Annotated in this window: 47 protein-coding genes, 1 tRNA gene and 1 CRISPR repeat array; of the genes, 25 read left to right on the plus strand and 23 right to left on the minus strand. The window is 40.8% G+C overall.

Features of this window, described 5'->3' with window-relative positions:
- Positions 1-178: 178 nt before the first annotated feature.
- The 4 genes from ACE1AT_RS29125 to ACE1AT_RS29140 all read right to left on the minus strand — a co-directional run bounded on the left by ACE1AT_RS29125 (position 179) and on the right by ACE1AT_RS29140 (position 5,300).
- Complete coding sequence (locus ACE1AT_RS29125) at positions 179-2,521, minus strand: TolC family protein (protein ID WP_374874631.1); 2,343 nt, start codon at positions 2,519-2,521, stop codon at positions 179-181.
- 65 nt (positions 2,522-2,586) lie between these two features.
- On the minus strand, positions 2,587-4,155 hold the full coding sequence (kaiC, locus tag ACE1AT_RS29130; RefSeq protein ID WP_374874632.1) for a circadian clock protein KaiC: 1,569 nt from the start codon (positions 4,153-4,155) through the stop codon (positions 2,587-2,589).
- 88 nt (positions 4,156-4,243) lie between these two features.
- The gene (gene kaiB / locus ACE1AT_RS29135) at positions 4,244-4,564 is read right to left on the minus strand and encodes a circadian clock protein KaiB (protein ID WP_017312742.1); all 321 of its coding nucleotides are present in this window, start codon (positions 4,562-4,564) and stop codon (positions 4,244-4,246) included.
- A 313-nt stretch (positions 4,565-4,877) separates the two neighbouring features.
- Positions 4,878-5,300: a circadian clock protein KaiA gene (locus ACE1AT_RS29140; RefSeq protein WP_374874633.1), complete on the minus strand. Its 423-nt coding sequence runs from the start codon at positions 5,298-5,300 to the stop codon at positions 4,878-4,880.
- Between the two features lie 727 nt (positions 5,301-6,027).
- Here ACE1AT_RS29140 and ACE1AT_RS29145 point away from each other — a divergent pair.
- Entirely contained in the window at positions 6,028-6,261 is a 234-nt protein-coding gene (locus ACE1AT_RS29145; protein ID WP_374874634.1) for a hypothetical protein, read from the plus strand.
- 417 nt (positions 6,262-6,678) lie between these two features.
- Entirely contained in the window at positions 6,679-10,059 is a 3,381-nt protein-coding gene (locus ACE1AT_RS29150; protein ID WP_374874635.1) for an ATP-binding protein, read from the plus strand.
- A 162-nt stretch (positions 10,060-10,221) separates the two neighbouring features.
- Here the strand turns inward: ACE1AT_RS29150 and ACE1AT_RS29155 are convergent, their stop codons facing one another.
- Positions 10,222-11,109 (minus strand): glycerate kinase, encoded by an 888-nt coding sequence (locus ACE1AT_RS29155; protein WP_374874636.1) that lies wholly within the window; start codon positions 11,107-11,109, stop codon positions 10,222-10,224.
- Positions 11,110-11,202: 93 nt separating this feature from the next.
- Positions 11,203-11,535, minus strand: coding sequence for a DUF565 domain-containing protein (locus ACE1AT_RS29160; RefSeq protein WP_374874672.1), 333 nt, complete (start codon positions 11,533-11,535; stop codon positions 11,203-11,205).
- A 397-nt stretch (positions 11,536-11,932) separates the two neighbouring features.
- Between ACE1AT_RS29160 and ACE1AT_RS29165 the strand changes: the two genes are divergently transcribed.
- On the plus strand, positions 11,933-12,490 hold the full coding sequence (locus ACE1AT_RS29165) for a hypothetical protein (protein ID WP_374874637.1): 558 nt from the start codon (positions 11,933-11,935) through the stop codon (positions 12,488-12,490).
- Positions 12,491-12,762: 272 nt separating this feature from the next.
- Positions 12,763-14,694, plus strand: coding sequence for an ArnT family glycosyltransferase (locus ACE1AT_RS29170; RefSeq protein ID WP_374874638.1), 1,932 nt, complete (start codon positions 12,763-12,765; stop codon positions 14,692-14,694).
- 191 nt (positions 14,695-14,885) lie between these two features.
- On the opposite strand, the gene ACE1AT_RS29175 is transcribed toward ACE1AT_RS29170, so the two are convergent.
- Positions 14,886-15,452, minus strand: coding sequence for a hypothetical protein (locus tag ACE1AT_RS29175; protein ID WP_374874639.1), 567 nt, complete (start codon positions 15,450-15,452; stop codon positions 14,886-14,888).
- A 164-nt stretch (positions 15,453-15,616) separates the two neighbouring features.
- Here ACE1AT_RS29175 and ACE1AT_RS29180 point away from each other — a divergent pair, with 164 nt between their 5' ends.
- Both ACE1AT_RS29180 and ACE1AT_RS29185 read left to right on the plus strand, forming a co-directional pair.
- Positions 15,617-16,792, plus strand: coding sequence for a sensor histidine kinase (locus ACE1AT_RS29180; protein ID WP_374874640.1), 1,176 nt, complete (start codon positions 15,617-15,619; stop codon positions 16,790-16,792).
- Positions 16,789-17,424, plus strand: a complete 636-nt coding sequence (locus tag ACE1AT_RS29185; RefSeq protein ID WP_016860008.1) for a response regulator transcription factor — start codon at positions 16,789-16,791, stop codon at positions 17,422-17,424. Before ACE1AT_RS29180 ends, ACE1AT_RS29185 begins: the two co-directional genes overlap by 4 nt.
- A gap of 181 nt (positions 17,425-17,605) precedes the next feature.
- Here the strand turns inward: ACE1AT_RS29185 and ACE1AT_RS29190 are convergent, their stop codons facing one another.
- Positions 17,606-17,803, minus strand: coding sequence for a hypothetical protein (locus tag ACE1AT_RS29190; RefSeq protein ID WP_374874641.1), 198 nt, complete (start codon positions 17,801-17,803; stop codon positions 17,606-17,608).
- A 20-nt stretch (positions 17,804-17,823) separates the two neighbouring features.
- Positions 17,824-18,033 (minus strand): hypothetical protein, encoded by a 210-nt coding sequence (locus tag ACE1AT_RS29195; RefSeq protein ID WP_374874642.1) that lies wholly within the window; start codon positions 18,031-18,033, stop codon positions 17,824-17,826.
- A 122-nt stretch (positions 18,034-18,155) separates the two neighbouring features.
- Between ACE1AT_RS29195 and ACE1AT_RS29200 the strand changes: the two genes are divergently transcribed.
- From ACE1AT_RS29200 to ACE1AT_RS29230, 7 genes are all read left to right on the plus strand, one after another.
- The gene (locus tag ACE1AT_RS29200) at positions 18,156-18,536 is read left to right on the plus strand and encodes a hypothetical protein (RefSeq protein WP_374874643.1); all 381 of its coding nucleotides are present in this window, start codon (positions 18,156-18,158) and stop codon (positions 18,534-18,536) included.
- Between the two features lie 85 nt (positions 18,537-18,621).
- Positions 18,622-19,021: a CRISPR direct-repeat array (repeat unit 37 nt; unit sequence GTTTCAATCCCTAATAGGGATTAATGTTAGTTGCAAC).
- Positions 19,022-19,528: 507 nt separating this feature from the next.
- On the plus strand, positions 19,529-21,385 hold the full coding sequence (locus ACE1AT_RS29205) for an aspartate kinase (RefSeq protein ID WP_374874644.1): 1,857 nt from the start codon (positions 19,529-19,531) through the stop codon (positions 21,383-21,385).
- Positions 21,386-21,564: 179 nt separating this feature from the next.
- Positions 21,565-21,924: a VOC family protein gene (locus tag ACE1AT_RS29210; RefSeq protein ID WP_374874645.1), complete on the plus strand. Its 360-nt coding sequence runs from the start codon at positions 21,565-21,567 to the stop codon at positions 21,922-21,924.
- A gap of 70 nt (positions 21,925-21,994) precedes the next feature.
- Positions 21,995-24,142 carry a Bpu10I family restriction endonuclease gene (locus ACE1AT_RS29215; RefSeq protein ID WP_374874646.1) on the plus strand — a complete coding sequence of 716 codons (2,148 nt, stop codon included), beginning with the start codon at positions 21,995-21,997 and terminating at the stop codon, positions 24,140-24,142.
- A 120-nt stretch (positions 24,143-24,262) separates the two neighbouring features.
- Positions 24,263-25,561, plus strand: a complete 1,299-nt coding sequence (locus ACE1AT_RS29220; RefSeq protein ID WP_374874647.1) for a recombinase family protein — start codon at positions 24,263-24,265, stop codon at positions 25,559-25,561.
- A 486-nt stretch (positions 25,562-26,047) separates the two neighbouring features.
- Positions 26,048-26,500: a ribbon-helix-helix domain-containing protein gene (locus ACE1AT_RS29225; protein ID WP_374874648.1), complete on the plus strand. Its 453-nt coding sequence runs from the start codon at positions 26,048-26,050 to the stop codon at positions 26,498-26,500.
- Positions 26,451-27,131 carry a hypothetical protein gene (locus tag ACE1AT_RS29230; protein ID WP_374874649.1) on the plus strand — a complete coding sequence of 227 codons (681 nt, stop codon included), beginning with the start codon at positions 26,451-26,453 and terminating at the stop codon, positions 27,129-27,131. Before ACE1AT_RS29225 ends, ACE1AT_RS29230 begins: the two co-directional genes overlap by 50 nt.
- A 296-nt stretch (positions 27,132-27,427) precedes the next feature.
- Here the strand turns inward: ACE1AT_RS29230 and ACE1AT_RS29235 are convergent, their stop codons facing one another.
- Complete coding sequence (locus tag ACE1AT_RS29235; protein ID WP_374874650.1) at positions 27,428-29,731, minus strand: IMS domain-containing protein; 2,304 nt, start codon at positions 29,729-29,731, stop codon at positions 27,428-27,430.
- Between the two features lie 577 nt (positions 29,732-30,308).
- Between ACE1AT_RS29235 and pdhA the strand changes: the two genes are divergently transcribed.
- The 7 genes from pdhA (at position 30,309) to ACE1AT_RS29270 (ending at position 37,370) form a co-directional block, all read left to right on the plus strand.
- A complete protein-coding gene (pdhA, locus tag ACE1AT_RS29240; protein ID WP_374874651.1) occupies positions 30,309-31,346 on the plus strand; it encodes a pyruvate dehydrogenase (acetyl-transferring) E1 component subunit alpha in 1,038 nt (345 codons plus the stop codon).
- Between the two features lie 316 nt (positions 31,347-31,662).
- On the plus strand, positions 31,663-32,532 hold the full coding sequence (locus tag ACE1AT_RS29245; protein WP_374874652.1) for an aldose epimerase: 870 nt from the start codon (positions 31,663-31,665) through the stop codon (positions 32,530-32,532).
- Positions 32,533-32,593: 61 nt separating this feature from the next.
- A tRNA-Lys gene (locus ACE1AT_RS29250) sits at positions 32,594-32,665 on the plus strand.
- 288 nt (positions 32,666-32,953) lie between these two features.
- Positions 32,954-34,198 (plus strand): M16 family metallopeptidase, encoded by a 1,245-nt coding sequence (locus ACE1AT_RS29255; protein ID WP_374874653.1) that lies wholly within the window; start codon positions 32,954-32,956, stop codon positions 34,196-34,198.
- A gap of 98 nt (positions 34,199-34,296) precedes the next feature.
- A complete protein-coding gene (locus ACE1AT_RS29260; protein WP_374874654.1) occupies positions 34,297-35,571 on the plus strand; it encodes a M16 family metallopeptidase in 1,275 nt (424 codons plus the stop codon).
- 86 nt (positions 35,572-35,657) lie between these two features.
- A complete protein-coding gene (locus ACE1AT_RS29265; protein ID WP_374874655.1) occupies positions 35,658-36,683 on the plus strand; it encodes a peptidoglycan-binding protein in 1,026 nt (341 codons plus the stop codon).
- A gap of 321 nt (positions 36,684-37,004) precedes the next feature.
- Complete coding sequence (locus ACE1AT_RS29270; protein WP_374874656.1) at positions 37,005-37,370, plus strand: phage holin family protein; 366 nt, start codon at positions 37,005-37,007, stop codon at positions 37,368-37,370.
- Between the two features lie 138 nt (positions 37,371-37,508).
- Here the strand turns inward: ACE1AT_RS29270 and ACE1AT_RS29275 are convergent, their stop codons facing one another.
- The 4 genes from ACE1AT_RS29275 to ACE1AT_RS29290 all read right to left on the minus strand — a co-directional run bounded on the left by ACE1AT_RS29275 (position 37,509) and on the right by ACE1AT_RS29290 (position 39,451).
- The gene (locus ACE1AT_RS29275; RefSeq protein ID WP_374874657.1) at positions 37,509-37,964 is read right to left on the minus strand and encodes a cobalamin biosynthesis protein; all 456 of its coding nucleotides are present in this window, start codon (positions 37,962-37,964) and stop codon (positions 37,509-37,511) included.
- Between the two features lie 17 nt (positions 37,965-37,981).
- Entirely contained in the window at positions 37,982-38,590 is a 609-nt protein-coding gene (locus ACE1AT_RS29280) for a cytochrome b/b6 domain-containing protein (protein WP_374874658.1), read from the minus strand.
- A gap of 186 nt (positions 38,591-38,776) precedes the next feature.
- The gene (locus ACE1AT_RS29285; RefSeq protein WP_374874673.1) at positions 38,777-38,959 is read right to left on the minus strand and encodes a hypothetical protein; all 183 of its coding nucleotides are present in this window, start codon (positions 38,957-38,959) and stop codon (positions 38,777-38,779) included.
- 78 nt (positions 38,960-39,037) lie between these two features.
- Positions 39,038-39,451: a hypothetical protein gene (locus tag ACE1AT_RS29290; RefSeq protein WP_374874659.1), complete on the minus strand. Its 414-nt coding sequence runs from the start codon at positions 39,449-39,451 to the stop codon at positions 39,038-39,040.
- 209 nt (positions 39,452-39,660) lie between these two features.
- On the opposite strand from ACE1AT_RS29290, the gene ACE1AT_RS29295 reads away from it, so the two are divergent.
- The gene (locus tag ACE1AT_RS29295) at positions 39,661-41,487 is read left to right on the plus strand and encodes a DUF5942 domain-containing protein (protein WP_374874660.1); all 1,827 of its coding nucleotides are present in this window, start codon (positions 39,661-39,663) and stop codon (positions 41,485-41,487) included.
- A gap of 92 nt (positions 41,488-41,579) precedes the next feature.
- Positions 41,580-41,807 (plus strand): hypothetical protein, encoded by a 228-nt coding sequence (locus ACE1AT_RS29300; protein ID WP_026082104.1) that lies wholly within the window; start codon positions 41,580-41,582, stop codon positions 41,805-41,807.
- Here ACE1AT_RS29300 and ACE1AT_RS29305 read toward each other — a convergent pair.
- The 3 genes from ACE1AT_RS29305 to ACE1AT_RS29315 form a co-directional block, all read right to left on the minus strand.
- The gene (locus ACE1AT_RS29305; RefSeq protein ID WP_017312712.1) at positions 41,800-42,111 is read right to left on the minus strand and encodes a hypothetical protein; all 312 of its coding nucleotides are present in this window, start codon (positions 42,109-42,111) and stop codon (positions 41,800-41,802) included. The two genes, ACE1AT_RS29300 and ACE1AT_RS29305, sit on opposite strands and share 8 nt — an antisense overlap.
- A gap of 231 nt (positions 42,112-42,342) precedes the next feature.
- The gene (locus ACE1AT_RS29310; RefSeq protein WP_374874661.1) at positions 42,343-42,540 is read right to left on the minus strand and encodes a hypothetical protein; all 198 of its coding nucleotides are present in this window, start codon (positions 42,538-42,540) and stop codon (positions 42,343-42,345) included.
- A 161-nt stretch (positions 42,541-42,701) separates the two neighbouring features.
- On the minus strand, positions 42,702-44,972 hold the full coding sequence (locus ACE1AT_RS29315) for a recombinase family protein (protein WP_374874662.1): 2,271 nt from the start codon (positions 44,970-44,972) through the stop codon (positions 42,702-42,704).
- Positions 44,973-45,057: 85 nt separating this feature from the next.
- Between ACE1AT_RS29315 and ACE1AT_RS29320 the strand changes: the two genes are divergently transcribed.
- The 3 genes from ACE1AT_RS29320 to ACE1AT_RS29330 all read left to right on the plus strand — a co-directional run bounded on the left by ACE1AT_RS29320 (position 45,058) and on the right by ACE1AT_RS29330 (position 48,363).
- Positions 45,058-46,368, plus strand: a complete 1,311-nt coding sequence (locus ACE1AT_RS29320; protein ID WP_374874663.1) for a proton extrusion protein PcxA — start codon at positions 45,058-45,060, stop codon at positions 46,366-46,368.
- 69 nt (positions 46,369-46,437) lie between these two features.
- Positions 46,438-47,709: a murein transglycosylase A gene (locus ACE1AT_RS29325; RefSeq protein ID WP_374874664.1), complete on the plus strand. Its 1,272-nt coding sequence runs from the start codon at positions 46,438-46,440 to the stop codon at positions 47,707-47,709.
- A gap of 204 nt (positions 47,710-47,913) precedes the next feature.
- Complete coding sequence (locus ACE1AT_RS29330; RefSeq protein WP_374874665.1) at positions 47,914-48,363, plus strand: PIN domain-containing protein; 450 nt, start codon at positions 47,914-47,916, stop codon at positions 48,361-48,363.
- A 102-nt stretch (positions 48,364-48,465) separates the two neighbouring features.
- Here ACE1AT_RS29330 and ACE1AT_RS29335 read toward each other — a convergent pair whose 3' ends face one another.
- The 6 genes from ACE1AT_RS29335 to ACE1AT_RS29360 form a co-directional block, all read right to left on the minus strand.
- On the minus strand, positions 48,466-49,017 hold the full coding sequence (locus ACE1AT_RS29335) for a hypothetical protein (RefSeq protein ID WP_374874666.1): 552 nt from the start codon (positions 49,015-49,017) through the stop codon (positions 48,466-48,468).
- 147 nt (positions 49,018-49,164) lie between these two features.
- Positions 49,165-49,653 (minus strand): hypothetical protein, encoded by a 489-nt coding sequence (locus tag ACE1AT_RS29340; RefSeq protein ID WP_374874667.1) that lies wholly within the window; start codon positions 49,651-49,653, stop codon positions 49,165-49,167.
- Between the two features lie 355 nt (positions 49,654-50,008).
- Positions 50,009-50,419 (minus strand): hypothetical protein, encoded by a 411-nt coding sequence (locus ACE1AT_RS29345; RefSeq protein WP_374874668.1) that lies wholly within the window; start codon positions 50,417-50,419, stop codon positions 50,009-50,011.
- A gap of 20 nt (positions 50,420-50,439) precedes the next feature.
- Complete coding sequence (locus tag ACE1AT_RS29350; protein WP_374874669.1) at positions 50,440-50,820, minus strand: hypothetical protein; 381 nt, start codon at positions 50,818-50,820, stop codon at positions 50,440-50,442.
- A gap of 171 nt (positions 50,821-50,991) precedes the next feature.
- Positions 50,992-51,336 (minus strand): hypothetical protein, encoded by a 345-nt coding sequence (locus ACE1AT_RS29355; protein ID WP_374874670.1) that lies wholly within the window; start codon positions 51,334-51,336, stop codon positions 50,992-50,994.
- A 152-nt stretch (positions 51,337-51,488) separates the two neighbouring features.
- Positions 51,489-51,839 carry a filamentous hemagglutinin gene (locus tag ACE1AT_RS29360; RefSeq protein WP_374874671.1) on the minus strand — a complete coding sequence of 117 codons (351 nt, stop codon included), beginning with the start codon at positions 51,837-51,839 and terminating at the stop codon, positions 51,489-51,491.
- Between the last annotated feature and the right edge of the window lie 248 nt (positions 51,840-52,087).

The following is a 52,087-nucleotide window of genomic DNA, read 5'->3' on the forward strand; positions in this document are numbered from 1 at the left end:
AGAAATGTAGGTTGGGTTGAGTGCAAGCGAAACCCAACAAAGCCTTGATAATGTTGGGTTTAGTTCCTCAACCCAACCTACGCTAGTTTTAGTTTTTAGCCTTAACTGAACCGTATTGGGACAAGGAGGACAAGGGGAAATTCTTCTTTCCCAATCCCCGATCCCCAATCCCCAATCCCTATTGAGCAATCCTAGCTAATCCTCTAGCAGTTACAGACCTTTGCAAAGTAGCGAGAGCGCGATTGTAAGACAAAATAGCGGTAACACTATTACCTTCTGCTCTTGTGAGGTCATTTTCAGCTGCGATCACATCTGTTTGAGTTCCTACACCTGCTTGGAATCGCAAACGCGCCAGACGTAAAGATTCTCTGGCTTGTTCTAGAGCAATATTAGCGGTTTGCACTTGGTCTAAATTGGATCTCAATTCCGAATAGGCTTGTTGTACCTGGAAGCGAATTTGATTGCGTGTATCGTTAAATTGAGTTTCAGCAATCCTAATATTAGCTTTTTGCTGGTCAGCTCTGGCTCTGGCTGCTCCTCCATCGAATAAATTTAGGCTGGCTTGCACGCCAACGGAATAACCATCGGTAACACTAATACTGTCATCAAACTGATCTAACAAGTTATAACTAGCAACTAAGCTGATTTGTGGACCGAGTTCTGCAAGTGCTAAACGTCGTTGCTGTTCGTTAATATTGCGTTGTGCTAACTGCTGTTGCAGTTCGGGGCGATTTTGATAGGCTAGTACAATTGTATCTTCTAGCGGCAAATTCCACAGACCCGCCAATCTTACAGGATCTGCGGCACTGACAGTTAATGCATCTGGAACATTTAATGTAGTTGCTAACTGACTACGGCGAATTCTTTGTTGAGATAACGCTCCACTCAACTCTTGTTGAGCATTTGCTAAAGTTACCTGCGCTCGCAGTACATCAAATTGAGTACCTACACCCGCTCTTTCTAAAGCTTGAGCATCGCGTAAAGTCACCTCCGCATTTCTCACAGAAGATTGGGCGATGCGTACATTTTCATCTGCTTCTTGCAAATCGTAGTAGTTTGTGGCGACAGTGAGGCGAATTTCCTCAGCTTGACGCATAGTCTCGAATTCTTGGAGGCGTACCTGTTCCTCAGCAGCGCCTATATTGGCTGAACGTCTGCCGGAAGTAAAAATATTATAAATAAGTTGTGCTTGACCATTGAAGGATGTATTGGGTTCATCAGCATTGGATCGAGAACGCAGTTCTGGTGGTAAACCCCGTTCTTGCCGTTCTTGTATTTCTGAAGAAAGTTGACCGGAAGCAGATTGGCTGCGGGTAATACTACTACTCAAGTCAAGGGTGGGAAATAAAGCAGCTTGAGCCTCTCGCAAGCTGGCTTTATCCCGTTGTAATTCCAATAAAGATATTTGTAGTTGTGTATTGTTGCGCTGTGCTAATTCTACAGCTTGATCTAAGGTAATTGGCTGGTTTCCCTTTTCTCTGACCTCATCAGGTTTGGTAGGAAATAGTAAGGGATTATTTTTGTCAGGATTGAGGTAATTAGGTGCAGGTGTTGTTGGTTTGGAAATCGGCGAAACGATGGGAACTTGAGGAGTTGTTAGTTGTTGCTGATTGTTGATTGTTGGTTGTTGATTATTGATTGTTGGTTGTTGGTTAATTGTTGGTTGCTGATTATTGATTGTTGGTGCTGTTGGTGTCGGTGTCGGAGAAATTGATTGCGATACGAGTTGCGGGGTGAAATTTTGTGGAGGACAACTAACTGTATCTTGTGAACAATTTTCGATCGCTAATAATTTTGCCGAACCTGAACCTCTAGCAACATTTTGTAAAAAAGCTGATGCTTGGATGTTAGGATTTTGCTTTGATGCTACTTGTGTAGTTGGATTAGGTAATTGCTGGGGAGCGATCGCATCACCTACCCTCACTGGCAATTTTTCTGGAGTTGAACTTCTGCTAATCATGACTTCACGCAATTTTTGCCCAACTTGAGACGGCGATGTGCGTTTGACAGAGTTTTTCTGTGATCCCGTTTTCATCTGGGCAGTATTTTGGTGTAGATGCTGAGTGCCATACTCAAAGGGAGCCACTTGCATAATTTCAGGCTGCAAGTTGGCATCAAAAATCGCGGAAGCTAATTGATTGCTATCTACTGCTGGCTGGGTTTGGTATTGGGCTGATGTCAACTTGAAAGTACTTCCCCGATCCTGAAAAGAAATTTCTCCTATTGGTACACCAATTGTTTTAGTAGCAATTTTCCCAACATCATCAGTCCCAAACCTCTGCATGTTAATTGTCTTGAAATCTGCTGGTTCTGATGGTTTGATTGTTGTTGTCAAATTAGTTGCAAAACTACTATTTCTAGCAGCAACTTGATTTTTTGTATTGTCTGCAACTAAGTCTCCACCCTCATTTGGGATAGAAATACTGGGGTTAACAACCTGTCGCGCCCAACTCGGTTGAGTGGTTAACACTGCTGCTGTTACACCAGGCAAGAAACTATAGAGTATTATCTGTCCTTTCACCGCATCCCCTCACACAACAATAAGGCGGCTTCATACCGTTTTTTCACACAGAATATAACACGAGGCTAACTAGAAGCATCATTACTGTCTTTGTCTTGAAAACTCTTGACTATTCGAGACAGTTCAGCTTTTTCATCGATACTAACGCGACTAGGCGCTCCGCTAACAATTCTTTCGTAATTGCGGAAAGAATCTTTAATTTCCGGGCCATCTGCCGTGATATTGTATTCACGAATACCCTTATCATGCCAAGAGCCGCGCATTTTAAATACATTGATTGCCCGTGACATTTCTCCACGAATTTCTACATACTGCAACATCAAAATTGTGTCAGTAATTGTGGAAATATGGGAGTCGGTAATCGAATGCGAACCCATAAATTGGTCGGTTGTATTAGTAAAAAAGCCCGTTATTTCTTCTTGTTTGGCGTACCCCGTGACACCAATAACAAATTGTCGGAATGCATTATTACTCACACCCCGTGCCAAGGCTGAGAGTGAATCAATGGCAATTCGAGCAGGTTTAAAATCAGCAATTTCTGACTTAATAATTTGGAGATGATCTTCTAAACCAGTTGATTCGGGATAGGTACAAATTATTTTCAGCAATCCTTGACGCTCTAAATCCTCAAACTCGATTCCCCAAGATGAGGCGTTACGCGAGAGTTGAGCGCGCGACTCTTCGTAGGCAAATAATATTGCCCGTTCGCCGTTTTTGCACCCATTTTGTAGAAATTTGCTGACTAATAATGTCTTACCTGTTCCTGTAGCTCCTGTGGCCAAAATAATTGAATCTTTAAAGAAACCACCGCCACACATATCATCTAAGGTTTTAACCCCAGAAGATACACGTATATTGGAAGACCTTTGAGTTAAGCGCATTGCCCCAAGTGGGAAAATATTGACTCCTTCATTAGTAATTGTGAAAGGATATTCGCCTTTCATGTGTGTTGTACCACGCAGTTTCAAAATTTCCATGGTACGACGACGACGTTCCCCCTCCAAGACGTTGCGGACAATTACTACGTTATCGGAAACAAATTCTTCTACTCCAAAACAAGCGACTGGTCCATATTCCTCGGTACGTTCTGTGGTAATGATCGTGGTAACATTAAGTAGTTTGAGTCGGGCTACCAAACGAAAAATTTCGCGCCGTACGACTCCAATTGCTTCGTATTGCTGAAATACAGCAGTAATGGAGTCGATCGCTACTCTTTTTGCTTTGTATTTGCGAATGGCATATTGCAAGCGTTCGATCAATGCTGAAAGATCAAAGTTACCAACAATATCTTGTCCTTCTGGGTCAGGAGAAGCATCCAAAATAAATAGCTTCCCATCATTGATTAAGCTTTGCAAATCCCAACCAAAAATATAGGCGTTTTTTATGATATCATAGGGGGATTCTTCAAAAGTGACGAATACTCCTGGTTCTTCTAAATAGCTAATACCGTTAAAAAGAAACTGGAGAGAAAATAAAGTTTTGCCAGTTCCAGAGGTACCGCTGACCAGAGTAGTTCTCCCTACAGGTAATCCACCATGACTAATGTCATCAAACCCCTCTATCATCGTACGAATTTTTTCTACACCACCAAATAAAGGTGTGTTGTTTTTCTCTGGTTGGTCGTTTTCTCTCATCTTTGGTTTTATATTTAGCAAATGGGAATTCAACCCAGTTATTATATTAATAAAATGTTGAGACTTATGTTTTATCTATTTATATAATCTATTCTGCTTGAAATTGTTCGTCTTCTATTAACTCTTCGTAAAGTAAGTCTAAACCAATCAATACTCTTTCTCGGTCTGAAAGATCACCGATAATTTTCCGGACGGGTGGAGGCAAGATTTTAGATAATGTTGGTGTAGCTAATATTTTGTCTTCCTCCGCCAATTGCGGGTTTTTGAGTACGTCTATGACCTTGAGAGTATACACTCCTTTAAATTCTTGTTCTAATATATTTTTAAGTGTTCTGAGTGCCATGACTGAGTTGGCGGTATTTCCTGCCACGTACAACTTGAGAACATAAGTCTTTTTGATTTTATTCATAATCAGCTACAGTCTGGGATCAAGAGTAAAGACGTTATCAAACAAGCGTCACAACACTTTCGGGTGCTAGTCTTTGGGTGGTAGCAAACCTCCCACTCCAAGACAAAAAGCTTAACTTTGCCATAACATAGGCTTTTTGCCTTCTGCTTCCCTATACTAGTACAACGCCATGGAAATAGAGATGCTATCCAAAACTAGGTCATCAACACAGAACAAAAGGTATTTTTATTTTTAATTCTGTGTAGTGTTACTAGTAGCCTACCAGCGCTAACTCTCTATACACAAACATTCACAAGCCTGCAATCAATTTTGTCTATTTAGGAAGCGAGCGCCGATAAAGTTCACACAGATGAGCCAGAATATCAATTAAAGTCAGACGATAGTCTAGTAATGTCTCGTCTCCCCGTCCTTCTAATTTTAGCTGCTTGGAAAATTCATCAATCAGCTCCATATGAATTTCTATAATTTGCGGCACAGGAATATTAGCATAAAATACTGTATTGATAAATTTATCAATTTTTTCCTTCACTGTTTTGTCTGTGGTAAAGTAATTTATAAGAATCTGGCGGTATTCTGATTTAAGTTCCTGTAAAAATGCCTGTTGTTCGGCTTTTGTCATTTGTTGAAAAAAAATCTGCTGTTCTTGCTGCTGGCATTTGGTAACATTTAAAATCTTCGATTTTACTTTTTCTTTTTTACCTTTGAATGCAATAAATTCTTTGGTAAATGATGACATTATTTTATGCTTGTTTTATTAGTCACGCGATCGCGATATTTTATTATTTATAGGTCAATGGACTTGTATATTTCTCTTCAGATATCGGTAACAATGAGTGAAGTTTTATCTGCGTCACTCAAGTTTTCTGAGTGGATGACAGTAACACTTAACCTATCAACTGAAATCTCTAGATCAAAATCATATTAATCTTTGATATTTTCATGGTAGTACTAAGATATGTTTCAAGAAAAACTACAGTGAACAAATAGCATCAATAATTTTGTTTTGTGTACCTCCTTGATTAACTGAACTCAGAACATTTAATATGATTTGGTAATTTGACAAAAATCTCACAGTCGCATCGGCTGCATGACTATTTTGTAAAGTTACCTAAAGTTTGCTTCTTAACAAATTGTACAATCTTATTAACAACTGTTACAGATCCTATTTCAAACAAGCACTTGACATGTATTTTGAGGAGAAGATTAACGCAGAGGAAAGTAGTCGTAAATGCTTGCTCTTAGGCACTGTTCTAGGCAAATCAGAGTGGGAAGGGAAAGATTTAGTTCCATACTAAATCAGTGGGATTTTGCCTATTGTTCTTCATGTCTAACCAAATACAGATTTTCTAGTTTTACTCCTTAGATAAGATACTTAAACTAAGTTAAACGATCGTCGCATTGTAAATCATTATAATTCCTAAAGGTTCTAAAGCGAATCTTTGGAGCCATAATTGTTTTAGGTATTGCTATCTAAAGAGGGTTTTTTACAACAACAGCACAACTGGCAACAGGAAGCTACTTTTTTAGTATTAGTTATAACTGACACAAAGTACCTAGTACCAAAAAATAAATACGCTAAAAGCAGCTATGCTCAAAGAAATAACGCCAATGCTATAAGCTTTTGGATTATTTCTGACCATATTGCCGAAACAATGCGTCAAATACCTTTGCTGTTAGGCAAAAAGCAAGGCATCTAGGAAAAAGTTGTCTTAATCTACTTTTTTCTCTGTAACCTTTTACCAGCAGCAAGAGCAAAATAACGAGAGCGTATTAAAAACCCCTATAGATAAATATACTTAGCCTTGCTGATTTTAGTCTAGGCTGGGTTAGTGTCAAACCTAAAAAAAGCTGTAAGTGTATAGGGGTGTGGGATGTACAGAAAATCAACCCGAAGTACTAGAGGTGTAATTCTTCCTCCTACACATCATCCCCTTGGACTCCCTCTATACACCCGATCTGAATCGACTAACTAACCGTTTTTGTTGCCTTATAAACCGCAATGGCAAAGTGAAGATATGGCTGGGAACGCGAACAGCACCAGCTTAACTACTTGGTGATGCTAGATGTTTCCACACCGACAGAATGATACCCGAAAGCTTATAAAGCTTATGTCAATGCCAAAGTACCCGCTCTACGAATTCGTCTGCACTGTACCCATTTGCTCAAAAACAGCAACTTTAAAAGTTGTGTGGGAAATTTTTGAGGCGCAGCAGTGCGATCGCTTGGTAGTTTTGAATGAGCAGCAAAACCCCGTTGGGGTAATTTATTCTGCTCGTTTGTTACCAGAAATTTTGGCAGCAAATCAAGAAAATACCAATCAAGCAGGGTCTTTGAACTTACAGCAGCCATTAGCAAGTCGGGAATCAAGCTTGATACAACCAATACAGACTTTACAGTCTGATTGTGAGATCGAGGAATTCAGTGATTTATTGCGATCGCAACAGACCAAAAATAATATTAACCGAGATTGGGCATTAATTGACCCTGAAGGCAAATTTTTGGGATTAATTGATAGTTCGCGATTGCTGCAATTTGTGTTTCGGCAAAAAGCACAAACTCAACCGCAAATCGAAGATAGTACAACCAAAACTAAATCCCGTCGCCGCAAAGCACCAGTCGCCGCCAAGACTATAAAAGAAGCAAAACAGACAACACCCCCATTTTCACCATTGCCTAATCATCCGTTGATCCAACTTTTGGAAAGATTACCTTGGCCTTTAATGCTGCAAACAAACACAGGCAAGATTGTCACCCAAAATCCAGCATGGTGGGAACAATTAGGAATTTTAAAAGATCCAGAAGGTGTTAGACAACAAGTAGAAGCAATCCTCAACCCCGCAGTAGTCAAAAACCTCGAATACGCTACTTCCAAAGGGTTAGTCGATATCAGTACCAACAAGAACATTGAACACTATCAAGCCCAACCCATAGTTACTAAAACTCTGGTACGAGATGATAATTTGTCCACGGGCAGTGAAGTACTAATACCAAAAGGTACAACCGAATATTCAGTATTGTCCACACCATCAGAACCACCTACACAATTATCTTCTAAAAATCGCTGCTTTTTAGATAGCCAGCATGGAACTTGTACCTGTGTTGTGGAAGTAGAAAATGGTCAAGAACGAGTTTGGCAATTTGCCAAAATTCCTTTAGACAGTCCAGAACTAAAAGTCAAAAATCCTAGTTCCGACACAGCACTTAACTCAGACTTGTGGTTAATGTTAGCAACAGATGTCACCGAGCAGCAGCAGCTTTGTAAAGAACTAGCTGCAAAAAATGCCGATTTGATGCAACTAAATCGGTTAAAAGACGAATTTTTAGCCTGCATTAGCCATGAGTTAAAAACTCCCCTCACGGCGGTTTTGGGATTATCAAGATTGTTAGTAGATCAACAATTAGGAAAACTCAACGAGCGGCAAGCGCGTTATGCTGGACTAATTCATCAAAGCGGGCGGCATTTGATGAGTGTAGTCAATAATATTTTAGATTTGACCCGCATGGAAACAGGGCAAATGGAACTGATGCTAGCAATTGTGAATATTCGTACAGTGTGCGATCGCGCTGTCGATGAAGCAAAAGCTATCCATGCTCAAAGTCGCAAAACTACAGTTTCCTCCCATCCTCAACCTGGTGCAGAGGAACACAAATTCAATCTTTCCATAGAACCAGGTTTAGACGAAATTGTTGCAGATGAATTTCGCCTACGTCAAATGTTGGTACACCTCCTATCCAACGCTTTCAAATTCACCGAAACTGGAGGAGAAATTGGGCTGCGAGTCAGTCGCTGGGAAGGTTGGATTACATTTACAGTCTGGGATACAGGTCTTGGGATTCCCGAACATCAACAGCATCTAATCTTTCAAAAATTCCAACAATTAGAACATCCCCTTACCCGTCAGTTTGAAGGTACAGGACTGGGGTTAGTATTAACCAGAGCGCTTGCTCGTCTGCATGGTGGTGATGTTAGCTTTTTATCTCGTGAAGGTAAAGGGAGTCAGTTCACTTTGTTACTACCACCAAGTCCTCCAAAAGAGTTAGGAAGACTAGCAGACGAGGAGATCGGGACACAGATGAAGAGGAGAACGCGAGATCACGAGATGGGGAGAAAGATTTCACCCCAGCACTCCACCACCCCAAGCTTGGGGACACAACAAAGGTGGGGACAAACATCTACATCATCCCACCATTCCACCTCTTCCCAACAACTAGTATTGGTTGTAGAAGCTGTAGCCCGATATATTGAAGACTTTACCGAACAACTCACAGGTTTAGGTTATCGAGTCGTAATCGCGCGTTCCGGATGTGAAGCTGTAGAAAAAGCCCGTCGTTTGCAACCAAAAGCTATATTTCTCAATCCCCTACTACCTTTGCTGTCGGGTTGGGATGTGCTAACTTTACTCAAATCTGATGCTACAACTCGCCATATTCCTGTAATTGTGACAGCAACCGCAGCGGAGAAAGAGCAAGTATTTGCGAATCGTGCAGATGGTTTTTTGAGCTTACCTGTAGAACCTCAATTTTTAGCACCATTATTGGAAAGTTTGTATACAGTTTCCCAAAAAAAGCAGCAAAACAAAGAAACAAAACCCGTTGTGAGTCATGCGCCTCTACGAATTCTGAGATTCGTCCATCCTGAAGGAGAAAATCTCGATTTATATCCCTTACTACAACAACATCGAATTATAGAAGTAGATGATATTGAACAGGCAGAATTGCTAGCTAGAGTGTGGCAATTTGATGTCATTTTGCTAGATCCAGAAGTACCCGCAGCAACAGCTTATTTGCAAAAACTAAGTAACCTTCCTCGCTTGGCAAATCTACCTATAGTTACCTGTGATGTCAGAACCACACAAACAGCTTCTCAAATAGCCGGTTTGTCCGTGTTTCCTTGCTTAACGCGATCGCACACCAACAATAGCGAGCAAAGCAAAAAAATAGATGCTTTATTGTCAGTCCTGCAAATAGCAGTTGGTATTTCCTGTCCTCCCAGTATATTAGTTGTAGAATTAGCAGCACTACCAGATTTGCCAGATGCAAAACGCAAGCATTGTACTAGCAAAAGTTTAGAAAAAGACTCTCAAGTCAAAGATTTTCCCGATCAAGGCTTTAAACCTCTAACTATTTCTCGTGGTTCAGAGTGGTTCCAAGCATTAATTCAGTATCTACATACAGCTGGACTCAAAGCGACAATTGGTAGGTCTTGGGAAGAACTGCTACAACAACTCCGTCACAAAAGCGTTGACTTGTTACTCATTTGCTTAGAAGAATCCAGCCTCAAAAAAGAGGTATACTCAGCCCTGAGAACACTTGGAGAGTTACCAGTAAAATTGCCACCGATTTTGGTACTAGATCAGCAATTAAATCCTGATCTGACTCAAGAACAGTCTCTAGAAAATGCTGTCGGTGCGATCGCCAGCCAAGTTTTACCTCGATCAATCTCCATGGAAGATTTGCTTAATCATATTAATCAAGCTTTGTCAACGAGTAATTAGGGAACGGGGATCGGGGACTTATCAGTTATCAGTTATCAGTTATCAGTTATCAGTTATCAAATTAAACTGCTCACTGTTAACTGTTAACTGATTCATGCCCAATGCCCATTGACAAATGACTAATGACCAATGACAAATGACATTAGCTTTTATTTGTGCTGACTAACTTAAGATATTACCGAAACTGTGATCGGAATTGATCTCAATCACTAAATCAACTAGTGTGGAAGATTCGATCAAGGGCTTGATGAATAATTCTGGATGGAGAGAACACCAAAAATACTTGACAAATTGCTCAACTTCTGAATCACTCATCCCTGATTTGCCAACAGCAATCATTTCCCTTTCTGCTTGCTTGCGCCACTCTAAAGAAAGTCGATAATCTTTGGGATACAACACGATTAAGCCATCCAATCTTTCCCAGAGTGGCAAATAATCACGCAAATTATGATTCATATCACGGGCAAAAGCTTGATCTTCAGGAGTGATAATCGGTGGTGGTGGGTGATCAAATGCACTGGGATCAATAGGTTGCACACCTACAAACCAACCCTCAAATAACACAATATCTGCATTTGGCACAATTTCGGGAGTAGTTCTATCACCAGCACCATTGTGTGCTGATTTATCAAAGCGGGGAACTGACACTGGAAATTCACAGTTGCGAACTTTGTCTAATACAGTTAAGCCTAACTCAATATCATGAGTTCCAGGCGGGCCGCGCCAAATCAACCGGGGATCATGCTGTTTGAGAATTTGGCGATCGCCATAGGTTTTGTATAGGTCATCCAAAGACAAACTCAGCGTCTGATATCCCAAGTGTTGAAAAATCAAAGCCAAAACTCGACACAAAGTAGTTTTACCCGTCCCTTGTCCTCCTAAAATACCCTGAATCAACGGACGATTTAATTGCTGTCGATGGGACACCAACTTGTTAGCTAAAGGTAGCCACAAATTACATAACACCTCTGACACCATCTGAGGCTGCATCCGCAGATGAGTTTGGCAAAATTCCAACACATCAGAATATATAGATTTGTCATTTGTCATTTGTCATTTGTCATTTGTCAATGGGCATTTGGGATTCTCTCCCTTGTCCCCCGTGTCCCTATTCCCAATTTTTAATTTTTAATTTTTAATTGTTTACGATCCCAACTTAAATGCTTCCAAAAATAAGCTGTAGGTGAGACCGATTTTCAGATAGTTGATTGCTTGCACCCAAAAGACTTGACGTGCTAAGACGCTGCGATTGTAAAATATTCTATTGGCAATTTCTGTTGCCAACACTAAAGTTCCAGCCACTACAATATCCCATTCTGCTGTTTGCCCAGCTGTAGTTGCAACTGCGCTTCCGAGAAAAAAACCTAATAAAAAACTGATGATTAGTATAGATATGCGTCGCCAAGGGTTGAGAATCCATTGTTCTAACCTCCTAGCGATCGCATCGAATAAGTTATTGAGACGAGTATTTTGCATGATTGATGATGGTGACATTGATCAAAATCTGATTAGATGTTTCCATCTTGAAGATATTAGGTTTAGCATAAAGTTATGTGGATAATATTGCAGCTGTTTTGGATTTAGGGTGAATACAAAAATTAATGGATTGTATTATCATCTTGAGTTCATACGAAGAAATGAAGCGTCAAGGAAATTTTTCCTAACTTCCTTCAGTATTGATGCTCATCATGACATAAAGTATACATCCTACCCTTAATTCTCAAACAATCTGTAGTCGGCAATTCAATCAGTCACCAGTAATTTGTGATCAGTGAGGTGCTTTGCATGTTCACTGAATCACTGGTCAATGTTGATATTAGGCTACTATTTGAACGAGCCTAGAAAAAATACTTATTTGTAATATCTATAGAATATGAAATCGCTAATCTACCGTCATGCTGCTCTCGCAGCTGCTTGCTTGGGATTGCTTTTGTTACCTGTGGGGTGTTATGAACTTAAAGTATCTTTTGAAGGGGATCAATCTTCTGAATCTCCATCAAACACTAACTCAGAAAGTGCGATCGCTTCTACTTTAGATACTTCTGTCGCGACACCTCAAAAAAAATCCTTATTTGCATATCATCAAGGCTCGACAGTTAAAGCAACAGGCCAAGGAAGTTTACGAATGAGTAATCAAACCGAACAACCTGTCCGCCTTGCTTTACTAGCACGCAAAGCAGGAGTTAAAAGCAATTCTAAAGAAAATTATGCAGTCCCAGCACATTGGGATTTTGCCCCAGGGGAAGGTAGTGAAAAGGGTTTAATTTTATCGCTACCTAACAATAAAATCAAAATCGAGAAGGGAGATGTTTTAGTCGCCTTTGCACAGGATGGTTCCCGTCGCTACTGGGGACCTTACGTAGTTGGCGAAACTCCCGCCCCCGTTTGGAACCCGCAAAAGCAAGAATGGGAATTAATTCTTGCTCAATAGTTAGTTATTAGTTGTTAGTCAATTGTCAATTGTCAATTGTCAATTGTCAATGGGCATTGGGCATTGGGCATGAATCAGTTAACAGTTAACAGTTACCAGTTTAATTTGATCACTGATCACTGATAACTGATAACTGAGAAGTTGTCTCCCTTGTCCTTTCATTTAATATTTTTGAGAACAAACAGCAAAAAATCACGTCAAACGACTATTGACTAGTGACCCTTGACCATTGACCATTGACAATTGACTATTGACTCTTGACTCGTAACTAAATGACAATTCGCGCTTTTGACCAGTTGTTAAATAGGATTGGCAAACGTCCAGCCTTAGCGATCGCACTGTCAACTTTGTGGTTGATTTTGGTTGGTGGGATCGCATTTTTTTGGCATTTGGGTAGTATTGGGCTAATAGATGAAACCGAGCCTCTGTTTGCTGAAGCTTCTCGGCAAATGTACGTAACAGGCGATTGGATCACGCCATTTTTCAACGGTAAAACTCGCTTTGATAAGCCTGCTTTGATTTACTGGTGTCAGGCGATCGCATACAACATTTTTGGTGTGAATGAGTGGGCGGTACGTCTACCAAGTGCGATCGCAGCAATAAGTGTAATTGCCCTAGCATTCTACACTGTGCAATGGCAACTGGCAAAACAAGATGCCTTAGAACAAGTTTTTCGTCCTTCCAGACGCTGGTTAACAGCAGGTTTAGTAGCATCTGTAATGGCACTCAATGCCGAAATGATTGTGTGGGGAAGAACTGGTGTCTCAGATATGCTGCTGACTGGCTGTATAGGATCAGCCTTGTTGTGCTTTTTTCTGGGATACGCAAGTCAGGAGGGATCGGGGATTCTCCAGAGGAGACGCTTCGCGAACGGGGATCGGGGACAAGGAGGACAAGAGCGAATTTCTCTTTCCCAATCCCCGATCCCTAATCCCCAATCCCCGATCCCCAATAATTGGTATCTGGCTTGTTACGTACTCATTGCTGGTGCAATTTTGACTAAAGGTCCTGTAGGTATTGTTTTACCTGGGTTGATTATTGGTGTATTTTTGCTTTACCTGGGCAAATTGCCAGAGGTTTTGCGGGAAATGCGCCTCTTGCTGGGTATGCTAATTATCTTGGGTTTATCAGTGCCTTGGTATGTGCTAGTAATTTGGCGCAATGGCTGGAATTACATTAACTCCTTTTTTGGCTACCACAATATCGAACGCTTTACAGAAGTAGTCAACGGTCATAGAGCTCCTTGGTACTTTTATTTTTTGGTAGTATTACTGGGTTTCGCTCCTTACTCAGTATACTTACCCCTATCAATGGCAAGGCTAAAATTTTGGCAGCGTCAGTATTGGCGTTCTCAAGAGCGATCGCAACAACTTGGTTTATTTGCCTTTTTCTGGTTTGCGAGCATCTTCGGCTTTTTTACCATTGCTGTCACCAAACTTCCTAGCTATGTCTTACCCTTAATGCCAGCAGCAGCCATTCTGGTGGGATTTTTGTGGAGCGATTTTTTCCAAGACACAGCCGTAAGTCAACAAGGGGGACAAGGGGGACAAGGGAACAATTTTTCTGTATTGTCTTCCCCCACTCCCCTCTCCCCCTCCTCCTTCCTCTGGACTGGCTGGATCAATGTAGTATTTGTATCAGCGATCGCAGCAGCGCTGTTTTATGTACCCCGATTAATAGGTGCTGATCCGGCTGCACCCGAATTTCGCCAACTGCTGCAACAATCAGGTTTAACAACTTTGGGAAGTGGGATCTGGTTAGTTTGTGCTGTGGTATTGGCAGTGATCATACTGCGTCGTCGTTGGCGTCTATTGATTGGTGTAAATTTGTTGGCGTTTGCGCTGTCTTTAATTTTTGTCCTCACTCCAGCTTTATTTTTAATAGACCAACAGCGTCAGTTACCTTTGAGAGAATTGGCAGCGATCGCAGTTCAAGCGGAAAAACCAGGTGAAGAATTAGTCATGGTTGGCTTCCAAAAACCCACCGTTGTTTTTTACAGCCAACGCCCTGTAAATTACATCAAAATGAGTGCAGCCGCAGGAGATTATGTAAGAACTCAGGCTGTAAAGAAAACACAATCTGACTCAATTTTAGTTTTAGCTCAACCGAAAAAGTTCCCCGAAATGGGTTTGCAACAAAATAGTTATCAAAGTTTAGGAAAAAGTGGTGCTTATCAATTAATTAGAGTACCTTTAAATAGGTAAATTGTTGGTTATTGTTTGGAATTGAATTTGTAAAAATTGAGATATCCAGAACCCCGACTTCTTTAATAAGTCGGGGTTCTTGTCGTTCACGAATGATTTAGGAATGCTATAGATTAGCATCATGTGTTGAGCAATATCTCAACACATCTTGATATCTTCACAGTTTTTATATTTGACTAATTACTCCATTATTACTCGCTGGTAATTGCAGGTTCATTTACCATTGAGATCGCCATATCTACCATCTGCTGTTGGGACACATCTCTCGTTGAACCACCTCCCAATCCTAATACATATTCCAGTCCATCTTGCTTCCAAAAAACGTATTGGCTGATGTTATTTCCTTGTCCTCTGGTGATATAAAAACCACTAATACCATTCCCCAAGTCTACAGGAGTGATACTATCTCCTTTGGGAGGCCAAACTTTAGAAGTTCCCTCTGGAGTGAAGACACCAAATCCTCCAGCAGTACAACCAGAAGGATTATTTGAAGTAGAACAATCTGGTGTATTTGCGAGGCGAATTTCAAAGACTTTACTATCAGAAACAATGTAGGAATAAAGCTTGATCTTCGAGGCTGCGGGAGGGAGAGAGGAAGGTAAACGCATTTTCAATCCTTTTGGTAACTGAGTGCGAATATCATCAATTAAAGGTCTAAAGACAGATGCAGGTTCAGCTCCAGATTTAGAAGAAATGGCTAAACCAGTGACAAGAATTGATAGCCCGACCAAAGAATTTAAAATCATCTTGCGCTTCATTTGCTTTTTTCTGACAAACAATCATCTCTACATCAGAGTATCCAAGTAAAGTTTGCGATCGCCTTATCGAAAGTCATCTATAATTCATGACGAAAGTCATGTTTTAAATTCAACACAGTATTGCATAATGTTACCCGTGAAGATATTTCGCTGCTTCTAGTTCAATGAACCTGCTCGCAAATCGTGTTTTCTCTTTTCGTTCGATATTGCGATGGGTAGAATGGGTGATCTTGCTAGCAAATCTCTTTTCCGGCTTGATCAGCAATTATTTTCAAGAACACCCGCATTCACTGCCCTTATTTATTGCTTTTAATATTGCCTTCTTTTTACTCAGTTTTATTTTTCCACTTGAGCGTCCACTCTGGCAAAGACGAGTTTTTATTGCTGTGGAAATAATATTAATTATCTCTGCTGTCTGGCTACGTTTTTGGTTTACAATCTTCATGTATTTTGTTCTTGCCAAGAGTTGCTTTTTTCTCAGTCGCAGAGATGTCATCCTAACAGCAATTTTTACGGGAATTGGCTACTTATCTGGTGAAGCTTGGTATCTTCCTCAACGCATAGCAGAAACCGTTGCCCAACTTCAATCCCGTGGTTCAGAACATGTATATGACGCCAAAGCAATTTTATTGACCAGTTTGCTAGATTACATAGGAGCCAGTCTGTTTATAATTTTGCTGGGTTTTGTGATCGTGGCGGAGCGCAAAAGCAAAAAGAGAGCAGAGAGTTTAGCAAAGGAAGTGGAAACTTTAGCAGCAACTTTGGAACGTACTCGTATAGCTCGTGAGATCCATGATTCCCTTGGTCACACTCTTACTACTCTAGATGTTCAGTTAGAACTTGCCCAGAAATTACACCAACGTGATCCCGCTCAAACTCTACAAGCACTGGATACAGCCAAGTATCTTTCTAGTCAATGTCTTCAAGATGTGCGTCGCGCTGTACAAACAATGCGCCGATCAGATTTTAATCTCAATCAGGCACTCAGCGCCCTAGTTACGCAAATCCAGCAAAACCAATCTTTTACGGTGCAGGCGGATCTAAATTTGCCACCATTACCTCTCCAGACGAGTCATCAACTTTACTGTATTATTCAGGAAGGGTTGACAAATATTCAAAAACATGCTATTGCTTCTCATGTGATTCTGCGAGGACAGTTTACGCTTGATGCCATTATCCTAGAGTTAGAAGACGACGGGCAGGGCTTTGATCCTGATTCACCCCATTCTGGTTTTGGATTACGGGGAATGCAAGAGCGGATACAAATATTGGATGGTAAGCTGAGTATTAAAAGTACCCCTGCTCAAGGTACTCATATTTGGATCACAGTTCCTCGATGATTCGGCTTTTGCTTGTAGATGATCAACATCTATTTCGGCAAGGATTAGCATCCTTGTTGTCACTGGAAGAAGATTTAGATATTGTCGGTGAAGCTAATGATGGTAATGAAGCGATCGCCCTCACTGAAAAACTCCAGCCTGATGTGATTTTAATGGATGTACGGATGCCTGTTTGTGATGGGGTAGTTGCCACTCGTGAAATTCACCAACGCTATCCCTGGATCAGGATTCTGGTACTAACAACCTTTGATGAAGATGAATATATTTGGCAGTCTCTACAAGCAGGAGCATTAGGTTATCTACTCAAGAGTACTCCCTCCGGGCAATTAGCAGCAGCAATCCGCACCCTGAATCAAGGATATAGCCAACTAGGGCCAACCATCGCTCCCAAAGTTTTTGCTCAAATTAACCCCCCCGTATCTAAACAGACAAACTATCAAAACTTGTTTAGCGATCGCGAACTAGAAGTTTTAACCCTATTGGGTCAAGGAAAAAACAATCGAGAAATAGCTCAAACTCTTTATCTAACTGAAGGTACGGTAAAAAACTACATCACTCAAATTCTTTGTCAGCTTGGTGTACAAAATCGTACTCAGGCAGCATTATGGGCGCAACAGTATTTGAGATTTTGAGAAATATGCAGGGTGTGTAGAGACGCGAAATTTCACGTCTCTACAAAGATTATCGGTAGGTCAATTATTTTATCCGAACCGTATTGGGTGTTTACTCCCCTATCCAATCCCCACCCTGCTTCGTTGAGGATGGGAAATTCCACCGAATTTGTTAATACAAGAGTTAACTGAAATCATTTGACTATTCTGACTTAGATTGTTTATCTCTATCTAATTTTTCCTGAATAGCTTCTCTACAGTATTCTGCCGAGTTATCCTTGGCTTTTACTTCTGTATACATTGACTCGCTAACTCTGATTGTTAATGTTTTGGTTAACGCTTCCTCTCTGTCAGTACTTAGTGGCTGTAAATTTTCTGGCTTTCCTTTAGGATTGGGCATTTATTAAAAAAAGTCAACAGTTAATCGTTTTGATTGCTTGACTGGTTTAATTCATCCAGTGCTTTTTGGATAGCTTGTCTACAAAATTCTGGAGGATTTTTTTGTTTTTGTACTTCTACCTTCATATCTTCAGTAACACGTAAGTGAATATATTCGGTTAATGGCTTATCCCTATCAGTTTTAAAGCCATGATTTTTAATATTTGGGTTCCCACGATTATCTTGACTCACTTTAAATAACTTAATAAAGCTAGATTAATTGATATACATACTGAATAATGATTAATTGATGGGTATTTGAGTTTGACGACTGGATACCCACCAAGTCCACCTATAACGGATAGACAACTATTATGTTATCAAGAGAATCGCTCAAAAACCTTAGTTTGCCACAATTGCAGCAACTGGGGAAAAAGTATGGTATTAAACCGCTAGGCAGTTGGGAAAAAACCGAAGTATGGATAAATATACTTTCTGCATTCCCTTATAAAGCAATTGATCAAATGAGAAATGGAGTAGGAATACATTCTCCCAGTCTAGAGGTATACCATGCGATCGATGTTGCACTCGACTTGCTCGGTCAACCTACTGATGCTCAAAAAGCATTGATACGCGCTACCAAAAACAATGAATGGCTAAATGATGAACACTCCAGAAGATATCAACAGAAACTTCTAGATTTGTGGAGTGTAAAACTCATGCTTGAACAGTGCCAACAATTGCTAGCTAGATAAGGAAAGTTATTATACCCCTCTATTGTCAGGGGTATAATTGTTTATTGGACTCAATTTTAATCTTGTGAATCTTCCAGAATTAGCCGTTTCAATCCCTAATAGGGATTAATGTTAGTTGCAACCAAGATAATAATTCGAGAGAGAGGAGGTAATGAAGAAGTTTCAATCCCTAATAGGGATTAATGTTAGTTGCAACATTGTCTAGTGAAAACTATGTGCTTGCTATGGCTGGTTTCAATCCCTAATAGGGATTAATGTTAGTTGCAACAAATTATTAGTCCAGACGAAGTTTTGGGGGCGGAGGTTTCAATCCCTAATAGGGATTAATGTTAGTTGCAACAAAGTTATTCAATCGGTTCAGGGTACAGAAGCCTTGGTTTCAATCCCTAATAGGGATTAATGTTAGTTGCAACTGGGGTATTCCAAGTGAAGGATTTCGAGGAATATTGTTTCAATCCCTAATAGGGATTAATGTTAGTTGCAACTGCTCAATCCAGATGCCTTGCTGTATTTGGTTTTCAAGGTTCAGTGGTGCCGACCTAGAGTAGGTATAGCGTTTGAGCGATCGCACTGTCAAGAGTAAACGAGTATAAAATCGCTCAAACCCAGTCAGGGTAAGATTTACAGAAAAGGTGCAGACCTCATTTCTCATCAAATCAGCTTCTAACATAGACAGAATAAGAGTTTCAGCCGCGAAAATTGACTGCTTTTTTTCTACACCTAGTGGTCTGCACCGTCATCAAGCAAAAAACACTGTAATATTTATTGGCATTTTGCTGCTAATACGCTCAATTTTACCCTGACAGCAAGCACAAAGAAAAATTAATTGGTCAGTGTCAGGTAAAATACTGGTTAAGCTGTAGATATAAACTAGACAAAATAGTATAAAAATACTATTTTCCAGATACTTAAACACCAAAACTTAATAAAAGACTAGTTGTTTACTATAAATACTAGACCAATTCACTCAAAGCCTTGATTTTACTGGGTTCATGCTCATAGTTCAGAAATACGGTGGTACATCTGTCGGTTCCGTTGAGCGCATTGTCTCTGTCGCACAACGCGTTTCTCAAGCCGCAAAAGCAGGAAATTCCATAGTGGTGGTAGTTTCTGCAATGGGTAAAACAACTGATGGACTTGTGAAATTAGCTGCGGAAATCTCTAAAAATCCTTGCCGTCGAGAAATGGATATGTTGCTTTCTACGGGTGAGCAAGTATCTATTGCGCTGGTGAGTATGGCATTGCAAGAATTAGGACAACCAGCAATTTCTTTGACTGGCGCTCAGGTAGGAATTGTCACCGAAGCTGAACACACCCGCGCCCGAATTTTACATATTCAAACAGAACGGATTAAAAAGCACCTCGAAGAAGGCAAAGTTGTTGTCGTTGCAGGATTTCAAGGTATTAGCAGTACCAATGCATTAGAAATCACTACCTTGGGACGAGGCGGTTCGGACACTTCTGCTGTGGCGATCGCAGCTGCTTTACAGGCAGATTTTTGTGAAATTTATACCGACGTACCAGGGATTCTGACTACAGACCCCCGTCTAGTTCCAGAAGCGCAGTTAATCAGTGAAATCACCTGCGATGAAATGCTAGAACTCGCCAGTCTCGGCGCAAAAGTCTTGCATCCTCGCGCCGTCGAAATTGCTCGTAACTACGGAATGCCCTTGGTGGTACGCTCTAGCTGGACAGATGATCCTGGTACTTGGGTGACTTCATCCCAAATCAAAGAGCGATCGCTGATCAATTTAGAAATTGCTCGTCCGGTAGATAATGTCACGTATGATACTGACCAAGCCAAAATAGCCTTGTTACGTGTTCCAGATAGACCAGGTGTTGCAGCCAGCCTATTTGGCGAAATTTCTCGTCAGGATGTAGACGTAGATTTGATTATTCAATCAATTCATGAAGGTAATACAAACGACATTGCCTTTACCGTATTTACACCAATCTTACCAAAAGCCGAAGCCGTAGCAGCTGCCATTGCTCCTGTTCTGAGCAGTCACAAGAGTAACCAAGCTGAAGAAACCGAAGTCATGGTGCAGCAAAATATTGCTAAAGTCAGTATCGCCGGCGCAGGAATGATTGGTCGTCCCGGAGTCGCCGCCAAGATGTTTGCCACCCTAGCAGCAGCAGGCGTAAACATCCAAATGATTTCTACCAGTGAAATCAAAGTCAGCTGCGTAATTGCTGCCCAAGAATGCGATCGCGCCGTCGCCGCTTTGCGCCAAGCATTTGAAATAGAAGCAGAGGACAAGGGGGACAAGGGGGACAAGGGGGACAAGGAGGACAAGGGGGACAAGAAAGCATTTTCTACTTCTACTTTGTCTGCCTCTAATTCTCCTGTACGTGGTGTCGCTCTTGATATGAACCAAGCACGTTTAGCCATTCGCCAAGTTCAAGACCGGCCAGGAACGGCGGGAAAACTGTTTGGATTTTTAGCAGACCACAATATCAGCGTAGATATGATTATTCAGTCCCAACGCTGCCGTATAGTCAATGGTGTGCCGATGCGTGATATTGCTTTCACTGTGGCACGGATGGATGCAGAAACAGCACAGAAAATGTTGCAAGCAAAAGCAGCAGAATATGGTTGGGGTGAAGTAGCCTTAGATCAGGTGATCGCTAAAGTCAGTATCGTTGGTGCTGGTATGGTAGGACAACCAGGTGTTGCAGCGAAAATGTTTGAAGCCCTAGCGCAGCATCATATAAACATTCAAATGATTACTACCTCAGAAATCAAAATTAGTTGTGTAGTAGCCCAAGAAGAAGGTGTCAAAGCACTGCAAGTTATTCACACAGCATTTGGACTAGCAGGTAGCGAGAAATTTATAGTTCCTGCATAGAGAAGATTGGGGATTGGGGATCGGGGATCGGGGAGTGGGAAAATACAATATAGATTACCTTGTCTTCCTTGTCCACGCCACGTGCTACAACGCTCTTAACCCGCAAGGGCGCAGTGGCTCCCCTTGTCCTCCTTGTCCCCCTTGTCCCCCTTGTCCTCCTTCCAATCCCCAATCCCCATATGCAAATTACTCAGTGTGTTCATACAGCCATTCTTGTAACTGACTTAGAACGCTCCGAACATTTTTATGGCACTGTGTTGGGATTATCTAAAGTAGAACGTCCGATGAAATTTCCTGGTAGTTGGTATCAAGTCGGCGAGTATCAAATTCACCTGATTGCAGCATCTAGCGTTAAGGATGAACCCAAAAATGAAAAATGGGGACGCAATCCCCACATTGCTTTTTTAGTTTCCGACTTAGATGCCGCTAAACAGCAGCTACTAAATTATAACTGTCTAATACAACCCAGTGCTTCCGGTCGCCCTGCTGTTTTTACCCAAGATCCAGATGGAAATATTATTGAGTTGAGCCAGCAGTAATGTTAAGGAGCAATGTTAAACTACAACTGAGTTTTACGAGAATAGGTTGAGAAGTAAGGAAGGTTAGCAGTTGCAGGAGTTTGACAAACCCATTCCACAAAAAAAGCTTGACATTGTTGAGAAAACTAGGTCTAACTTATTTGCTTGGCGTGGTCAGTTTTCGCCACAACTTATTGAAGCTATATTAAGATCTTACTGTTTACCTAACTCAGTCGTGCTTGACCCTTTTGCAGGTAGCGGAACTGTCTTATTTGAGGCTGGTATCCTTGCGTTTGAGGCATATGGTTTTGAAATTAACCCAGCAGCTTGGATTCTTAGTAAAACATATGAACTTATAAATCATTCTCAAAGAAAAGAAGTTCTCACAAATATTAGAAATTTGATAGACAGAGAATTCCCCTTTATATTTTTTGAAAGTAACAGTCAAGTGCCAGATTTAGCAGGAAGACTAAGCAGAATTAGAAATGAGTTGGATGAAGAAGCAAGAAAAATATTTGATGCTTTAATCATTATTCTTGATGTTGCCAATAATAGGGTAACTAATGAATTTATACAATCTAAGTTTGCTGATTTAGCGAGTGTAATTGAAAAGCTTCCTTTCTCTGAAAAGCAAATTAGAGTGGATCTAGCTGATGCTCGTTCCCTGCCATTAAAAAACGATCAGATAGATTTTGTTGTAACTTCACCGCCTTACATCAATGTATTCAACTATCATCAAAACTACCGCAGTTCTGCTGAAATACTGGGATGGGATTTATTAAAAATAGCAAAGTCGGAAATTGGTTCTAATAGAGCAAATAGAGGAAATCGGTTTTATACAGTAGTACAGTATTGCCTAGATATGGCTGATACTTTGCGAGAGCTTTCAAGAGTAACTAAAAACGGAGGTCGAATCGTATTCGTTGTAGGACATGAATCTAATGTACTGGGAGTACCTTTTTATAATGCTGACATTATTGAAAAAATTGGAGTACGAGCAAATCTATTTCATAAAAGCTTGAGACAAAAGCGAGAATTTAAAAACAAGTTTGGCAAAATAATAAGAGAAAATTTAATTAACTTCCTCAATTTAAATAATGTGTGCCATAAGGAAGCAGTTGAGCAAGTTGCAAGAGAGGTAGCACTTGATGTGTTGAGAAGTGGTCTTTCTTTAGTACCCTCGAAAAACCTTGAGTCTTTAGAAGATGCAATTGAAAAAGTTCAAGATATTGGAAGAACACCAATTTTAGACAAAAGATTTTATGTCTATCAACCTCCTCGAACTGTTCAACTAGTCAGTCCTAAGTATTCACAGTCATCTCAATCTATGCCTGAATTTTCTCGTCCTCATTATACGAAGCTAACTGCATGTCTGAATAATCGTCGGCTACCTGAAGCTGATAAAGAGCGACTAGAAGAAGCTGTTAGAAAGTATCATGAGTGGATTGCTGAGTTGGAAGCAATCGAGCGTGGTCAAGCAGACACAGTAGAAAAGTTAGTCGAAGCTACTAACCGATATAAGCGTTTTATTGAGCTTGACTTGATCTTTGATAGCTCAGATAACTTTTTGTACAGACAGAAGGGACAGCTAAAACTAGACAATACCATCTTGGAAGAATTTCTGCCACAAGTGGTTTTCCGTAGTTTACGCGGCATAGATGATTCTTTCGAGTTGGGTCCGAGAAAGACGTTTTCTGGGTTGAGTTTCTTATCTTCTCTTGGGAATCCCGGTCAAGGTGGTGAACCAAGTATAAGGACTAAAGATCAAGATTTCATACTTGGCAAAAAATTATATTTAAAGTCATCTTTCGATCCAGGATTTCAAGACTATAAGTTCATTGAGTCACATCTTGGATATGTCTGTGCTGAATGCAAAACGAATCTAGATAAGACTATGTTTCAAGAAGCAGTAGCAACAAGTAGAGACTTAAAGATAGCTGTTCCCGGATCTTTATATTTTCTAATCTGTGAATTTCTTGACATGACACCAGTTTCAACAGTTTCAACTCAAATTGATGATGTTTTGATTGTGCGAAAAACAAAGCGTATGTCCGCTAGTATTCGGCAAGAGTATAGAACACCGGAGGAAAGACAACTTCATAGGCAAGATTATGTTGATTTTTTAGATTCTTCTAAGTATTATCCTGATGTATTTCAAAGAATGATCGATAAGATTCAAGCTTTGATTGATGATACAAGTCCATCAATGGAACATGTTTTAGAACAAGGGTATTTCTAAATACGTTATCGTTTGGAATTCAAGGTTATTTGCGGCGAGTGATGAGCATCGTTAGACCTTTGATTGCTGGACTTCTCAACTATGAACCTGCCTGTTTTATTGATTCGTGCAAGAGATCTAATGACCAATTATGCTTACACCTACAGTGATCCTTTACTAGAAGTTGCTCCTGCTCCTGATACTTGGGGATGGGATGTAGATCGAATTTACCAAGATTTGGGACAGCGTACAGAGTTACAAAAATTATTCGATGACTGTAAAATAGCGCCTCCCGATTTTCTCATTATCCGTCGTTTGGAAGAATTGGGAGATAATGTTGAACAAGTGAGCGATCGCCTTTCTCACATTGAAGCTATGGGGATAACCCTGGTTGCTGTTGAGCAAGGTTACAATTCTGCGGTTCAATCTCCTAATCTTCATGCTGAATTGTTGCAATTACTACACCAAATTCAACGACAGCAACACAGTCGTCGCATTCGTCAAGCTCATGCCCGCAACCGTTTAGACGCTGCTCCTCCTCCGGGAAAAGCGCCCTATGGTTATCGCAGAGGTAAAGATAAGTACATTGTTGACCGTAGTACTTCTCCTGTAGTCAAAGATTTTTTTGAACACTTTCTACTCTATGGTTCGCTGCGGGGAGCAGTACGTTACCTGGCGAAAAAATACGGTAAGAAAATTTCTGTCACCACAGGGCGTCGTTGGTTGACGAATCCAGTTTATCGTGGCAACACTGCTTATCAAAATGGAGAAATTCTTGCTAATACCCACACAGCTATTCTTTCTCAGGAAGAAGCAGCGCAAGTTGACAGGCTTTTACGCCGCAACAGTCGTTTACCATCACGAACTGCAAGTGCGCCGCGTTCTCTAGCAGGGTTGGTTGTCTGTGGTGAATGTCAATCACATATGGGTGTTGCTCGCGTTACTATTCGCAACCAAGATAAAGAGTATCTTTATTTACGTCCAATTAGCTGTATAAAAAAACCTAGATGTCGGGCTATTGCTTACCAAGAAGTCTTGGAGCATACTATTCAATCTGTTTGCCATGACTTACCTGTGGCGGTGGACAAGATGAATTCTCCACAATTGGATGCAGTTAAAAATAGCTTAGGGGATGCGATCGCTCGTCAGCAAGAAATACTCGCACAATTACCTGCTTTAGTCGAAACTGGGGTACTAGATCCAGAAACAGCCAAAATCAGAGCATACAAACTCCGCATCGAAATATCTACACTGCAAGCAAAGTTAGCAACCTTACCACCGGTGAACCTACGCTCTGTTGCGGTTGCGGTTTCTATCCCTCAATTTTGGTTGGATTTATCAGAATCAGAACGACGATTTTATTTTCGCGAATTTATTCGTCAAGTAGAAATTGTTCGTCAAGATCAACACTGGCAATTACGAGTCATTTTTATTTTTTGAGTGTTGATTATTACTAATTAAATCAGCATAATATATGCAAATAACATCATAAAAAGCACTCAAAGAACAATGAAAGACTCTTGATGCAGAAAGATATTTTATTATTTTTTTAACTTTTTTTGTATGTAATTAAATACAAATATTTAATCAGAGAATTTATAAAAAAATATACATAATCAAAGCTAATGGTTGTATAATTACTCCCAATAGGGGCATCAGATGCCCCTAGTTTTTCACCCGCAAGCTAGTTATCAGGGTAGCCAAATATTTACCAGGGCATCTACCTTTTTTAGAGGTATCTACCGTTCTTTTAAAATTTGACTGATTTGCAGTAGCTGACCTATTCGTTGTGTCAGTACTGTCATGCTAACACTTGTCATTTTTTCATGTCAATCATTCATGTAAAAATGACAAAAAATCATGTCAAACAATTTGGATATCATGAGAGAGAATAGAAGACAAACATGATATCAAACAGTCAATAAAATGACCGACAGAAGGCGTTGTGATAATTACAAACAGGTCAGCGGTTATGTTCCGGTAGAGTTGGCGCGGGAATTCAAAAGCATTTGCGCTCGTGAGGGTCTTTCTCAAAGCGACGCTTTAGAGGAGATCATCCGTGAGTGGCTAGGCAAAAAAACGGCTTCCAACTCTTCAAATCCCGAACAACCAAACCGCCTGATCACAATTGCTGATGTAGTTCGAGCCAATATGGCAAAACTTAAGCGCTGTGGAGTCAAAAACTTACAAGCGCTTGCCAAAGGGGAAGTACTACCTACACCAGGGGACTTCGCCATCATTATGTCTAGTTTGGCTATCCCTGAGGAAGAACAAAAAATGATTTGGCAAAGAACTTTTAGTTCCCTACATAGTGATTTTGGTGGTGTGAATGAGTGCGAGCGTTCTGAAAGTCCTAAACCAACCGGGCTGGAATTATAAATTGTCCTATGATGGGGTTTCTATCCTTGCCCCAACAAAGAAAGATGCTACTCACCTTGCCCAATGCTACGGATATGCTTTGAGCGAAACCGCAGCAAAAATCAATGGCAAGGTGCGGATCGGGTGGAGACACTGTAAGCGACCAATTGAATTTTACGGGTGGATGGCATCCCAGCAACCTCCTACACCTGCCGAAACTGCCGAGCGCATCTTACCTCTGGGAGGTGAAGTTTTTTGCAGTCAGCTGCACTTACCAGTAGAGTTGTTGAAACGCATGGTTACTGCTGCTGAAAGTGAACGTCCAATTAGTATTGTCAGACAAGATAACCAAAAACAAATAATTGTTAATCAGTTAATGTCTGACATGTTACAAACTCCCCCGGATATTGCTACTCAAAGGGTCATAACCCGATTTTGGCTAAGGGAGGATTTGGCAGAACTGGAACGACGACTACATCAGCAGAACAGGTTCACTATGACTTATCGTGGTGGATTAAACGACCAAACTTGGGCAATCCTCACAACCCAATTCGAGAGTTTCGAGGTTGATGGCATCTGGTACAGACAGGCAACCACCTTGGCAACTCCTGAACTGATACCGATTCCATCAGAGGCTTTTGCTCCAATTTAAGTAGATAATTTGACTTACTTCAAGATATGAAAAATCATCAGGTGTGTAAATTTATTCATTCAGGGAATGCACTACCTCACTTGGGGATCGGGGATTGGGGAGTGTGGGAAGACAAGGGGAGCCACTGCGCCCTTGCGGGTTAAGAGCGTTGTAGCACGTGGCGTGGACAAGGGAGACAAGGGAGCAGGTAGCTCTTAGCAGGGAGATGCACTGGACGCGGAGAAAAACAAATCCCCAATGACTAATGACTAATGACAATTAACTATTGTCAATTGACTAACAACTAACAAATATATTTAGACTTTATTTAAAACAGATATTTCGCGGATACGCCATCCATCAGTTTTACGAATCAAGTTATATCTAACTCTGACCGTTTCAGTTGAGGACTTGTTCTCTTTCAGTTGACCGTTTTCGTAAAAACTGGTTGCTTCAGTTATAGAAGCTTGCACCGCAGCATGTTCCTGATCCGTAGGATTGATCTCTAGAGATTCTACTTTAACAGTATGTTGATATTTGCGATAACGGTTATCAGCCTTATCTTCCTTGGCAACGAGTTGCCATTGAGTGAGGGCTGAGTCTATTAAAATATTATCTAAACTATCAATTTCATGATTTGGCCCCAAGGCAGCAGATTTAGTTGCTAACCAAGTCTGAATTATTTCTTCTGCTGTCGCTTCTGTTAACAATCCTGTTGGAAACAGGGGTTTGCTATTACGGTCAGGGATAGGTAGTGGTGGTTCATTTAGTTGTATTAATAACTGTTTACCTTGTAAAGCAGGTGCTGGTCTCAAGGCATTATGGACGAATTTTACAGTCGTTGAAATCGCTAGCCATAAAACTAATATACTTCCCAAACTAGTCAACACTACCCACAATAACCGCTTGTTGGGATTGACGCCGCGAGTAGCAGAACGCCGTCGCCGTGCAGCAGGTGGACGCTGTTCCCAATGACGTTCTCTAGCATAAGTAGATGGGCTAGGTTTGCGCCTTCTTGAGGTTGGTGGTTGAGAGGGTACACTAGCTCTAGCGGAACCATTCATCTGATAGTCATTGCTTCTGCTAGCGCGTTCCACGCCCGAAACAGGTGTAAAGGGCATGTCTACTCTTGTGTCTTCACGCTCTGAATGAGGAGGTGAAACTTGAAAGGACGAGGATGACTGAGTTTGGGGAGAATTTGCAGAATTGCTTCTGTCACCTGGGAATTGACCGTAGACTATATTAGTATCGCTGCGGGGATTCTGGCGATTTATCCGAATTTGAGGATATGACGGTTGGTTAGTTTTTGACCCTTCATAATTGGTTTCTACTTGCGTCGATAGCTGTTCGAGATAGGCTTGTACCTGCTGGTTAGCAAAATAATCTTTCAGGGAAGCTTGCTGCTTGACTAAATCTCGAAAGTTAGGAAAAACATCGTTTTGTAACCAGTGTTCACCGTATAAACACAAGCCCGGAAGTAGATCGGGAGAGTTTTGAGAATTTTCCCGAATAAAAACTAGGGCTTCGTATTCCTGACTCAGTTCTAAAGCACGGGTAGCTTCTTCTGTTTGACCCAACATCAAAGCGCATAACGATTGTTCTAAATGCACATCTTGGCGCTTCCCTAGACGCATCAGCATCTGTTTAGCTTGGTAAATCAAAGCTGGTTGACGTTGGGTAAATCCCCGTCCTATCAATGCATAAACAGCTAAGTATATAGCTACACCAGAAGGACGCTTACTTTCAGCTTCAAATAGTTGGTGTTGTTCTGCTACTGTCAGGTGGTTACGCAGTTGTTGGATAAAGCGTAAAAAATCATCAATGTTTAAACCAGAGTAGTCATTCCCTGCGCCATCAATACCGCCGCGATCGCCTAAAATTTCTTGTAATAACTTCAATCCTTGATTGCGTTCGGCAGTTTTTTCTAGTGGCAGGGCAAGTAACTCTAAAATTCTATATGGTCGCAGTCTGTAAAGATCCGCTTGAATTTCAGACTGAACGTTAGGAAATAATCCAAAATGTGCTAGCAATTCATCGCCTGTTTCTAGGGAAGCAGCAGCATTTTCGTAATGACCCTGTTGCCATTCTTCTCGACCTAATTCTAGGCACGCCAGAGCAACCGTCAGAACAACATCTGGTCTTTGAGGATCTATATCACTATATTCGCCCGTTTCTAAAGTGTTGCTTGCTTGCAAACCACTACCGTTATTGTTCGTCAGGTATGGATGACCTAACTTCAGTACTAGTTCGTATTCCCCTAAATCTTGGAGAATCAGCAAAGCACCTGCTAATTCTTCTGAGTTAATTTCGATGCTCAGACCTTGAGACTCAATTAAGCCATTGTCACCAGCACGGTTTTCTACTGTCACGCCAGCATTGTGTTCCCTATCGGGGCCATAGGCATGAGCAAGATAACTTTGATCGTAGGCTCTGCGTTCTTTGGGATTTGATAAAACCACGTAAGCTTCTTCAATCAGTTGTTTGCGAGAGTTAATCGCTACCTGGGAATACTCGCGTCGCGGCAATTGCTGTCGGCGATCGCTATACGCCTGCCGCAATTGCTCCTCACTTGCCGCCAAAGGCAGTCCTAAAATTCGGTAGTAATCTAGCGGAATTCGCACAGCCTACTTCCCCTGCAGCGCGATCGACATAATTTTAAGAGAGTATTCCAAGAGTGTAAAAGCGTGCCATAATAATAACTCGTTGTTTTCACACAACAAGTGTGTTTTGCAACAAGTTTACTTCTGCCTCTCCAATGTCTTTGACGGCAGCGCCGATCATATTCTGTTGGCAGATATTTATTATTTTCCTCTATTTGGAATGTATTTTTTAAGCATTCCTGCGGCTGATGCTGAGGGAAGTTTCCCAACATCCCATCAGACAGATACCGTTTCGTAGGTTTGCTTCTGCTTGCAAGCGAACCGAAGTATAACATAGTTGGATGTTTATGGCAATTATCTAGAGAAGTAAAAACATAAAAGATAGAATTTTTGAATTTGTTAATGAGTATGCAGAAAGCAAGCTATCCTGGTTGGTAGTCTTGGGTCTAAGGTTGTTATCTTAACCTTTCCCAGAAAAAACATAAAACAGTAATAGCCAATGACTGTTTAATTTTTAACTCTTTTTTTTGAGTTCAAAATTATTCAATTCTTTTAAGCATGGTAACTTTAAGTGTTACTACAGGGATACTAAAAAATAATGGTTCAAGAACGCACTTTACCGACATTTGACGTTGCTACCGCCCAGATTGATAAAGAAGAGGGGCTGCGGTTGTATCAAGATATGGTACTAGGGCGCACCTTTGAAGACAAATGCGCGGAAATGTATTACAGAGGCAAAATGTTTGGTTTTGTCCACCTGTACAATGGTCAAGAGGCAGTCTCCACAGGTGTGATCCAAGGAGCAATGCGACCGGGAGAAGATTTTGTTTCTAGTACCTACCGCGACCACGTTCATGCTTTGAGTGCCGGAGTACCAGCAAAACAGGTCATGGCAGAATTATTTGGCAAAGCCACAGGTTGCAGTAAAGGACGTGGCGGTTCCATGCACATGTTCTCTGCTGAACATGGTTTGCTGGGTGGTTATGCTTTTGTCGCTGAAGGTATTCCTGTAGCTGCTGGGGCAGCTTTTCAAAGTAAATACCGTCGGGAGGTTCTGGGTGACGCCAGTGCTGATCAAGTGACAGCTTGCTTTTTTGGCGACGGTGCTTGCAACAACGGTCAGTTTTTCGAGACCTTAAATATGGCTGCGCTGTGGAAATTGCCAGTCCTTTTCGTCGTTGAAAATAACAAATGGGCTATTGGTATGGCCCATGAACGAGCAACTTCCGACCCAGAAATTTATAAAAAAGCCAGCGTCTTCAACATGGTGGGTGTGGAAGTAGACGGTATGGATATTATGGCAGTGCGTGCAGTCGCACAGGAAGCCGTAGCCCGCGCTCGTGCCGGTGAAGGCCCGACCTTGATTGAAGCACTAACTTACCGTTTCCGGGGTCACTCTTTGGCAGATCCAGACGAACTGCGAACCAAAGATGAGAAAGAATATTGGTTTAGCCGCGATCCAATTAAGAAATTTGCTACTTATCTTACAGAAAGAAACCTGGCAACGGCGGAAGAATTAAAAGAGATTGACCGCAAAATCCAGCAAGAAATAGAAGAAGCAGTGAAATTCGCTGAAAGTAGCCCGGAACCTGATCCCAGCGAACTTTATCGCTACATTTTTGCGGAAGACAAATGAAAGGGAATAGGGAACTCTTAACAGGAGAAAGCAGCTCGCCTACAAGAGGCGAGGCTTTAAACCTTTACTTCCTTATCGTAGAAATTATGAGTTATGAATTATGAATGCTGAAAATTTTCATAAATTCATAATTCATCATTTAAGTAAGTCGATGAGAATAAATATAACGCGAGTTACGAAAAATAAATATGCCTGAAAAGTAGAGATGCGAGGAAGATCGCGTCTCTACCAATGACTAATGACAATGGACAAATGACGACCCCAACTAGCTAGCTTTATTTGCGCGAACTTACTTATAATTCATCATTCCAAAGCCGTGTTTTCTATATCTATTCAACAACAACAATACAAAACCTACATCCTCACGGATGAAACCGCCAACTCTCAGCTAGAAGTTGTTCCAGAACGGGGCGGTATCATCACTCGCTGGCGTGTTCAAGGACAAGAAATTCTCTATTTAGATACAGAAAGGTTTGCTAACCCAGAGTTGAGTGTTAGGGGTGGAATCCCGATTTTGTTTCCGATTTGCGGCAATTTACCGGAAAATAGTTACACTTACAACGGTAAGCAATATACTTTGAAACAACACGGTTTTGCTCGTGATTTACCTTGGCAAGTAACTGACCAAGTTACGCAAAATGCAGCAAGGTTTACTCTTACCCTCAATAGCAACGAGCAAACACGAGCAGTATATCCTTTTGATTTTCAGGTAAGTTTCAGTTATAAAATCCAAGGCAATACCTTAGAAATTCAGCAACAATATACCAATCTCTCCTTGGAAACAATGCCTTTTTCTTTTGGGTTTCATCCTTACTTGATCACACAGGATAAAACCCAATTAGAGTTTGAAATTCCTGCTCAAGAGTATCAAGATCAAAGAAGCAAAGAAACTCATGCTTTTGATGGTAAATTTGATTTCAATCAAGATGAAATTGATGTGGCATTTAAGCAACTAGGTAGTCAATGTGCTAGTGTGAGTGACAATAGCCGCAAATTAAAACTTACGCTGGAATCTGACAATATATTTTCTACCCTCGTGTTTTGGACACTCAAGGGCAAAGACTTCTATTGTCTGGAACCGTGGAGTGCGCCTCGTAACGCCATTAACACTGGTGAACATCTGACAATTTTGCAACCAGGAGCCACTTGTGCAGCGAGTGTGAGAATTTTGGCAAAATTTTTCTAAACCCCTTTACAAAATTGGGACTTCTTATGATATATTAATAAAGTTGCAAATCGCTGGCAACGGGTCGCTAACTCAATGGTAGAGTACTCGGCTTTTAACCGATTAGTTCTGGGTTCGAATCCCAGGCGACCCATATAAATCTTCAGATTACCGAAACTTTTCGCTCTCTAGACCCTGCATTCATGCGTGGGGATACAGAGGAGACAATAGGGTTCGGATAAGTAGCGACGTTGCACTGCAACGTCTCTACATGATCAAAATTATGACGAAAAATTCTTAACCGAATACTATTGACCAAGCAGAGATCAAAAAATGTATCAATTGATGCTAATTTGTGTTGACACAAGAGTTAGGATTGCAAAATTGCGATACATTGTGATTACCTCTTTCAAACTTATTGTTACCAAAACCCATCAACACCGTGTTTTCAACCTCGGTCTTTACACTCAATAATGGTTTAACGTTTATCCATCAAGAAATTCCTGACACTCCTGTGGTTGTAGCGGATGTTTGGGTGCGTGCCGGTGCTAGGATTGAACCCAGTTCTTGGTTTGGTATGGCTCACTTTCTAGAGCATATGATCTTCAAAGGAACTCCAAACCTGCTACCAGGAGTATTTGATCAAAAAATTGAAAACAGGGGTGGGGTAGCTAATGCGGTTACTAGCTATGATTATGCCCATTACTCTATTACTACAGCAGCCAGTTTTATCGAAGAAACTCTCCCTTATTTAGCAGAACTATTGCAAAATGCGGCGATTCCTGAAGATGAATTTAGCCGTGAACGAGATGTGGTTTTAGAAGAAATTCGTTTTTGTCAAGATGATCCTGATTGGATAGGATTTCAAACATTACTCCAGAGTGTTTATCAGCGCCATCCCTACGGGCGTCCGGTGTTAGGTACAGAACAAGAACTCATGCAGCACTCACCAGAACAAATGCGCTGCTTTCACCGCACTTATTACCAACCCGAAAACATGACGGTGGTGATTGTTGGAGGAATAGCCCAAGAAGTAGCTCTAGAATTAGTGAACCGTACATTTAATAATTTTGGCGATCGCTGTTGTGATTGTCCACCAACAGAAGAAGTCGCAAGACCAATCATCGCAGGAATTCGCCGCCAACAGCTAGATTTACCCCGCCTGGAACAAGCACGATTGATGATGGCGTGGACGGGGCCAGGAGTCGAACAACTTTGCAGCGCCTACGGATTAGATTTACTCTCAGTTTTACTAGCAGAAGGACGGACATCACGCTTAGTTAGAGACTTGCGAGAAGAACAGCAATTAGTCCAGGGTATATGCAGTAATTTTTCCCTCCAAAGAGATTCGAGTTTATTTACCATTACTGCTTGGTTAGAACCAGAAAATCTGGAACTTGTCGAGTCCTTAATTCGTCTCCACCTAGAGGATTTACTGAGTCATGGTATTTCCCCCCAGGAACTCACTCGTTGTCAACGCCTGTTATGTAATGATTTTGCCTTCTCCACAGAAACACCCAATCAACTAGCAGGACTATATGGATACTACAACACCATTGCTGAAGCAGAATTAGCGATGACCTATCCCGAAAAAATCCAGTCCTTTGATACGCAACAACTGCAACAATTAGCACAAGAGCTTCTTTCACCCAATCATTACGTAGTTACGGTATTAAAGCCTTGTTAGTCAAGAGTCCATTGTCAAGAGTCAAAAGTCCAAAGTTTTTTACCCTTGACCATTGACCATTGACTACTGACCATTGACCCTTGACCCTTGACCAAAAAATGACCACTTCCTTACAAAAATCCCATATTCACCGCACAGTCTTAGATAATGGCATAGTATTACTTCTGACAGAAAATCCTACAGCAGATATCATTGCAGCGCGGATTTTTATTCGTGCTGGTAGCTGTTACGAAAATCGGGAACATGCAGGATTAGCACATTTGCTGTCTGCGGTATTAACAAAAGGGTGTGAGGGACTTTCCAGCTTGCAAATCGCCGAACAGGTGGAGTCTATCGGCGCACATTTAAGCACAGATACTGCTGCTGATTATTTTCAGGTGTCTTTAAAGACGGTGACATCAGATTTTGCTGATATTTTAGCTTTAGCAGGCAAAATATTGCGATCGCCTACTTTGCCAGAAGTAGAAGTCGAATTAGAACGACGCATCGCCTTGCAAGATATTCGTTCTCAAAAAGAACATCCCTTTAGTATCGCCTTTGAGCAACTACGCCAAGTGATGTACCAAGATCATCCCTATGCTATGTCAGCACTGGGAAATGAATCAACTATGAGTTGTATCACCCGTGGAGATTTAGTTCAGTTTCACCAAACTTATTTTCGTCCAGATAATTTGGTGATTAGTATTGCTGGTCGCATTACCCTAGATGATGCTGTTGCAGTAGTCAAAGAAGTCTTTGGTGATTGGCAAGCACCTGCTAATACACCACTACCTAAACTGAATTTACCAAATCTTACCGTCCAGCCACAACAGGTTATACTACCCCAACAGACACAACAATCAATCGTCATGCTGGGTTACATTGGCGCAGCAGTCACTTCTCCAGATTACGCTGCTTTGAAGTTATTATCTACATACTTAGGCAATGGACTTTCCAGCCGCTTATTTGTAGAACTGCGAGAAAAGCGAGGTTTAGCTTACGAAGTATCCGCCTCATACCCCACACGGCTGTTTCCTGCCACATTCGTAGTATATATGGGTACGGCTCCCGAAAATACTCAAGTTGCTCTATCTGGTCTGCACACAGAAGTAGATTTACTGTATAATAAGCCACTTACAGAACTAGACTTACAAGCAGCAAAGAATAAAATCTTAGGACAATACGCCTTGGGCAAGCAAACTAATGGACAACTTGCTCAAATATATGGCTGGTATGAAATTTTGGGATTGGGAATCGAATTTGACCAGGAATTTCAGGAACTAATTGCTAATGTTAATGCTGATGATGCGATGACCATAGCTTCTCGTTATTTACAGAAACCTTATGTATCTTTGGTAGGTCAAGAAGAAGCAGTTAGAAATGCAGTTCTTTAGTAGCAAGTATCAGTTTTTTGCTCTTGCATTTTGCCACCTTTTGCCGTATAGAGTATTACCATCGACTTTAGCGAGGGTAGAGTTCCATGACAGCAAGTTTCTTTGGCTACTTAAGTTCGCTAAACCCATTTGTAAAATGCTGTTTATTCAGACAGAAGCAGGGGGATAAATGCTTATTAGGAATCAAATTGCTGCTATTTTCCTCTGCACCTCTGCTGTTGACTGCTTCTGCTGTACCAGCATTTGCAGCACCATCACCACAAATCGCCCAAATAGCTCAAGTTAGCATCACTCGCCCTAACTTACAACTAGGTAGCCAAGGACAGTCGGTATCAGAATTACAAGCAGCACTGAAACTTTTAGGCTTCTACACAGGTGCTATAGACGGAATTTATAACGAAACAACAGCCAAAGCAGTTTCTCAGTTTCAACAAGCTGCTGGCTTAAATGCCAATGGTATTGTTGATGCTATTACATGGCAAAAACTTTTTCCTGGTGAAGCGATCGCATCATCTCCTTCCCCTACTTCTACCACAACTGTCACCAATTCAGCCAATAACTTTCCGGTTCCAACTCAGATTGTCAACAACTCTACAACTACTACAACTCAGATAGCAAATAATTCCACAGCAACTACAACTCAAACTGCAAATAATTCCACAACACTGACTACCCCTCCCGAACCAAAACCAGCAACACCACCACAACAAACCACATCTACTAATTCTCAAAAGAAAACTGTCACCCAATCATCATCTAATCGTTCTCAACAAAGCACAAGTTCCCAGCCAACTAAACGCACCCAACAAAGTACACGTTCTACACGTTCTCAATCAACTAAACGTACTCAGCCAACCCCGCGTTTCGAGCAAATTCCTGGTGTTCAATATACTTCCAAAGGATATCCGATCTTGCGCCCAGGAATGAAGAATGCCGAAGTCAGAAGATTGCAACTAAGGCTCCGAAAACTTGGTTATCTCAAAACTGATGCTGATGGCGACTTTGGCGAAGAAACCGAAGCAGCAATTAAAGCTTTACAAGAGCGCTATGATATTGAACCTGATGGTGTAGTTGGTGGTGCAACTTGGGAAATTTTGCTACGACGGCGTTAGTGATTACTTGAAAAAAAGATTCTATCGTGAAAAATAGACTCTTTTTCAATTCCGCGAATCTGAAAAAACAAGAATCCCGATTTATTAGAGAAATCGGGGTTCTGTGTCACTAATAGATATAATTAATCACCAATATTTAAATTAAAAAGTACATTTTTATACCTACAAAAAATATAAAAATGTTTGTAGTATGCGCTTTAGCACTTATTATTAAAGTTTGAAGCAGTAAGAATCGCTTGCTGCACATTATTATTTATATATGCTCATCTACCGATTTTAGGGAAATCCTAGAAGAACAAACAAATCACAATTAAACAGGGTATGAAAAACTTTTTATTAACTTGGCTTGGAACAGCCGTTGCATTGCTAATAACAGCTAATATTCTTCAGCATTTCGATATTGGCTTTAAGGTAGATAGTTTTGTTACAGCCTTGATTGCTGCTGTATTCATTGGGATTGTCAATGCTTTCATTCGTCCAATATTAAGAATATTAGCCTTTCCGATCACCCTGCTGACCTTTGGTTTATTTTCCTTTGTCATCAATGCATTTGCTTTATGGTTAGCTAGCTTTTTGACTCCCAGTTATGGTTTTGTAATTCAAGGCCCCATAGCAGCTTTATTAGGTTCAATTGTACTATCAATTGTTTCTAGTATAATTAATTATCTTTTAAGAGTTGTTGAGTAATTGTTATTAGTCAATCGTCAATCGCTAATTAATTATTATTGCATCCTCCTCACAGTCTTCACCAAATAAGTTAAAAGTTAAAACCAAGAAGAAGAAAATCGGTGTTAAGTCCTTAATTTGATTTATGTAAAATTTATTTTAACTTTTATATTTTAACTTTTTAAACTTTTTCTCCAGTTGAGCAATAGCTACCGTTACCGTACACTTTTGATTATCGATCGCACAACGAAAAATTTGTTTAGGAACTAACAAAAGTTTAGATCCGGCTGCACATAAAGCAGCAGCTTCAGCAACACTAGGAGTTGCTACGTGTTTGTGAATCAATTGGGAAGGATTAGGAACAGAAACTGTGCAAAGAATTTCAGCAGCAAAGGTTTTAATGAGCCAGTTGTTTTCTCTACAAAGTTCCACCAAAGCAACTTCATCGGCTTTATTATTAATAGTAGCAACACCTGCGATCGCATTTTGGGAAAGTTGATTTTCTCTAAACACATGTGCGATCGCTGCTTCTATTAATTCTCGTGAAGTACCTCTTTGATAACCAATTCCCACCCACAAATTTCTGAATTCGAGAGAAAATTCTGCTAACACCAATTGAGATTACCTAATAATTACAAACTAGGGCGACGCAACCAATTCATAATTTTCTCACGCCATAATCGCGGACTATCTGCGGGGCGATACTTTGTGTCAAACATGGAAAATAAAAGAGGTAAGCCTCCCACTTTAGCACTCATTAGCAGATGAATCGCAAGTGCTAAAACTACTATTACCCAAGCTATTAAATGTATATAATACCAGATATGGTTTAATTCTCCCTTTGGCAACCAATTTTCATCTTGAAACTTACCTGAAATCATGGCAAATATAGCAGCCACTAACATTGCAGTATTTGCAAGACGTTGTAAAGTGTACCACCAAATCGGTTTGCCTACTAAAGTCAATTGCTGTAATGTATTTCTTTGGAATAGACGATTTCTCCCAGCTTTCAAACAGTAAATAATAAATATTGGTAGGGCAACAAAAAAGATAAAAAATCCAAAAGTACCATGTATATCAATTAAATTTCGATTTGCTTGTGTGAAAGCAAATCCACCAAATCTGCGATCCCAACTGTCATAAACCAAAAATCCCGTAATCGCCGCACCAATAATCAATAAAGCAGTGATAGAGTGGAGTATTCGTAACACTAAAGGCTGGTATGGCTGAGAATTAGGCATGATCTAAGTTTGTTAAATGAGATTTATATTATTTATTTTTACTTAAAAAATGCATAGGATAATTTATCAACCAAAAAAAATCGTAGAGACGTTGCATTGCAACGTCTCTACATATTGGAAAATCATACCAAGAACCTTAACTGATCTGTATTGTTTTATAATTTACAATCGCTTGGCGATCGCAGCTCAAGGATTTAGTTGTTTGTTTTGCGGTTGTGTCTGCGGTAAGACTGTTAAATAAGGATTCAAATTGGTTTCATCTACCCAGCCAGAATAATATTTAACAGTAGTAGATTTTTCTGAAATCTCAATTAATTCCAAATCACCACGAATCGCATTTGCAGTTCTTTTCCCAATCCCTGACTTCACAGAAGAAGTCAGGGATCTTGTTGCTTGTTGTTCACGAATAATTTAGAAATGCTATATTCGCTGATAACTGTTGAGTATTTACTGATGTAATTGACTTTGCAAATATTTACCCCATTCTGCGGCTAAAGGAATTTCTGTAAAGGGAACTCGCACAGAGTTTGCAGATTGAGGAAATACAAATTCTACCTCAATAGTCCGACCTTTTTCTGGTAGTTGCTGCATATCAACAGTTTTATCATCCACCAAAAGGCGTATTTGTTGAACATGCTCCAAAGAAAATGTTTCTAATTTAATCGGGCCTTTTGGTGTTGGTTTTCCCCAAGTAATTGAGTTACCTTTTTGACCGAGTACCGCATAAATATCGTACTTCGCCTTGTCAAATTGCTCTGCCCAGGTTCGATAAGCTTCAATTTTTTGATATTCTTGAGAACCTTGCCAAGCTAACCAGAAAAATGCTGCTAACAGAGGTAGCCACAATAGACCGTGTTCCATGATGGATTTAACTCTAAACTCAGGAAAAAAGAACTTTTGGAGAAAAAGTTAAAGGAACAAGAGTCAAAGAAAATCTCTTTCCCATTATCTTTTAACCTTTACCCCTTTCACTATTTTCTTATGTGTAGCTATGATGCGAAATACAGTCATTGAAGGACTGTATAAGTTATCGTAATGAGCATACTGGCAAAAAGCGGTGATGAATTGATATGAGAAGGGTTTTATTTTTGTGCTTGTTTGTCATCGGGCTGAGTGCTGCGGTGTTTAGTTTCCTAAATTTTCAGGGACTAGCAGCAAAAGGTGAATTTGAGACGATTGTGCTGGATTTTCGGGAAAATATTCCCAAAGAAGAATTGCAAAGGAATTTGCAAGCGATCGCTCAACAATACAATGTCACACCCCGATTAGACAATCAATTCTCCGCCAAGGATAATGTCTATATCATCGAAGGCGATAAAAAACGACTCAAACAACTGCGGAAGTCTAAAATTGCCTCAGCAACGGAATTTATTGAGCCTAACTATATTTATAGAATTCCCAAACTAGATGAAGACAGAGTACCAGATGAGGAGTTTATATCTGGTGCTAGCGATCCTAACGACCCAATGTACAGCAAGCAATGGCATTTGCATAACATCGGTGTTGTCGGTGCGTGGAAAGAAACTAAAGGTAGTGGCGTCACAGTAGCAGTTATAGATACTGGTGTTACCAAGGTGCGTGACTTAGAAGAAACAAAGTTTGTCAAAGGTTACGACTTTGTAAACGACACAGAAGAAGCCAAAGACGACAACGGACACGGTACTCACGTGGCTGGTACGATCGCTCAAGCTACTAACAACAATTATGGTGTAGCCGGAGTTGCTTACGAAGCTAGTATCATGCCTTTAAAAGTACTCAGTGCCTATGGAGGTGGTACTGTTGCTGATATCGCTGAAGCCATTAAATTTGCTGCCGATCATAACGCCAATGTCATTAATATGAGCTTGGGTGGCGGTGGTGAAAGCCATCTGATGAAAGATGCGATCGAATATGCCCATAAAAAAGGTGTAGTAATCATAGCAGCAGCAGGGAACGAAAATCAAAATTCTGCCGCATATCCAGCCCGTTATCCCCACGTCATCGGCGTATCAGCCTTGGGTCCAGATGGCGAAAAAGCTCCCTATTCTAACTTTGGCGCAGGGGTAGATATTTCTGCTCCTGGTGGTAGTGATGCGGGTAAAGTGTTGCAACAAACTATCGATCCCGAAACTGGTGAAGCCGTGTTTCTTGGTTTACAAGGAACAAGTATGGCTGCTCCCCATGTTGCGGGTGTAGCTGCACTCATCGAAGCTGCTGGTGTCAAAGAACCAAATGAAGTTTTGCAAGTCCTCAAAGAATCAGCCAGAGTGATTGGGGAAGATAATTTAAATTACTATGGTGCAGGACAACTAAGTGCTGAAGCCGCAGTTCAACGCGCCGTACGCGGACAAATCAGCTTCCAAGACTTTTTCCGTTGGTTACGGGATAATGGCTATTTCAACCCCGGTTTTTGGATTGATGGTGGTGCAGTAGCATTATTACCCAAGATTTTGATGGTATTGGGTTCTTATCTGTTGGCTTGGTTTTTACGGGTTTATTTCCCGTTTACCTGGGGTTGGAGTTTATTCAGTGGTTTAGTTGCAGGTAGTTCTGGATTGTTTTTCCTCAAATCAATCTACATTTTTGACTTACCGCAATGGCCCTTCCGCTTATTGGGTAGTTCCATACCCGAACTCGGTAACACCATTCAAGGAACTAGCACCTTAAACCCCTTATTTGCTAGCGTACTCATTCCCCTAGTGTTAGTAGTATTACTGCTAGGACATCCGCAATGGAAATGGTTTGCGATTGGTTCATCCTTGGGTGTCGCCGCTTGTTTAGGAGTGAGTGCAGTATTAGATCCGGCTGTTTGGGGTTTAGGATGTGGGATGTTAGCTCGCAGTTTCCTAATAATTAATGCCCTACTTTGTTTTGGTTTAGCTCGTTTAGCCGTGAAAAACGAAGAACAATCAGCATAGGGGATCGGGGATCGGGGATCAGTGTTTATTCTCTCCCTTGTCTCCCGTTTCCTCCTTGTCCCCTTTTTTCTCACAACAAAGGAGTTTTGCCAATGAGCATCACAGTCACAGGAACAGTAGAACGCCGTGATATCGGTACTGGCGCTTGGGCATTAGTAAGTAATGATGGTACTACTTACGAAATTCTTAGAGGTGCTGACAAAAGCTTACTCAAAGCGGGACAAAAAGCCAAAGTCACAGGCGAAGTCCGCGAAGATGTCATGACGATCGCCATGATTGGCCCTGTCTTGGAAATCAAATCGTTTGATCTGCTCAATTAGAATCTAAAACTGCTTGCAGACGGCTTCTAAATTCACCTTTAGGATGGCCCCCTTTTACTTCCCCCACAATCTGAAATTCTCCTTCTGGAGAATCACAAATAATATAGGTAGGCCATCCCATCTCTGATTTATCTGGATACTGCGTCAACAGAATCTGACGATACTTACGGTAAGTAGCAGTATCCTGCATTTTGACATCAATAAATTCTAAACCCAGTTCCTCTGCCACTTTTTTGTCATAAAATGACATCTTGTGGCAAATTCCGCAGTCTTCACTAGAGAATTTAATAACAGCTAAAGGCATGGGGCTGTGCAATTACGTAAGCATAATTTCAGATTATAAAAGTATCACATCAATTCAACTATTTACAATAAAAGTTATAAATTGTAGCCTTTGAAGTTGCCCTGTCATAGTTTTCTTAGTGTCTTAGTGTCTTGGTGGTGAAAAAATAAATCTTAATTTAACCACTAAGACACCAAGACACCAAGTCGAATCGCAAACAATCAGCCCGTGTCTTTAACAGATCAAGAATATTCAGAAAGTTGTTTGCTCTTTGATATTTAGCCAGTTTTGCTCTTGTAGACGCTGCCAAGCTTTGCGGATATGTTCAGGCTTAAATAACTTGTGTTTGCGATCGCTCCACTCATGGACTAAAGCGATCACTTGCTCACTATCTTGTGCTGGGTTAGGTTCTTTAGTTGCAACCCAATGAACTGTGGCTAGCAGTTCCATTCCGTAAGGGGTTTCAAAGCCATATATGAGGTTGCCGACTCGTTCTAAACCCTCCTGAGCATCTGGTATTGTTTCTAAAAAAGCTTGTGCTGCTTCTCTACCTTTTGGTAATACATAAATTTCAGCACTGTCGGCTTTGCTGGTTCCGTCAATTAAGGAACTTAAACCCCCACCCCATCAGAAACCACCGACATACAAGCATGAACCAAAGGTAACAACGGCCCTAATTGCTCTTGTCCATTCACAGCTAATTCACTGTGACACAAATAAACTCTCTCGGACACACGGGAAAGCAAATCTGCTAAAATCCTGCGTAGGCGTTGTTCTTCTGCCAATTGTTCATCTTCTGCTGTCCAAGGTTCGCCTAATCTGTCTCTCAGAAAGAAAGGCGCACCAAACAAAGTTGCTGCACCACCCTTAGCCCATAGTGGTGAACTCGCATCCAACCAAAAATGCCAACGATGAGAAAGCCGACTGGAACGATATTGGAAGATAGTAGCTAAAGTTACAGCCTTAGCTGCTGTTCCCATCGGACGCATCGGGTAAGGATTAGCGGTGATTGTGCCACGCTGTAGTAATTGCATAAATTCAGCAATCGTATTTTGTGGTACTTCTCCCCCTAATCGATCAGAGGGAATTTGCCGCAGTCTGGTATCAATTTCCCAATAATGTTGAGCAGTTTCCAGTAATTCCCGCAAGACTGCCAATTGATCGTAGGTGAGATTGCTACCATCCCACAAAAAGCGCTGAATTGCTCGATCTAACAAAGAAATCGGACTAGGAATCAAACGTAATTCCTGTTGCGATCGCTGTTCTTCTAGCCACTTTACAATCTCGTTGTAGGCTGTAGTCGCTGCATAACCAAGTCTATCCCACCGATCAAAGGCTGTCACAGGTAATAAATTTGGGCGTTCTGGATGGGGTTGAAAACAGTAATCTGCAATTAAACCCGCACGTACCGGGTCGATAGTGGGAACGGACGAGGAGATAGAAGAGGACGCGGGGAATTCATCAAAAGGACTCTGTGCGTTGTCACCTCTAACTGTCTCCGTGTCTTCTGTAACCGCGTCTGCAAAAGCACCACGAGAAGCATTCCCCCTACTCAACATCACCAACATTTCTGCAACTGCATCCCGATCTACCAAACGTCCTAATCCTGGATACACTAGTGCCAAAACGGTAAGTAGAGCGCGGATAATGGGAGAAGCAATCAGGGGACGTTGATCGTTGAGCGATTTGACTGGAATACCTTGCTTGGTGAGAATTTCTGTGAGAGTATAGCGAGCGATCGCATCCAAACCGGGTGCAATGACTGCTACTTGCTCTGGTTGTACTAATCCTTGTTTAATTGCCTGTACAATCACTTCGGCTGTTTGTCGCAACAATTGAGCGCGGGATGTAGCTTGAATCGATTGCACAACTTCCGGTAAGCTCAATAGCGTCATTGGTTCTGTAATAATTTCTACCATCGGTGTTGTCAGTCTGTCAGCCAGACTATCATCAGGTGAGGCAGTTAAGGTTTCTTGCTGACAGTACACTGCTAACTCTCGCATATAATTGGGGTCTGCTCCCAAACCTAGACGCACAATCCCATCAGGATTATAGGTAAACGCTCCCAATGCTCCATTATCTAAGAGCAACTCAAATAAGTGACGCGCCACAGCTGGGTAATCTTGCACGTCATCCGCTAATACTCCCTGATAGCGTTGTATGAGCCTTTGTTGGTAATGTGGATCGGTTAACAGGTATTGATTGTAAAGTTCTATAATAATTCCGTAGGAAAGTAAGCCTTTCTCCAAACACCAGTTACGCCAATCTAGCAGCAAAGCCGACAAAAATTCTGGTTCTAAATTGGTGTCACTGTCCTGTGGTGCGAGTGCAACTGCTAAAACCTTATCAATATCTTCTACTGCTGTGCCACTGGAAGCAGCCAATTGTAATAAGTCTAGGATGCGACGCACCAAACGGTACTCATTGGTGCCTGCACGGCGTAAAATCTCTTCATTTATGTAGGGACGCCAGAGTCTAGTTGCTAATTCTTGCTCGGTTTCTGGACGCAATCTGACAGGAAATTGTGCCTTTAACTTTAAAGATTGCACCAATAAGGGCCAAAATAAAATTACCTCATCTTGAAAAAAGCCTAAAGGAGTTTTACAGCGTACAGGATATTTCCCTGTGGTTGCCATGACAATCTCATCTGCTAATTCTCGCCTATTATCGTCATTAGCAGCCAAAATTAAAACTGCTCCTTCTGTTTGATGAGGATGCAGGCGTTTTGGTAGGCGATCGCTATTTTTGAGTCTAGGTTTTTTAGTATAAAATGATTCTTGATCATGATTTTCATCTTGCATCCAGCGAGCAAACTGTTCCACCAACCGAGCAGTTTTGCCACTGCGACTCATACCAACAATCCAAACAGAATGAGAAAACATAACCGTTTTCATGGGAATTTGTTAAGATACCTCGTACGTTAAATTAAGGTTAAAAATACCAAAACAGGCTGGATGATTGCCTAAGATGAATAACTCAGGTTTAGGTCAAAAAATATACTCTTTTTTGTGGGCAGCATACGAACAGTACTTGCGGACACCAGAACGCTCATTGAATAAAGCGTATGATGCTGCCCTCAAAATCCAAAAAATAGAAAATGAGCATTTTAATGGTAACAAAATAGACTCCAACTCAACGACATACAGTAGCAGCATCATTAATTATTTTGAGTCAGACCTCAAAAAAGAATTAAAAATTATTAGGATGAGGCTAACAGAGTTTAGAGCTAGCCGTTATTTCTTAAGTGAACCAAATCAAAAGGCGATCAGAAAACGAGGTATCGAGTTTCTTGAACCTTCAATAATTTTAGACAAGCTCAGATTTATTGATGAAATCATAGCAAAATACAATAGCTTTGACGCAGAAATTATCCCTCAAGATCATGTTGCGAAACCCATAGATGTACCAGCAAAATCTATAGTGGTTCAACCGAGACAACCAGATATTCTCAGAAAAAAGGTAGATAACGAACCACGAGGAAAAACTGATACAACAGGTGTATTACCGCGTTCAATATTTAATACTATTAATCGTCTCCAAGCAGAATTAGATCCGCAAGCAGAGCAGAATGTTGTTCAAAGTTTTCGTACAGCCCAAAAAAGAACCATCATTTCGGTTAGATTTATATTATTATTAATAATCGTGCCAATCCTGACTCATCAACTATCGAAAGCTTTCCTTGTTGGACCGATTATTGATCATGTCAGGGAACCTGAGCAAGCGGTTGTCTTCCTCAACGAAGAAATGGAAGAAAAAGCACTGCTAGAGTTACAGAGATTTGAAGAAAAAATTAAGTTTGAAAATCTGCTTGGTAATGTTAGTCCACCAATAGAAAACATAGAAACACAATTGAGGGAAAAAGCTGAAGAAATTGCCGGAGAATTTCGTCAAGAAAGTGCCAATGCTATCAAAAATGTCTTTGCAGATATTTTATCTGTAATTGCATTCGTCTTTCTTTTACTAATGAGTAAAAGAGAAATCGCTGTTCTCAAAAGTTTCTTTGATAATATTGTTTATGGTCTGAGTGATAGCGCCAAAGCATTTATCATCATTTTGTTCACAGACATTTTTGTTGGATTCCACTCTCCTCACGGTTGGGAAGTAATTCTAGATGGAATTTCACGTCATTGGGGTTTACCAGCAAATCATGATTTTATCTTCTTATTTATTGCGACTTTTCCAGTGATCTTAGATACTATCTTCAAATACTGGATTTTCCGCTACTTAAATCGTATTTCACCTTCTGCGGTTGCTACCTATCGTAATATGAATGAGTAGTTGCTGGTTGTTTGTTGGTTGTTGATACTTAGTAGGGGTGTAGACTCCTACTAACCACTAACATTTACCATGCAAAAAAAACTTCTTACTCTGTGTCTTAGTCTCCCTGTTGTACCATTAATTTTTTTTGTACCGATACAATCCCTAAATTATAGGGAACTCAGTCCACCAGAATGCCGACTAACAAAATGGGAACTACCAACTTCCTTAAAATCTTCTGATACCCAACAAACCTCACCACTACCTTTGTTATCCTTGCAACGGCCTTTATTTGCTTGTTGCGAGGCTGATCAGTCTTGTCTAGATGAACAAATATGGGGTGAAAACGCTAAATCACCAGACAAAAAAGGACTATTAATGGCTGTCGATCGCAGTTTGCAATACTTGCAAACAAAATCTGCTGCTACTGCTTACCAAGGATATAAAGTATCTGGTATTACCCATCAACGCATCAGCAAAAGTTTGAGACGCTTCCGCCAACTTTTATTAACATCCAAATCTGCTGCTGAATTAAATGCAGCGATCGCCAAGGAATTTGTTTTTTACCAGTCTATTGGCGCAGACACCAAAGGTACAGTTTTGTTCACTGCGTATTATGAACCGCTTTACTCTGCTAGTCGCACTCCGACAGCAGAATATCGTTATCCGATCTATCGCTTACCTCCCGATTTAAAATCTTGGGCTAAACCTCATCCTACGCGCTTAGAACTAGAAGGAGCAGATGGTTTACAAGGTAAAAAAAGTAAACTCCGGGGATTGGAATTATTTTGGTTTCGCGATCGCCTCGAACCATATATCATCCAAATCCAAGGATCGGCGCGGTTACAACTTCCTGATGGTACACAAACAACAGTTGGCTACGCCGGTAATACAGCTTATGGATACAAAAGTATTGGTCGCGAACTAGCAAACGATGGCAAATTACCCTTAGAAGGGATGACAATGCCAAAAATCCTTGACTATTTTCAAAAATATCCCCAAGAGTTAAACGTCTACATTCCCCGTGATCCTAGCTTTGTATTTTTTCAAGAAAATCATGGTGCGCCAGCAACCGGTTCGATTAGTGTACCACTTGTGGCTGAACGTTCAATCGCTACAGATAAATCCCTCATGCCTCCCGGTGCTTTAGCCTTAATTCGTGCTGATTTTCCTTTTATAGAAACCAATGGCAAAATAGAACGTCGTATTGTGAGTCGTTACGTTCTCGATCAAGATACCGGAGGCGCGATTAAAGGAGCTGGTAGAGTGGACTATTTTTTAGGTACTGGTCAACAAGCAGGCGATCGCGCAGGCGTCACTGTTAGTAATGGACAACTATATTATTTGTTACTCAAACCGTAGTTTTGGAGTCGGGGGAATCTGAGCAAACTGACTAATAACAAATAACAAATGACTAATGACTAATGACAATAACAAATGGCGAATTTTGCATAAATCGGAAATACCATACCTTCAATTTGTGTATATAAGTATGTTCCTAAGAAGTGGGATTCACTATGAAAATCTCATCATAGGCTAAATTGGTCGGTCAATCGGGAGTTGAAAGTGATCAAGATTATATTTGATGCTGACCTAATACTAGAAGCTTTAATGAATCGTAATGGTTTTGGAGAAGAAGTTAGTAAATTATTAGACAAAGTACATCCAATGATTCAGATGTACATCACAGATATTGGGTGGCAAAAAATATACACTTATGCCAGCCGCTTACGAGATAATAAAGTAGCAGAAATAGTAGTCGATTGGTTAAAAGAAAAAATTAAAATTTGTCATGTCGATCAAACTGTTCTCCAACAAGCACGCACTTCAACCTTAGAGGATTTTGAATCTGCTGTTGAACTTAGCTGTGTTACTTATGAAGAACTAGATGCAGTTGTTACCCATAAACTCAGTGATTTTACCCAAACTCCTCATAAATATTACGTTTGGTCAGTAGCAGAATTGTGGATACGCGCCAACTTAGAAAGCCAACTACAAATAACCAGATTTGGCTAAGGAAAACTCCTGCTTCTTCCCCCTTTCCTTATCCCCCGTGTCCCCCGTGTCCCCCTTCCCTTATCCTCCTTGTCCTCCTTGTCCTTCTTCACAACTCCCTAACTACTTCTGGGGAGACGATTGCTGTAAGCCCTGTAATCGAATCGTTGCTTCTTCGATTTGCTTCTGCAACAAGGTCAGATTTGCTTCCATTGTTTTTTTGTGAACTTCCAGTAACTCAGTTTCTTTACGCAGACGAGACATTCTCGCATTATGGTCTTCGGTTCGCCCTGGTTGGTAGATCACACCAAGATAAATCGTGACATTGGAAGCGTCTAAAGTATTCACACCTGCGGAAAGATTAAAGCCAAAGTCATTTTCAGTATTGACGTAGGCATTGGGAACATAATTGAGAGGATAAATATTGGGATACTTAATCGTGTTAGAGTTATTGTTATTCGAGGAAGTATTAGAGTTAGTTACAGGAATCTGGGGACTCGACTGCAATAGTTGATTGAAAGATGAATCATTGCCCACAGTCGCTGATTGATTACTATTGGCTGTTTGGGAATACGCAGGGTAAAGATTTAAAGCTTCTAGAAGCAATACCACTAAAGAAGCAGAAATAAGTTTTAAATAATTATTTAACACCAACAGTAGCAAGCCCTTAATCATCTTGTTAAGATTTTTTTTACTCAGTAAAGCGTGACAGAAACAAATAAAAACTCAAGAATACGTCAAAATACTGACGTAATCAGCATTATTCTCTTCTGCTTTCTGCCTTTATGCAAGAGGCTTGCTATATTAATTTACTGTGTAGTGCTAATGCACACTTAAATTTAAAGTGTAATTTAAAACGCCATTTCCACTTGTTTGCTGAGAGGAAGTCATGCCAGGGCCGCTCAATTCTACAGTGATTCCAGATGATGCAGGAGCATAGCGTCCCGAAATTTCAACTACATGCTCTCCAGTTGATAGTAAAGGTGATAGATTAATTTCCGCTTGGCTACCGTTAAGCCGTTTCACAACTTTACCATCGAGAATAACGTCACCATTTAATTGGCTACCGTTCGTATTAATTCGCAAAATGTGGGGTTGACGAAGATCAGTAGCACTTAAATTGACTGAACTTGTTTGGTATCCAGAAGAATAGCTAGACTGCTGATTAAAAGTGCTGGAGTTTCTCATATCATCACTATTGCTGTCCACATGAACAGAAGAGGTTTGGATGCTGACGAAATTCTGAGCTAATGCTGCGGAAATTGTCGCGATCAAAGCTAAACAGCAGGCCAGAAATAATAGCTTTTTCATGGCTGAATGTGGGTAACAGCAGGTATAGAAATCACCTATCTGCTTGAATGCTGGTAGAAAACTTGGGTTGAAATCAAGTTGCAAAAAAACCGGGTCTTTAACAATAGAGCGATCGCACTTAAACCACGTCTACTTTGAGAACTGTAGTTTTGTAGGTTGGGTGGAACGGAGTGTAACCCAACCTACATAATGTCCTTTTTGAAAAACTCCTCTTTTCAAGATGGACGAGGTTTAATTCAAACCTATCGTAAAAAACCCAGTTTATACTTTAATCAAAACATTAATTAATCCGAAGCCTTTTCACCAGAAGACTTCGGAAAAGTTAATATTTGAATTCGTATCCTGTTGAACACCTTTATCGTTGAGGAACACCAACACCATTAAGAAAGTTGGGATCAGCGGCAGGGTTGTATACATTCACTGGAACGTGAACTTTCACACCCACATCTCCTTTACCAGGAGTGTTACTGGTTGCACCACCACCAACAACTTGAGTGCTGTTGCGGTTTTGCTGAGTAGGATCACTACCATTTTGGACTTGGGTCGCTGTATTGGTAACACTGTTACCTTGGCATTCTTCTCCAAACTGTTGATCTACATTATTGTTTTGTTGACCTGGTTGTTTGGAACCGCTAATTCCCACTTGTACTGAGACGTCAGTTGCAACACAGCCTAATGCTGAAGCAGGACGAGTCAAAGCAGGAGCGAAAAGAGGAGATGCTACTGTTAGTGAAAACAAACCCAGAGAAAGAAATTTGAAATTCATGATGACTTTAACCTCTTGAACTATTTACAGGTAGATGTGGTTGTAGAACTATAGGTACGGTTAGATCCATTGACAGAACTTTGCACACTTTGTTGTGACCAAGTTCTGCCGGTACAATAGCTCCGTGTGTTGTTAGGAACTTTAACGGATTGAGGGATTTTTACAGTCGGAACAGTGTAGATACCATTTTTTTGAACACGTACCCCAGAATTAGGTAAGCGGAGGGGATAAATGCCTGTTGTTGGTCTGGTATTGTTTCTAATCGTGACACCGTTGTTTGAATCGATTATTACCCTACTATTTCCGTTTTGAATGTCAATGTCTCCTGCTGTGGCTATTCCGGCAGGTAATACCATCAGCGCAGAGAGTGCAAGTATAGAAATCGAGCGTTTACCAGGCATGGCGTGAATACCTCACATATCAGAAAAAACCGATTTTTTGCTTTACCAGGACTTCGGCTAACCTTGGTCTTAACTGAATTGGCGTTGCTTGAATCAAATAATGGCCGTACTGCTCTGAAAGAATAGACAACGCCTCATCACTTAAGCTTATGTAGGCTTGTACGGTTAACTTTAACGACAGTAGCCGTTAGCTATCTTCAGCGCGTCTTGAACAGAAAGCTGGTTGGCATTATTTACAACTGTGTTGTACTCACCAACAGCAACTCCAGTTTGTTGGATATTTTGGTTGGAAACCTGTACATTACCACCAGGTCTACAGTAACCATTACCTACGCTGTTTGAGTTTTGGATGCTCTGCTGATTAGCGTTGTTAACAACTGTATTACCGCGACCAGTTGCAACACCAACTTGATCAATATTTTGCTGATTACCTTGAATATTTTGAGCAAAAGCAGCAGAAGGAGCTATAATCAGAGCAGTAACTACTAAACCAAAAGTTTTAACTTTATTAAACATATCTGTTTACCTCTTGTGTTGTTGTGTGTTTTTGATTTTGACGGGGCGTTGCTTAACTAAGGTTGGCAACGCCTCTTGATTTAAGCCAGTTTTGATTGTTTGGGGGAAGATTCACCTATCACCATTATTCAGCTTGTAAACTTTAGTTGACCTTAGTTGCAATTGGTGATGCCGTTAGCAATCTCATTAGCTGTTTGTTGAGCCAGTTGACCACCAACGTTAGCTACAGTATTAACTACACCAACAGCAGCACCATTTTGGGAAAGGTTCTGATCAGATATTTGACCATTGAAGGTAGCTTGGCAAGAAATACCATTTTTAATCTTAGTAATGCCTTGGACAGTTGTTTGTGTAGCATTGTTAACAATGGTATTAGCAGTACCGACAGCCGCACCATTTTGAGTAGTAGTTTGTTGGCTACTTTGAACATCAGCGAAAGCCGCACCAGGAGCAACCATCAAACCAGCAGCCAGTAACCCAAAAGCAAAATATTTCTTCAACATTTTTTAAAACCTTATATTTACTGTTTAATGTGTCTTAATTACTGGGATGAAAGTTGTGGTTTTTTAGTTGGGGATGCGCGTTCTGTTGCATCATCCCTTTAGGCTCAATAAAACTTAAAAACTTAATAGCAGTTGTGGATACCGTTAGCAATTTCGGTGGCGTTTTGCAAAGCACCTTGGCTAGCTTGGTTGGCTACGGTGTTAGCAGTACCAACAGCAGCACCATTTTGTTCTACGTTTTGACCAGA

It is taken from the genome of Pelatocladus sp. BLCC-F211, assembly GCF_041928655.1.
In the GTDB taxonomy this organism is placed as follows: Bacteria; Cyanobacteriota; Cyanobacteriia; order Cyanobacteriales; family Nostocaceae; genus Pelatocladus.

What these genes read in the sequence shown, in the direction of transcription:
- kaiC (WP_374874632.1), bottom strand. Translation starts at nt 4,155, where the DNA reads ATGAGAGAAAACGACCAACCAGAGAAAAACAACACACCTTTATTTGGT.
- kaiB (WP_017312742.1), bottom strand. Translation starts at nt 4,564, where the DNA reads ATGAATAAAATCAAAAAGACTTATGTTCTCAAGTTGTACGTGGCAGGA.
- ACE1AT_RS29140 (WP_374874633.1), bottom strand. Translation starts at nt 5,300, where the DNA reads ATGTCATCATTTACCAAAGAATTTATTGCATTCAAAGGTAAAAAAGAA.
- ACE1AT_RS29150 (WP_374874635.1), top strand. Translation starts at nt 6,679, where the DNA reads ATGCCAAAGTACCCGCTCTACGAATTCGTCTGCACTGTACCCATTTGC.
- ACE1AT_RS29155 (WP_374874636.1), bottom strand. Translation starts at nt 11,109, where the DNA reads ATGACAAATGACAAATCTATATATTCTGATGTGTTGGAATTTTGCCAA.
- ACE1AT_RS29160 (WP_374874672.1), bottom strand. Translation starts at nt 11,535, where the DNA reads ATGCAAAATACTCGTCTCAATAACTTATTCGATGCGATCGCTAGGAGG.
- ACE1AT_RS29165 (WP_374874637.1), top strand. Translation starts at nt 11,933, where the DNA reads ATGAAATCGCTAATCTACCGTCATGCTGCTCTCGCAGCTGCTTGCTTG.
- ACE1AT_RS29170 (WP_374874638.1), top strand. Translation starts at nt 12,763, where the DNA reads ATGACAATTCGCGCTTTTGACCAGTTGTTAAATAGGATTGGCAAACGT.
- ACE1AT_RS29175 (WP_374874639.1), bottom strand. Translation starts at nt 15,452, where the DNA reads ATGAAGCGCAAGATGATTTTAAATTCTTTGGTCGGGCTATCAATTCTT.
- ACE1AT_RS29180 (WP_374874640.1), top strand. Translation starts at nt 15,617, where the DNA reads ATGAACCTGCTCGCAAATCGTGTTTTCTCTTTTCGTTCGATATTGCGA.
- ACE1AT_RS29185 (WP_016860008.1), top strand. Translation starts at nt 16,789, where the DNA reads ATGATTCGGCTTTTGCTTGTAGATGATCAACATCTATTTCGGCAAGGA.
- ACE1AT_RS29190 (WP_374874641.1), bottom strand. Translation starts at nt 17,803, where the DNA reads ATGCCCAATCCTAAAGGAAAGCCAGAAAATTTACAGCCACTAAGTACT.
- ACE1AT_RS29200 (WP_374874643.1), top strand. Translation starts at nt 18,156, where the DNA reads ATGTTATCAAGAGAATCGCTCAAAAACCTTAGTTTGCCACAATTGCAG.
- ACE1AT_RS29205 (WP_374874644.1), top strand. Translation starts at nt 19,529, where the DNA reads ATGCTCATAGTTCAGAAATACGGTGGTACATCTGTCGGTTCCGTTGAG.
- ACE1AT_RS29210 (WP_374874645.1), top strand. Translation starts at nt 21,565, where the DNA reads ATGCAAATTACTCAGTGTGTTCATACAGCCATTCTTGTAACTGACTTA.
- ACE1AT_RS29220 (WP_374874647.1), top strand. Translation starts at nt 24,263, where the DNA reads ATGACCAATTATGCTTACACCTACAGTGATCCTTTACTAGAAGTTGCT.
- ACE1AT_RS29225 (WP_374874648.1), top strand. Translation starts at nt 26,048, where the DNA reads ATGACCGACAGAAGGCGTTGTGATAATTACAAACAGGTCAGCGGTTAT.
- ACE1AT_RS29230 (WP_374874649.1), top strand. Translation starts at nt 26,451, where the DNA reads ATGAGTGCGAGCGTTCTGAAAGTCCTAAACCAACCGGGCTGGAATTAT.
- pdhA (WP_374874651.1), top strand. Translation starts at nt 30,309, where the DNA reads ATGGTTCAAGAACGCACTTTACCGACATTTGACGTTGCTACCGCCCAG.
- ACE1AT_RS29260 (WP_374874654.1), top strand. Translation starts at nt 34,297, where the DNA reads ATGACCACTTCCTTACAAAAATCCCATATTCACCGCACAGTCTTAGAT.
- ACE1AT_RS29265 (WP_374874655.1), top strand. Translation starts at nt 35,658, where the DNA reads ATGACAGCAAGTTTCTTTGGCTACTTAAGTTCGCTAAACCCATTTGTA.
- ACE1AT_RS29270 (WP_374874656.1), top strand. Translation starts at nt 37,005, where the DNA reads ATGAAAAACTTTTTATTAACTTGGCTTGGAACAGCCGTTGCATTGCTA.
- ACE1AT_RS29280 (WP_374874658.1), bottom strand. Translation starts at nt 38,590, where the DNA reads ATGCCTAATTCTCAGCCATACCAGCCTTTAGTGTTACGAATACTCCAC.
- ACE1AT_RS29290 (WP_374874659.1), bottom strand. Translation starts at nt 39,451, where the DNA reads ATGGAACACGGTCTATTGTGGCTACCTCTGTTAGCAGCATTTTTCTGG.
- ACE1AT_RS29295 (WP_374874660.1), top strand. Translation starts at nt 39,661, where the DNA reads ATGAGAAGGGTTTTATTTTTGTGCTTGTTTGTCATCGGGCTGAGTGCT.
- ACE1AT_RS29300 (WP_026082104.1), top strand. Translation starts at nt 41,580, where the DNA reads ATGAGCATCACAGTCACAGGAACAGTAGAACGCCGTGATATCGGTACT.
- ACE1AT_RS29305 (WP_017312712.1), bottom strand. Translation starts at nt 42,111, where the DNA reads ATGCCTTTAGCTGTTATTAAATTCTCTAGTGAAGACTGCGGAATTTGC.
- ACE1AT_RS29310 (WP_374874661.1), bottom strand. Translation starts at nt 42,540, where the DNA reads ATGGAACTGCTAGCCACAGTTCATTGGGTTGCAACTAAAGAACCTAAC.
- ACE1AT_RS29315 (WP_374874662.1), bottom strand. Translation starts at nt 44,972, where the DNA reads ATGTTTTCTCATTCTGTTTGGATTGTTGGTATGAGTCGCAGTGGCAAA.
- ACE1AT_RS29320 (WP_374874663.1), top strand. Translation starts at nt 45,058, where the DNA reads ATGAATAACTCAGGTTTAGGTCAAAAAATATACTCTTTTTTGTGGGCA.
- ACE1AT_RS29325 (WP_374874664.1), top strand. Translation starts at nt 46,438, where the DNA reads ATGCAAAAAAAACTTCTTACTCTGTGTCTTAGTCTCCCTGTTGTACCA.
- ACE1AT_RS29335 (WP_374874666.1), bottom strand. Translation starts at nt 49,017, where the DNA reads ATGATTAAGGGCTTGCTACTGTTGGTGTTAAATAATTATTTAAAACTT.
- ACE1AT_RS29340 (WP_374874667.1), bottom strand. Translation starts at nt 49,653, where the DNA reads ATGAAAAAGCTATTATTTCTGGCCTGCTGTTTAGCTTTGATCGCGACA.
- ACE1AT_RS29345 (WP_374874668.1), bottom strand. Translation starts at nt 50,419, where the DNA reads ATGAATTTCAAATTTCTTTCTCTGGGTTTGTTTTCACTAACAGTAGCA.
- ACE1AT_RS29350 (WP_374874669.1), bottom strand. Translation starts at nt 50,820, where the DNA reads ATGCCTGGTAAACGCTCGATTTCTATACTTGCACTCTCTGCGCTGATG.
- ACE1AT_RS29355 (WP_374874670.1), bottom strand. Translation starts at nt 51,336, where the DNA reads ATGTTTAATAAAGTTAAAACTTTTGGTTTAGTAGTTACTGCTCTGATT.
- ACE1AT_RS29360 (WP_374874671.1), bottom strand. Translation starts at nt 51,839, where the DNA reads ATGTTGAAGAAATATTTTGCTTTTGGGTTACTGGCTGCTGGTTTGATG.